Consider the following 56,247-nt stretch of genomic DNA (forward strand, 5'->3'; position numbering starts at 1 on the left):
TTATAGCATGTTTTACAGTTTCATGTTAGTGGCGGTTAATAACACCATAAGCAATAGTGAATGCAATAGCAGCAATACCTACAACAATTGCCATGATAGCCCAAAAAATAATCATTGCACGGCGTCCCTTGCGATTGTTGAAAGGAAGTCCCCAACCAACCATGATAACACCTATCAATCCAAGCCAGATTTTATAAGTGATAACAATCGCCGAATCAAAATAGGCAAAAGCAACCAAACCTAAACCTAGCAAAGAAATCAAATAAGACCACTTACCCTTCAAAAATGAAGGCAAGGCCCAACCAAATAACACTAAACCTAGTAGAGCAAGAGCTCCACCACCAAAAAATACAGGTACAATATAATTATCAAACATATTCATATTATAGCATATCTTAAAAAGTTAGGAAATAGAATCTATCAACCAAAGCCATATCCACTCTTTAAAATTTATTCACTCTCAATCACAGATTAATTGGCAGATACCAACTATTTATTTTAGTACAAAAAAACAAGATCCAGAAAAGACCTTGTTTTAATAAGCTAATTATGCTTTGTTTGCTGAACCGAATACGTCGATACGTTCTTCAACAGCTTCTGTAATAGCTTCGAAACCTGGTTTCAAGAATTTACGTGGGTCGAAGAGTTTCTTCTTGTCGTATTCTGCTTCATTTGCTTCGTATTCAGCAACAAATTTACGTGTTGCTTTAGCAAATGCGATTTGACATTCAGTGTTAACGTTAACTTTAGCAACACCAAGTTTGATAGCTGCTTGGATTTGATCGTCAGGAATACCTGATCCACCGTGCAATACGATTGGGAAGTTAGGAACAGCTTCTGTCAATTTTTGCAAGTGGTCAAGGTGAAGACCATTCCAGTTTTCTGGGTAAGGACCGTGGATGTTACCGATACCTGCTGCAAGGAAGTCGATACCAGTTGCAACCATAGCTTTAGCATCTTCGATTGGTGCCAATTCACCGTCACCGATGATACCATCTTCTTCACCACCGATTGTACCAACTTCAGCTTCAACTGATACACCGTTAGCATGTGCAAATTCAACAACTTTAGCTGCTTTTTCAAGGTTTTCTTCAACTGGAAGGTGAGATCCATCGAACATAACTGAAGTGTATCCTTCACGAATACATTCCAAAGCATCGTTGTAATGACCGTGGTCAAGGTGAATAGCAACTGGTACAGTGATACCCATTGATTCTACCAAATCTTCGATAAGAGCTTTACACAATTTGTAACCACCCATGTACTTAGCAGCACCCATTGAAGTTTGGATAAGCACTGGAGCTTGTTTAGCTTCTGCTGCACGCAAGATAGCTTGAGTCCACTCAAGGTTGTTTGTGTTAAATCCACCGACTGCGTAACCATTGTCACGAGCTGCTTGGACAAATTTTTCTGCTGAAACGATTGCCATTATAAAGGCCTCCTATATTTTTTTGGGCTTGAACCCGTTTACTTGTTTATTCTATCACAATTAGATTCAAAAAACTAGTTTTTCTACAATTTGTAAGCGTTTTGATTTTTTAATACAAAAAAACCAGTCTCTTGACTGGTTGCTCTGCGGAAAGAGGGACTTGAACCCTCACGACCTAAAGCGGTCACAGGATCCTTAGTCCTGCGCGTCTGCCAATTCCGCCATTTCCGCTAACTACATTAGTCATTATATCAAGTTTGACAATCAGTGTCAATACTTTTTTGAAAGTTTTTTCTTAAAACTATCTCTTGTCTCTTTCGAAACAACTATTATATAGTACCATTTATTGTATGCTATTGTCAATAAGCTTTTTGACTTTTTTTGTTTTTCTGAAACATTATATACTATCTGGAATTAGTCTAAACGATTTTTCAAAGCAGCTAATCGTTCTTGAAGAGGAGCTAAGTAAACCTCTTCTCCAAAGCCACGATTTTTGAGCCCATCCTCTGCACAAGTTAGTAGAGCCTCTGTCAAAGGCAAAATCAATTTGAAATCATCCTTTGAGATTTCCTTTTTCGAAAACAAGCAACGAATTCTAGGATAATCATAGTCAAAAACTTCAAATAAAGATGTGTCTTTTAAAATACTTTCTAGTGTCTCTAAGTTAACTAAAAGACCAAGGTGAAAGGCTGCTGGCGCAAAAGTTGCTGAGAAAGGCTGAGTACAAACACTTCGAAACTCAACAGTTCCCCTAGTCGTTAAATCTTGAAATTGATAAGAACGGTGAGTCTTAAAATCTTCCTCACTTGGCTCAATAGTGACTACTTCGCCATGAATAGAGCGTGCTTTGACAGATGGCGTACTTAGATAGTCTTTAGCACGTATTGGTTCAAAATAGTAGGTTTCGTCACCACGCTTAGCAGTAAAAATGGCTGTCTCAGACAAGTAAGAAAAATAGTCGTCTTCGCTCTTAAACACCTTAGGAAATACCCCTGCATTTTCCTTAAACACACCATGCATGGAATTCTCCCAGAAAACATCACGAGAAAGCGTTAAATCCCAATCAGAACCCCAAAAATCAGAGTTTGCCAATAATACTGCCTTGGGTCCCTCTATTTGATTAAAAGCATTTAAAACTCTTAAATAGGACGTTTTTGAAACATCTAACTGTACCTGACTCCCACAGATGAAAGAACCATATTCTGGATAATCATGAAAGAAAGGATTGTTCTTAGCTTTAGATAGCCCGAGAAAATCCATAAGCATCTCATAACGAGGAGATTTAACAGGTCTGTTGTCATTTTTTGCCCAGTTTGGATTCACTCCCCAACCTTGCAACTCATGATTATCATTCTGAAGATAAGGTTGAATTATACCGAGGTAAGTATCCAAACGTTCCTCAACCTCAGAGATTCTTTCAGCCTTTGCAAAAGCAAACTCAATCGTATTGTAGGAGACTTCAAAAAGAATCATATCTCCAGAAGCTTTATCAATAAGCTGAATAGGATTGTTATCCGAATCATACTTATCAGCTTGAAAATCAAAATTATCCAAGAGATAGGCTAGTAACCGTTTTGTAAGAGAGACATCTGTAGCATTACCACCCAAATTAACAACTGGGTATTCCAACTCAATCCCCACAAATAATTCGGGTTGCTCCTTAATTGGCTCATAATACCTTTGCTTAAGCAGTTCCTTGGCTGTTGTCAAAATAATGTCCCCCTTTTTAAAATAAGCTTATTCCATTATATCAAAATATTCAGACGATTTATAGCCCAAAAAAACGCCTGCTTACGAAAAATAACAGTATTACCTTTCGTAAACAAGCGTTACATGCTTATTTATTCCCATTTTTATGATGAGTGTTCCCGCTAGGCGTATGCCTAGCGGTAGACCAGAGCTAGACTAAGAAAAGCTAAGCTATTCCATCATCATAACACTCAACAAAATTGATAAAAATTAAACAAGTTCGATGATTGCCATTGGGGCAGCATCGCCACGACGTGGTTCTGTTTTAAGGATACGAGTGTATCCACCGTTACGTTCAGCATAACGAGGTGCGATTTCTGAGAAAAGTTTTTGAAGAGCAGTTGTTGATGTATATTTATCAGTTGCTTCATCATAGTTTTCAGATGCAATTTCGTTACGTACAAATGCAGCTGCTTGACGACGTGCGTGCAAATCACCACGTTTACCAAGAGTGATCATTTTTTCAACTGTTTTACGGATTTCTTTAGCACGTGCTTCAGTTGTAACGATTGCTTCGTTAATGATAAGATCTGTTGTCAAATCACGAAGAACCGCTTTACGTTGTGAGCTTGTGCGTCCAAGTTTACGGTAAGCCATGTTATCCTCCTATATTATTATTTATCGTTTTTGAGTCCAAGTCCAAGATCAGCCAACTTAACTTTGACTTCTTCAAGAGATTTACGACCTAGGTTACGGACTTTCATCATTTCAGGCTCAGTTTTTTCTGTCAAATCATGAACGGTATTAATACCAGCACGTTTCAAACAGTTATATGAGCGTACAGACAAATCAAGTTCTTCGATGGTACGGTCAAGCACCTTTTCATCGTTCACTTTTTCAGTTTCTTTCATTACATCAGTAGCTTTAGCAACATCAGTAAGGTCAGTAAACAAGTTCAAGTGTTCAATCAAAACGCGAGCCGAGAGACCGAGGGCATCTTCAGGGATGATTGTTCCGTTTGTCATGATTTCGATTGTCAATTTATCAAAACCATCGTTGCTACCTACACGAGCAGGTTCAACTTGATAATTGACTTTTTTCACTGGTGTGTAGATTGAATCTACAGCCAATGTTCCCACTGGTGCATCATCTTTCTTGTTTTCATCTGCTGGAACATAACCACGGTTTGTAGCTACTGTCATAGTCGCTTTTAAAGAAGCTCCTTCAGAGATAGTGAAAAGATAATGATCAGGGTTAACAATTTCAATGTCGCTATCAGTCAAGATATCTCCAGCAGTAACTTCAGCTGGACCTTGGACATCAAGTTCGATTGTTTTTTCGTCTTCGACGTAAGATTTTACAGCAAGTCCTTTAATATTAAGAATAATTTGCATCACGTCTTCACGTACGCCTGGTACGGTATCAAATTCGTGGAGTACTCCATCAATCTTAATTGATGTTACGGCAGCACCTGGAAGTGATGACAAAAGTACACGACGAAGAGAGTTACCCAAAGTTGTACCATAACCACGTTCTAATGGTTCGATGACAAATTTGCCGTAATCTTTATTTTCATCAATTTTTGTTATTATTGGTTTTTCAAACTCAATCATTTATTATACTCCCTCGAAACGAATCTTGTGTACTATTGTTATTAAAAATTACACACGACGACGTTTTGGAGGACGAGCACCATTATGTGGTACAGGAGTTACATCACGGATTGCTGTTACTTCTAGACCAGCAGCAGCAAGAGCACGGATAGCAGACTCACGACCTGAACCAGGACCCTTAACAGTTACTTCAACTGTCTTAAGACCGTGTTCTTGTGCAGATTTAGCAGCAGCTTCAGAAGCCATTTGAGCAGCAAATGGTGTAGATTTACGAGAACCTTTGAAACCAAGAGCACCAGCTGATGACCAAGCTACAGCATTACCATGCACATCTGTAATCATAACAATAGTGTTATTGAAAGTAGCGTGAATGTGAGCAATACCAGATTCGATATTCTTTTTCACACGACGTTTACGTGTTGGTTTAGCCAATGTTTTTACCTCCTATTTTATTTTAATTATTTTTTCTTACCTGCAATCGCAACAGCTTTACCTTTACGAGTGCGGGCATTGTTTTTAGTGTTTTGACCACGGACAGGAAGTCCACGACGGTGACGGATACCACGGTATGAACCGATTTCCATCAAACGTTTGATGTTAAGGTTAACTTCACGACGAAGGTCACCTTCAACTTTGATTGCATCCACTTCGCGACGGATAGCGTCTTCTTGATCATTTGTCAAATCTTTAACGCGGATGTCTTCAGAAACGCCTGCAGCAGCCAAGATTTTCTTAGATGTTGCAAGTCCGATACCGTATACGTAAGTAAGTGAAATTACTACACGTTTATCGTTTGGAATGTCAACTCCAGCAATACGAGCCATGATTTCTCCTTTCTATATTATCCTTGACGTTGTTTGTGTTTTGGATTTGTTGGACAAATTACCATAACACGACCGTTACGACGAATAACTTTACAGTATTCGCAAATTGGTTTAACCGATGGTCTTACCTTCATGTTTTAATCCCTCCAATTATTTCGATTATTTAAAGCGGTATGTGATACGTCCACGTGTCAAATCATAAGGACTCATTTCAACAGTCACACGGTCACCGACCAAAATACGAATGTAGTTTTTACGGATTTTACCAGAAACTGTCGCCAAAATTTGGTGTCCATTTTCCAATTCAACAGTAAACATAGCATTAGGCATAGTTTCGACAACTTTACCTTCAATTTCAATCACGTCTTCTTTTGCCACGCAAAAGTACCCCCTAAAATTTCGATTTGATTTCCTCTAAGCACAGAGGTAACAATTATAAGCCAGACTAAAGTATTATAACATGCTTAAGTCTGATACGCAAGTAAGATTATATAATTATTTAATTGCTGCAATCGCTTTTTTAACATCAGCAAATACATCATCGATATCTTGGTTACCTTGAATATCTGATACAAGACCAAGCTCACGATAATGTGCAATAATTGGCTCACCTTGAGCAATGTTTACGTCAAGACGACGTTTAACAGTTTCAGGTTTATCATCTTCACGTTGGTAATAGTCTTCTTCCTTGTAGTCAGCTGGTGGGTTGAATACTTTATGGTAAGTTTCACCTGTTTCGCGGTGAATAATACGACCACTCAAGCGTTCAAGAAGGCAAGATGGATCCACTTCGATATTGATTACTCCATCAAGCTCCAAACCAAGATCAACCAAGATTTGATCCAAGGAATGAGCTTGTTCGATTGTGCGAGGAAAACCATCCAATAGGAATCCTTTTTCCTTAATGTCGTCTTGAGCCAAACGCTCTTTAACGATTCCGTTTGTTACTTCATCTGGTACCAATTCACCTTTATCGATGAATGACTTGGCCAAAGTTCCCATTTCTGTTTGGTTAGCCATAGCAGCACGGAACATATCACCAGTTGAGATGTGAGCTACACCAAATTCTTCAACAATTTTTGCAGCTTGAGTCCCTTTACCAGCACCTGGTAGACCCATAATTAAAAGATTCATCTTACGAACTCCTTATTTTTGTTTTCAAATAACTCTATCAAGGTTTTAACACATTGGTAGAGTTATCAAAAAACAAAAGAGAAGGGACAGAAAGTAACCTTTCTTTCCCTCTCAATTGTTCATGAGAAGACTTAGTCTTCAAGATTCATAAATCCAACGTACTGACGTTTCAATAGGTAACCTTCAAGTTGCTTCATACCTTCGATACCAGTTGAAATCAAGATCAAGAGAGATGTACCACCAAGCGCGATTGAGCTTGTAAGGTGCATAAACTGTTGAGCCGCAATAGGAGCCAATGAAATAAACGCGAGAAATACAGCTCCGATTGTTGCCAATCTCTTAAGCAATGAAGACATGTACTTTTCAGTCTCACGACCTGGACGAACGCTAGGAATGTAAGACCCATTCTTTTGAAGATTTTCAGCAGTTTTTTCAGGATTTACTTGGACAAATGTGTAGAAGAATGAAAACAAGATAATCAATATCGCGTAAGTAAGCATTCCACTAGGTGTATTATACGAGAGTAGTCCTTGTAAGTTTGATAACCATGTAACCTTAGAGAAGAATGGAAGAATAGTACTAGGAATTGTTGTAATCGAGCTAGCAAAGATAACGGGAATAACACCAGCCGGATTAACTTTCAATGGAAGGTAAGAACTCGTTGGAGCCCCTTGAACCAATTTAGTATATTGAATTGGAATTTGATATTCTGCCTGTTGAACAAATGTCGTAAAGAAGACAATCGCCAAACCTACCACAATTAGCAAAACTACTATGATATATGAACGAGTCAATTCTCCTGAACGAACGTTGACAAAGAAATCCTCGTAAATTGTTGAGAACATTTTTGGAATAGAAGCAATGATCCCTGAAAAAATAATCATTGACACACCATTACCAAAACCTTTATCTGTGATTTGTTCACCCAGCCATGTCACAATTATGCTACCAGCAGTTAGGATTGTCCCAATCAATAGGTAGGTTGAAACATTTGGTGTTTTAACCAATGAAATTGATGAGAGAGTATTAAAACTTGCTGTAATACCAATCGATTGAACAAAGGCTAAAACAAGAGTGATGTAGCGAGTCGCTTGGTTCAATTTACGACGACCAACTTCCCCTTGTTTGCCCCACTCCACAAATTTTGGATAGATATCCATCTGCAAAAGTTGGACAATGATTGATGCTGTAATGTAAGGACTAACCCCCATCGAGAAGATAGAGAAGTTATTCATGGCATTACCAGACACCAAGTTAAGCATGTTCAAGAAAGGTAAATCACTTAATTGTTTCAAACTTTCCGCATTGATACCAGGAACTGTTACATGAGTCCCTACACGAAAAACGAAAATAATGAAGATTGTAAATAAAATCTTATTACGAACGTTTTTGACCTTCAATGCGTCTTTTAATAGTTTAAAGAACATAATGAGTTACCCCTCATTAGATGACTTCGATTGAACCACCTTTAGCAGTGATAGCTGCTTCAGCAGATTTTGAGAATTTAGCTGCTTTAACAGTCAATTTCTTAGTCAATTCGCCGTTACCAAGAACTTTAACGCCTGATTTTTCAGCACGAACGATTCCAGCTTCTTTAAGAACTGCTGGAGTTACTTCTGTACCATCTTCAAAGACGTTCAATTGATCAAGGTTTACAAGTGCGTATTCTTTAGCGTTGATGTTAGTGAATCCACGTTTTGGAAGACGACGGAACAATGGAGTTTGTCCACCTTCAAATCCTGGACGTACACCACCACCGCTACGAGCTTTTTGACCTTTTTGACCACGGCCTGAAGTTTTACCGTTACCAGATGAAGTACCACGACCTACACGGTTACGGACTTTACGAGAACCTTCAGCAGGTTTCAATTCATGAAGTTTCATTATTATTTTCTCCTCTTTTTGTAAAATGCTAGCGCCTCTAACCAAGTAAGGTAGCTTAATTAGAAACTCGCCTATACATGAAATTCAGTTTAAGTCGCAAGGGAACCCTCACGACTTAAATCAATTTTTATTTAACGTCTTCTACAGTTACCAAGTGAGATACTGCGTTGACCATACCACGGATAGCAGCGTTGTCTTCTTTAACAACTGAGCTATTCAATTTACCAAGTCCAAGAGCAACAACTGTTTTACGTTGTTCTGGTTTGCGTCCGATTGGAGACTTAGTCAAAGTAATTTTAATTTGAGCCATTGTTATCTCCTTTCTTATGCCAAGTCAGATACTGAGATGCCACGAAGAGCCGCAACTTCTTCAGCACGTTTAAGTTGTTTCAATCCTTCAACAGTCGCACGAACGATGTTGATTGGAGTGTTTGAACCGAGTGATTTAGATGTTACATCAGCAACACCAGCCAATTCGATGACGGCACGAACTGCACCACCAGCGGCAACCCCAGCCCCTTCAACAGCTGGTTTCAACAATACTTTCGCTCCACCAAATTCTGAACGAACTTCGTGAGGAATAGTTGTACCAACCATAGGAACTTCGATAAGGTTTTTCTTAGCTGCTTCAACTGCTTTACGGATAGCTTCTGGAACCTCTTGAGATTTACCAGTACCAAATCCTACGCGACCATTACGGTCACCAACAACAACAAGAGCAGCAAAACGCATGTTGCGTCCACCTTTTACAACTTTAGTAACACGGTTGATAGCAACTACGCGTTCTTCAAGTTCTACTGCATTATCTTTAAATGCCATTATTAAGTGTCCTCCCTATTAGAATTTCAATCCGTTTTCACGAGCTGAGTCAGCCAAAGCTTTAACACGTCCGTGATAGAGATATCCACCGCGGTCAAACACCACTTCAGAAATACCTTTAGCTACTGCGCGTTCAGCAACAAGTTTACCGACAACAACGGCTTGTTCTGTTTTAGTTCCTTTAGAAACTTCTTTATCAAGAGTTGATGCACTTGCGAGCGTTACACCCGCTACGTCATCAATAACTTGAGCGTAGATGCCTGTATTAGAACGGAAAATGTTCAAACGTGGGCGATCAGCAGTTCCAGAGAGTTTTCCGCGAACGCGACGGTGGCGTTTTTGGCGGAGTTTATTTTTATCTGGTTTCGAAATCACAATTTTCACCTCTTAATTATAATGCTTGCTCATGAGAGCTTTTGGTAAGTAGGCAATCCAAAAAGAATAGCCACAAGGATGAAATCCTATTATTTACCAGTTTTACCTTCTTTACGACGTACGTATTCACCAACGTAACGGATACCTTTACCTTTGTAAGGTTCTGGTGAACGAAGGCTACGGATGTAAGCTGCTGTTTGACCAACAACTTCTTTGTTGATACCGCTAACAACAATTGAAGTTGCAGATGGTACTTCAAAAGTAATACCTTCTGGAGCTTCAACTTCGTCTTGGTGAGATTTACCAACTGAAAGAACAAGTTTTGTTCCTTGGAGTTGCGCACGATATCCGACACCGCGCATTTCAAGTTCTTTTTTGAAACCTTCTGAAACACCAACAACCATGTTGTTCAAGTTTGCACGTGAAGTACCGTGGATTGTTTTGTTTTCTTTTGAGTCGTTTGGACGGTGAAGTGTAACTTCATTGCCTTCAACTTTGATTTCAATGTTTTTGTTAAACTCACGAGTGAGTTCGCCTTTAGGTCCTTTAACAGTAACAACATTATCGTTGTTTGTTACTTCAACACCAGCAGGCAAAGTAATAACTTTATTACCAATACGTGACATAGTATTTAATTCTCCTGTTAGATTATCAAGCCACAAAGTGACTAGTTTTCACGGGGATGAGTTTCAGCGAATATAATCAATGAAACTCGCACAAATCATTTGAGATAAGTACTTAGTACCAGCTTCTTACCAAACGTAAGCGATAACTTCTCCACCAACGTTCTTTTGACGAGCTTCTTTATCAGTCAAAAGACCTTCTGAAGTAGAGATGATCGCGATTCCAAGGCCGTTAAGAACTTTAGGAACATCTTCACGTTTAGAGTAAACACGAAGACCTGGTTTAGAAATACGTTTCAAGTTAGTGATAACACGTTCACCGTTTTGTCCGTATTTCAAGAATACGCGGATGATACCTTGTTTGTCATCTTCGATAACGTCAACATTTTTTACGAAACCTTCACGTTTAAGAATTTCAGCGATACCTTTTTTAATGTTTGATGCAGGTACTTCAAGCACTTCGTGTTTAGCTTGGTTAGCGTTACGAATACGTGTCAAGAAATCTGCAATTGGGTCAGTCATAACCATTTTATATTTTCTCCTCTTACTAGTAGTTTGAATAATTCACTTGCTAGTTAATGATTGAGCTAGGCTCAGATTGTGTTAAATACATTCAAATTAGGTGGAACTAACTTAAATGTACCATGTTTTTACCAAGAAGCTTTGGTAACACCTGGAATTTGACCTTTGTAAGCCAATTCACGGAAGCAAACACGGCAAAGTTTAAATTTGCGATAAACTGAGTGTGGACGTCCACAACGTTCGCAACGAGTGTAAGCTTGCGTAGAGAACTTCGCAGGGCGTTTGTTCTTAGCAATCATTGATTTTTTAGCCAATTTATTTACCTCCTAGATTATTTTGCAAAAGGCATTCCAAGGCCTTTAAGCAATTCACGACCTTCTTCGTCAGTGTTAGCAGTAGTTACGATAACGATATCCATACCACGTACTTTATCAACATCGTCGAAGTTGATTTCTGGGAAGATAAGTTGTTCTTTAACACCAAGTGTGTAGTTACCACGTCCATCAAATGATTTAGTTGGAACACCATGGAAGTCACGAACACGTGGAAGTGATACTGATACCAATTTATCCAAGAATTCGTACATGCGTTCACCACGAAGGGTAACTTTAGCACCGATCGCTACACCTTCACGAAGACGGAAGCCAGCGATTGATTTCTTAGCTTTAGTAATCAATGGTTTTTGACCTGAAATAAGTGCCAACTCAGCAGCAGCTTTTTCAAGAGTTTTAGCGTTGTTTACAGCTTCACCAACACCCATATTGATAACGATTTTATCAACTTTTGGCACAGCCATAACTGAAGAATAATTGAATTTTTCAGTCAAAGCTGGAATTACTTCGTTAGTGTATTTTTCTTTAAGACGGTTAGCCATTTAATACTTTCTCCTTTCCTTCGTGATTAGTCAAGCACTTCGCCTGATTTTTTGTTGTAACGAACTTTTTTGCCGTCAACAACTTTGTAACCTACACGTCCAGCTACACCGTTCTTGTCAAGAACTTGAACGTTTGAAGCGTGGATTGGTGCTTCTTTTTCCACGATAGCACCTTGAGGGTTTTCAGCTGATGGTTTTTGGTGTTTTTTGATGATTGCAACACCTTCAACAACAACTTTGTTTACTTTTGGAAGAGCTTTAAGAACTACTGCTTCAGTTCCTTTGTCTTTACCAGCAATAACGCGAACTTTATCGCCTTTTTTTACAAACATTTGAGTATTTCTCCTATTATTTCTTACGCCTCAATGGGCACCCTGAATATATCAGGGGACTAAGTTTGTGTTAATTCAGATTAAAGTACTTCTGGCGCCAAAGATACGATACGCATGTATCCACCTTCACGCAATTCACGTGCAACAGGGCCAAAGATACGAGTTCCACGAGGAGTTTTGTCATCGCGGATGATTACTGCAGCATTGTCATCAAACTTGATGTATGAACCGTCTGGACGGCGAGCACCAGTTTTTGTACGAACGATAACAGCTTTAACAACATCACCTTTTTTAACAGCTCCACCTGGTGTAGCTTGTTTAACAGTTGCAACGATAACGTCGCCGATGTTAGCGAATTTACGTCCTGAACCACCAAGAACTTTGATAGTCAAGATTTCACGAGCACCGCTATTATCAGCAACTTTTAAGCGACTTTCTTGTTGAATCATTTCAATTGTCTCCTTTTAGTTTTATTAGATAATAACAGCTTCTTCCACAACTTCTACAAGACGGAAGCGTTTTGTAGCTGAAAGTGGGCGAGTTTCCATGATACGAACGATATCGCCTTCTTTAGCAACGTTGTTTTCATCATGTGCTTTGTATTTTTTAGAATAGTTGATACGTTTACCATAGACTGGGTGGTTACGTTTAGTTTCAACTACAACTGTGATTGTTTTATCCATCTTGTCAGATACTACGCGTCCAACAAGGGTTTTACGTTGATTACGTTCCATTATTAGAATTGCTCCTTTCCCAATCTATTATTTGATTTCAGATTGCACAGTTTTAACACGTGCAATTTGTTTTTTCACTTCGTTCAAACGGGCAGTTTGATCAAGTTGACCTGCTGCAGCTTGGAAACGAAGGTCGAAAAGTTCTTTCTTAAGTTCGTTTTCTTTTTTAGCAAGCTCTTCTTGAGACAAGCCACGAAGCTCAGCAACAAACTTTTTGATTTCTTCAAGTTTCATGTCTTCTCCTTATTCTGCTTCACGTTTCACGAATTTACATTTAACTGGCAATTTGTGGCTAGCAAGACGAAGCGCTTCACGTGCAACTTCTTCAGAAACACCTGCGATTTCGAACATTACTTTACCACGTTTAACTGGTGCTACCCAACCTTCAGGTGCCCCTTTACCAGAACCCATACGTACACCGATAGCTTTAGCAGTGTATGATTTGTGTGGGAAGATCTTAATCCAAACCTTACCACCACGTTTCATGTAACGAGTCATGGCAATACGAGCAGCCTCGATTTGACGGTTTGTAATCCAGTGGCTAGTTGTAGCTTGAAGACCGTATTCACCGAATGATACTTCTTTACCGCCTTTAGCCTCACCGCGCATTTTTCCACGGAATTCACGACGGTGTTTAACACGTTTAGGTACTAACATTTGTTATTTGCCTCCTTTAGTGTTTTTACGAGCTGGAAGAACTTCTCCACGGTAGATCCAAACTTTAACACCAAGTTTACCGTAAGTTGTGTCAGCTTCTTCCCAAGCGTAATCGATATCAGCGCGAAGTGTGTGAAGTGGAACTGTACCTTCTGAGTATCCTTCTGCACGGGCGATATCTGCACCGTTCAAGCGACCTGATACTTGAGTCTTGATCCCTTTAGCTCCAGCACGCATTGCACGTTGGATAGCTTGTTTTTGTGCACGACGGAAAGCAACACGTTGCTCAAGTTGACGAGCAATAGTTTCACCAACAAGGTGAGCGTCCAAATCAGGTTTTTTGATTTCAACGATGTTGATGTGAACTTGTTTTCCAGTCAATTTATTAAGTTGAGCGCGAAGAGCGTCAACGTTTGATCCACCTTTACCGATAACCATACCTGGTTTAGCAGTGTGAAGTGAAACAATAACTTTGTTTACAGCACGTTCAATTTCAATAGTTGAAACTGAAGCGTCTGCAAGTTCTTTTTGAATGAATTTGCGGATTGCCAAATCTTCGTGAAGGTAATCTGCGTATTCTTTTTCAGCATACCATTTCGCATCCCAGTCACGGATGATCCCGACACGCATACCAATTGGATGTACTTTTTGACCCACGAGTTTACCTCCTTATTTTTCTGACACAACTACTGTTACGTGAGTTGTGCGTTTGTTGATTGGTGAAGCTGAACCTTTCGCACGTGGACGGAAACGTTTCATTGTTGGTCCTTCGTTTGCGAATGTTTCAGATACTACCAAGTTAGCTTTTTCCAAACCAAAGTTGTTTTCTGCATTAGCGATAGCAGAGTTAAGTGTTTTCTCAACAATGCGAGCTGCTTTGTTTGGAGTGAATTTCAAGATTGCGATTGCATCAGCAACGTTCTTACCACGGATAAGATCAAGAACAAGACGTGTTTTACGAGGTGAAACACGCACTGTACGAGCCATTGCTTTAGCTGAAGTAATTTCTGCCATTGTGTCCTCCTCCTATTAACGACGTGTTTTCTTATCGTCAGCTGCGTGACCTTTGTAAGTACGAGTTGGTGCAAATTCACCAAGTTTGTGACCTACCATGTCTTCTTGGATGTAAACAGGAACATGTTTACGTCCATCATAAACTGCGATAGTGTATCCGATGAAACTTGGGAAAATCGTTGAACGACGTGACCAAGTTTTAATTACTTTTTTCTTTTCGTCATTTGCTTGAGCTTCAACTTTTTTCATCAAATGCTCATCGACGAAAGGTCCTTTTTTAAGACTACGTCCCATTTTGTAGTTTTCTCCTTTAAATTGAATGTACCACAGCGGCTTGCACTAAGAAGTGCTACCGAGTTGGCGGATGTTATGCGCTAAGCGACTAAATTATTTTTCGTTACGACGACGAACGATAAGTTTGTCAGATTTAGCTTTCTTGTTACGAGTTTTAAGACCAAGCGCAGGTTTACCCCATGGAGTAGATGGCGCTTTACGTCCAACTGGTGCTTTACCTTCACCACCACCGTGTGGGTGATCGTTAGGGTTCATTACAGAACCACGAACTGTTGGGCGAATACCTTTCCAGCGATTACGACCGGCTTTACCAAGGTTGATAAGTGATTGTTGTTCGTTACCTACAGTACCGATAGTTGCACGACAAGTACCAAGAATCATACGAACTTCGCCTGATTGAAGACGAACAAGTACGTATTTACCTTCTTGACCCAAAACTTGAGCAGAAGCACCAGCGGCACGGATAAGTTCAGCACCTTTACCTGGTTGAAGCTCAATGTTGTGGATAACTGTACCAACTGGGATGTTTGCAAGTGGAAGAGCGTTACCAATCTTGATATCCGCATCTGGACCCGAAACGATACGTTGACCTACTTCAAGACCTTTAGGTGCGACGATGTAAGCTTTAACCCCGTCAGTGTAGTGTACAAGAGCGATGTTTGCAGTACGGTTTGGATCATACTCAATTGTTTTAACAACTGCTTCAACGCCATCTTTGTTACGTTTGAAGTCAATCAAACGGTAGTGACGTTTGTGTCCGCCACCTTGGTGACGTACAGTGATACGACCGTTGTTGTTACGACCAGCTTTGTTCTTAAGAGAAACAAGCAATGATTTTTCAGGAGTGCTTGTAGTGATTTCTGCGAAATCCAAAGAAGTCATGTTACGACGGCCATTTGTCGTTGGTTTATAAACTTTAATACCCACGTTAATTTCTCCTTTGATTATTCAGCTTCAGCTGCAAACAACTCGATTGCTTTAGAATCAGCTGTAAGAGTGATGATAGCTTTTTTAGTTTTTGAAGTGAAACCAGTGTAACGTCCAACACGTTTTTGTTTTGGTTTAACAGTTACAGTGTTCACGCTAGCAACTTTAACACCTTCAAATGCAGCTTCAACTGCTTGTTTGATCAAGAGTTTGTGTGCACGTGTATCAACTTCGAAAGTGTATTTTCCTGCTTCAAGAGCAATCATAGATTTCTCAGTGATAACAGGTTTTTTGATTACGTCATACAAATTCATTATGCAAGAACCTCCTCGATTGATGAGATAGCTTCTTTAGTAACAAGAAGTTTATCTGCGTTTACGATGTCAAGTACACTTGCAGTTGCAGGAGTTGCAACAGTTACGTTTGCAAGGTTACGTGCTGAAAGTTCAGCAAATTTGTTTCCTTCTTCAACGATAACAAGTACTTTAGAATCGATGCTAAGAGCTGAAAGAACGTTTGCGAATTCAGCAGTTTTTGGAGCTGCAAATGAAAGAGCTTCAACTGCTACAAATTTATCTTCTGCAACTTTAGCTGAGTAAACAGATTTCAATGCAAGGCGACGAACTTTTTGTGGAAGTTTGTATCCGTAAGAACGTGGAGTTGGTCCGAAGACAACACCACCACCACGCCATTGTGGTGAGCGGATAGAACCTTGACGAGCACGTCCAGTCCCTTTTTGACGCCATGGTTTACGTCCACCACCTGATACTGCTGAACGGTTTTTAACCGCGTGAGTACCTTGGCGAAGGCTAGCACGTTGGCTGATTACGACATCAAATACTACTGATTCGTTTGGTTCGATACCGAAGATAGCGTCGTTAAGTTCAACTGTACTAACTTCTTTACCAGTTTGGTCAAATAGTTTTACGTTTGCCATTTTTAACTGATTTCTCCTTTCTTATTATTTAGCAGCTTTAACTGCTGATTTGATAGTGATAAGAGATTTCTTAGCACCTGGTACGTTACCTTTGATAAGGATAACGTTTTTCTCTGGGATAACTTGTACAACTTCAAGGTTTTGAATTGTCACACGGTTGCCACCCATACGTCCTGCCAAGTGTTTGTTTTTGAAAACACGGTTAGGCGCAACAGGTCCCATTGAACCTGGACGACGGTGGTAACGAGAACCGTGAGCCATAGGTCCGCGTGATTGACCATGGCGTTTAATAACACCTTGGAAACCTTTACCTTTTGAAGTACCAGTTACGTCAACAACATCTCCAGCTTCGAATGTGTCAACAGTGATTTCTGATCCAACTTCCAAGCCTTCAATGTTTTTGAATTCACGAATGAAGCGCTTAGGAGCTGTGTTAGCTTTCGCTACGTGGCCTTTGGCAGGTTTGTTGCTCAATACTTCACGTTTGTCGTCAAAACCAACTTGAACTGCTTCGTAACCGTCTGTTTCAACAGTTTTAACTTGAAGCACAACGTTTGGAGTAGCTTCGATGACAGTAACAGGGATAAATTCACCTGCTTCAGTGAAGATTTGAGTCATTCCCACTTTTTTCCCTAAGATTCCTTTTGTCATGAGAAAATATTTCCTTTACTTTAATGTATTTCAAAAAGTTTTTTATGAGCGTTTTTTATGCTCAAAAAAGTTTTTAACGAGCGTTTTTTATGCTCAATGAATCAATCTTTAAATTAAAGTTTGATTTCGACGTTCACACCACTTGGAAGATCAAGTTTCATCAAAGCGTCAACTGTTTTTTGAGTTGGGTTGATGATGTCGATGAGACGTTTGTGTGTACGCATTTCAAATTGTTCGCGAGAATCTTTATATTTGTGAGTCGCACGAATAATTGTGTAGAGACTACGTTCAGTTGGAAGTGGAACTGGTCCAGCAACTGTCGCACCAGTGCGAGTTGCAGTTTCTACGATTTTTTCAGCCGCTGTATCAAGTGTACGGTGTTCGTAAGCTTTCAAACGGATACGAATTTTTTTGTTTGCCATTTTTTCTCCTCTTTCGTCTATTTAAGATAATAGGCTAGCTCCTCAAGAAAACCAACACGGATTGCGTGGCAGTGCAACCAGGCGTGTCGCAACCTCTTGTATCATAGCTAAGCGCTGTATTTACAGCACCATAATATAATAACAAAAGACCCCACTCATTGCAAGGTTTTTTTAAAAATTTTTTCCTTTTTCTTTATTTTCTTTTTTGAGTAAACAAAAAATCCACCTTAGATGGATTTTTTATCAACTTTCTTGAGTGTAGTCGTACCCCATGTGTTCATAGGCTTTAACCGTTGCGACACGTCCTGTTCGTGTACGCATAATGAAACCTTTTTGGATTAGATAAGGTTCGTACATATCTTCTACTGTTTCTCGCTCTTCAGCAATATTAACTGATAAAGTACCTAAGCCAACGGGCCCTCCCCCATATATCTCAATCATAGTTCGGAGGATTTTTTGGTCAACGTAGTCTAACCCTTCATGATCTACATCAAGCATAGTCAATGCCTTATCTGCAATCTTATCGTCAATGATACCATCACCCATGATTTGAGCATAGTCTCGCACGCGCTTAAGTAGGCGGTTAGCAATACGTGGTGTTCCGCGACTACGACGCGCTAATTCCAACGCTGCCTCTGGTGTTATTGTCATTTCAAAGATTTCCGAAGTACGTTCTACAATCTCTGTCAAATCAGGTAACTCATAATATTCCATATGACCATTAATCCCAAAGCGAGCTCTCAAAGGATTTGACAACATACCTGCTCGTGTGGTCGCACCAACCAAAGTGAAGGGAGGCAGGTCTAGGTGAACACTACGACTTGTTTCACCTGCTCCAATCATGATATCGATATAGTAATCTTCCATAGCACTATAAAGAACTTCTTCCACTGCCATAGGCATACGATGGATCTCATCAATAAATAAGATGTCCCCCGGCTCCAAGTCATTAAGTATGGCAACTAAATCACCAGCCTTTTCAATTGCCGGCCCAGACGTTTGCTTCAAATTCACTCCCATCTCATTGGCTATTACAAACGCCATAGTCGTTTTACCCAAACCAGGTGGGCCAAACAAAAGGGTATGGTCTAGAGCCTCATCACGGAGTTTAGCTGCTTCTATAAAAATTTTTAATTGGTCCTTAACCTTATCTTGACCAATATATTCCTTAAAGTACTGAGGGCGAAGGGTACGTTCAACGTACTCTTCATCTCCTAGTAAGTCATTATCCAATATTCTTGCCATAGGCTTATTTTAGCACAAAACAAAAAACTGAGTCAAAATTTGTTCACAAAAAGAGAAGACAACCCTTGCCTTCTCTTTTTATTATTTGGATTATTTTTTACCACCTTTAACAGGTTTCTTATTTGCTTTCGCGATAGCCTCTTTGATTGTATTAGTATATAATTTAGCACCACGGTTAATAGAGTCACTATCAGAGCCAAAGTGAACCCCATCTGTACCATTCCAAATAGAAATATTTTCTTTAGCAATTTGATACCAATCAGCAACCGTCACAAAGTCATATTTCTTAGCCATCTCTAACTCATACTTACGTAACTGAACTAAAGATGCAGCTTCATTTCCAGACTTACTACCATTGTATGGTGTCACAAAGATAATACGGTGACCCTTAGGTAAATTCTTGATGATTTTATTAATAACACCTTTGTAATCATCAATCTCATTAACACCACCAGCAATAACAACATCCTTGGCAAGAGCGTTACTATCCGCATAATCTTTAAGTAAGTCATTGATTGTTGATAGATTACGGCTTACTACTGCATCTATAGCGACATTATCAATACTTGATTCAATCTGATCTTTCGACCTAAGAGCAACAGAGTCCCCTAGAATTGTCACTCCTTTATTCACACCAAATGAAGTAGCCTGACTGTTCTCCGCATTGGTACGCGTCAATTTCATCTTAGTTTGAGCTTGTGACAATCCGTTAGCTTCCAAGTCTTTCTCAAAGTTCCCAACAGCTGGTGCAAAGAGAGAAATGAGCACTGTAATTAAGGTGAGTCCACTGAAGACATAGAGCACAATATGTCGGTAAGGTGTCAAGTCCAAATCTATTCCAAAGATACTTGCCTTTCTTCCTGCAATAAATGGCTCTATTATATAGTAGGAAAGTGTTGCAAAAACAATTGACAGAATCGTTGTAAGAATGACTGCAATAATATTATTGGTCAATTGACTAAAGATAATATATAGCGGCCAATGGAACAAATAGACGCTGTAGCTGATTTCCGCTAAATAACTAATAACCGCAGGCTCTGATTTACCAGGTAACTTCTCATGGAGAATACGTGCAGAGTAAATCATGACAGCCGTAAACAAACTAGCCAAAACAAACCCAAATAGATAGGTAATACGTTCTTCAAAATGAAGGACTAAGCCCAACAATAAGAGCAGAGCAAAGCTACCAACCATATAAAGGACCGTCTTTTTAAGTTCCCATAGGCGAACATTTTTCTTAAACCTAGCAGTCGTCTCATGTACACCTGAAAGCGTCGCAAAAAGCGAACCTAAAAAGAAAGGATAAGCATGCGTAATTGAAGAAAAATACAAGCGAGAAAAACCATCAACAAAGAAAGCACTAACAAACATTGAGAGGAAACTTACCGTAAAGCAGGTAAGAGATACCATGAAAACTAGACCTCTAAATTGATTTTGATGCTTAACACGCTTTGCTAGGAACCAAAGTAAGGCACCCCAAAGAATATAATAATGAACCTCAATAGCTAGACTCCATGTGTGGAGGTAGATATGCTGGTTAAACTGATTCTCATAATTCCCACCAGTTAAAATTTCATAATAGTTAGTTACAAAACCAATAACAGAGGTAATCTGACGCCCGACGCCTGCAATAAAATCATTTCGAACCAAGAGTGCTAAAGGGGTACAGATAAGCACCATCAGTACAAGTGGTGGTACTATACGGTAAAAGCGTCGTCGCATAAAACCAAGATAATCAATGCGCTGCGTCCTAGCCACCTCATCAATCAAAAGTGACGTAATCAGATAGCCTGAAAAGGTAAAGAAAACATCAACACCAATGAATCCCCCAGGGAGAATGCTTGGGAAGAAATGATAGACAAGAACCAAAAAAAGCCCTGTCACACGAATATAAGAAAACCAGTTAATTCTCATCCTTTAAAAATCCCCTGTTTAAATTTTCCTTTGTAGATAGCCTTATTTTCAGTAGTCAATTTTCCTTGCCCATCTGCTTGACCAGATTTGAACTCACCTTCATAAGTCCAACCTTCGTGAGATTTAAAAGTTCCTTTACCATTAAAGGAACCATTTTTAAATCCACCCGTATAGGTATCACCATTATCATAAGTCAGAGTTCCTTGGCCGTTTAAACGATGGTTCTGCATCTGGCCTTTATAGGTAATTTTAGTCCCATCAATTTTAATAGAATGTTGCGTTTTTATAGTCACCAACAACAAGGACAGAGCACATAAAATAATAATCCCTACCGTGATACGCTCAAATCGATTACGATCAATATTTTTAAAATCAAAATTCTTTAGCTGTTTAAAATTCATTGTCTATCCTTAATCCACTGTAACCAGTCTTGGCAACCTGCAGTTACCAAATTGTATGTTTCTTCAAAATCACCTGTGTACCATGGGTCCGGAACCCCGCCGGGTCTAAAGAGCTTAATTTTATCGTCATAACGACCCGCAGATACTTGTAGAAGATCCTCAACATTTGACTCATCCATCCCCAAAATCAGATCAAAGAATTCAAAATCTGACCGACTTATCTGTTGTGAACTTTTGGAAGAATCAAAAGAAACTGCATATTGCCTTAAAATCTTTTGGGTTCCTTGGTGAACTGGATTTCCATGTTCCCAAGAAGAAGTTGCACGACTTTCGATATGCAAAGACCCATCCTGGTCAAGCGCTTTCATTACAAACTCCGCCATAGGGCTTCGACAAATATTTCCCAGACAAACAAACACAACCTTATTCATTACTCACCTCTTATCCAAAGCTCTTAGAAAATCTGCTCACTTATTCTCTTTGTTACAATTGTGAACATACTCCTAAATTATGAAAGTAGGTTCTCATTAATTTTCATTTAATCAAACCATATTATACCGAAAAACTAATTAAATAGAAAGACTTCTTTCCTAATACTATCGAAAAATTGACACGCGTTTTTTTCTAACAGTTATCAAGTCATATATGGCCTTATTCTGTTTACTGACTAAAGAAAAAAGAACCTAGTTTTCTAGATTCTTTGTCTTCATTATTAGATATTTGACCAAACACTCTCAAGAATGTTTGTTTGTTCACGTCCAGGTCCTACAGAGAAGGTAGAGATACGTACACCGACCAACTCACCAACACGACGAACATAATTACGGGCATTTTCAGGAAGCTCATCTAAACTACGGCAACCTGTAATATCCTCTTCCCAACCTGGCAATTCTTCATAAATTGGTTTACAACGTTTCAATTGCTCAAGGCTAGCTGGATAGTAATCAATGCGCTCACCATCAAGATCGTAGGCTACACAAATTTTCACAGTATCAAAACCTGAAAGAACGTCGATACAGTTCAAGCTAAGGTTTGTAATCCCTGATACACGACGGCTATGACGCATTACTACTGAGTCAAACCATCCTACACGACGTGGACGTCCAGTTGTTGTTCCATATTCATGACCAACTTCACGGATACGTTCACCCACTTCATCAAATAACTCAGTTGGGAAAGGACCATCACCAACACGACTCGTATAGGCCTTACATACACCCACAACCTTATTAATTTTAGAAGGTCCAACACCAGAACCAATTGTAACACCACCCGCAACTGGGTTTGATGACGTTACAAATGGGTAAGTACCTTGGTCAATATCAAGCATAACTCCTTGAGCCCCTTCAAAGAGGACACGTTTACCGGCATCAAGAGCATCATTCAAGATAACAGATGTATCTGTGACGTATTGTTTTATTTGTTGTCCGTAAGCGTAGTATTCTTCGAAAATCTCATCGAATGATAACTCTTCAGACTCATACATCTTACTGAAAAGACGATTTTTCTCAGCCAAGTTTGTCTTCAAGCGACTAGCAAAGATTTCTTTGTCCAAAAGATCGGCAATACGGATACCTACACGCGCAGCCTTATCCATATAGGCAGGACCAATACCTTTGTTAGTTGTACCAATCTTATTATCACCTTTAGCAGCTTCTTGCAGTTGATCAAGTTTAATGTGGTACGGCAAGATAACGTGCGCACGGTCAGAAATACGAAGGCTCTCTGTTGACACACCTTCGGCATGAAGATATTCCAACTCTTTGACAAGTGATTTAGGATTGACCACTACACCGTTCCCGATAACAGAGATTTTCTCTGGGAAGAAAATACCTGATGGAATCAAGTGCAATTTAAATTTCTTACCATCGATAACAATCGTGTGACCTGCATTGTCTCCACCTTGATAACGTGCGATCACTTCGGCATCTTGACTTAGGAAATCTGTAATTTTCCCTTTACCTTCATCACCCCACTGGGTACCCACAACAACTACTGATGTCATATTATTTTGATAACGGACAGCTCCATCTTTTCGAGACTGCCTCCACCTTTCTTGAAAAACTTCACGGTGGGAATTTCACCCACAAGTTTTGCGTTACATTTTATTATATCAGAAAAGAGACTAATTGTTCAACGATGAAAGCGTTTATATCAAAATATTCTGACAGTTACAACCAAGATTGCAACTAATTTTTTACTATATATTTTTAATCTCACATCTTATGTAGAGCTACCAACTATTTTATGACTAAATTATTATAGCAGTTATTTAACCTTCTTCATAATATAATCGTTTAACTGCTTTTGATTCTTTAAAACTATTGTTTTGTCAGGATACTTTTTTACAGCAACTTTAAATTTCGTTACATTCTTTTGTGAATGTCCATCTAATAGAATCCATTTCACAAATTCGAAATCGAATTTTTCATTGCAATTTTCCGCCATGCTAGGACGCGTCCGCCCCTTGTATTTTAAATATCTCCTAAAAGCCCGATAGAGACAATTAACTCTATTAAAGTTGAAATATATAATACAGTCAGCTTCTCTCATACGCTCTTCATAAAGACAGGCCGAGTAATTCCCTTCAATAATCCAATCCTTTTGTAACATAAATTTTGAAATATCATCAGTCATTTCATTAACTGTCCGCTCTTTCCAGTTTGATGTGAAATGAATTTTATCTAAATGAAGCACCTCACAATTGTAGTGTTGACCTAGAAAACTTGCCAAAGTCGACTTTCCAGAACTACTATAGCCAATGATTGCAATTTTCAACTCATGTCTCCTTTTTCAATTCTGTTTCTTGACTATTATCATAACACAAAGCATATATTTAGAAGAAATTATCATTGGGAACAACTCTCGTTTAGACAAACAAGCACGTAAAGTTCTGTTTAAAGTGAGTTCTTTCTTAGAAAAATAAAAAAGAGACCTACAATCAAGTCTCTTTTCGATATTAAGCTGCCCCCTACATGGATTTGTAAGAACTTTTCATATTGAAAATAAACAAAAATGTTGAAATATAGCTGATTTTAGGGAAATACTTTTAGGTGTTTTCAATGTCAGGATTTAAAAATGGGGCAAAAGTGGGGCAAAAACGAATGACTCGTATTTGGTTTGAAAACCTATAATACCTAATGATTATGCTATTCTAGATATATAGTTTTGTTATAAATAAATGTCAGTGCGAGATCAAATTGGAGGATAAAATGGAAAAACAAATTAATGAAAAAAAAGCCTTGGTTCCCAAAGCTTTTTAATCTTATAAACTCATTAAAACAACTCCCAGTAAGGTGTGGAATGTTTTTTAGTCTGTGTCATATAAAAATAAATAGAATGAATAGCTATAGCTAGAGCTAAAATGGTTGTAATACTTACTACTATTATAGGATTAGAAGCAAAGATTAAAGAGAGAATCAAGGCAGCCAGATAGAGTGTCGCTTGGACACAGTAGTAACTTTTCGAATAGCGAAGATAGTGTTTGTTATAGGGCCCATTTACTAGGACAGCAGCTTGAAAGAGGCCAAATCCGATATAAGAGAAGCTGGTTGCAAAGAGACGATTAGCTTCAGGATTCAGAAGAAAACTCATCGATACAGTCATCATCATAAGCCCAATGAAAATAGGATAGTGACTGTAAATTAGAAATAGCCCCTTTTGATTAGATTTTTCATCAATAGCATGGTCGAATTGACCAAAATAAAACAAGAACAGAGAAATCATAATAATGAAATAAAGAACCGAATAAATCGAGAAATTCTCGATTGTAAAGAAGTTAGCTAGCTCCATAATCATCTCTCCAAACGTAATAATGACAAGAAGGGAGATGCGCTCGATTAAATGGGGGAGATTTACCTGGTAATGCTTATCTTTACTAAGCAAGATAATTGGCGTAATAAATGTTAGCAGAATACTAGCATAAAGGATATAGACTCCAATGTAAATAGGAAGAAGAGCTGCTAGATAGATTTCTAAACTTCGTAGACCTGTTATCCATAGAAAACCTTTGATACTTTCCCTATGAACATTATCGGTTGATTTTTTAAAAAACTCAACCAAATATTGAAAAAATAAGGTAAGGGTTAATGTACCAATAGCCCAACAGACATAATGAAAATATTGTTGCCAATCAGGTCCAATCATATTGGCTATAAAGAGTAAAAGTCCCATTTTGATAAACATGATTACCATGTTAAATAAAGAGTTCTTTCCATAGCGATTGGTATAATCGGTTTGAATCATCCAGGAATCGATGAGAACCAAAATAGCAATGAAAAAATCAAGGAAAGAATTCCAAGTCAAAATACCGTTATGAAGATGGTCGATTAAAGTAGTTACTTTTGAAATTGCAAAAACAAAAACTAAGTCATAAAAAAGTTCTGAAAATTCTACACGTTTATGCTTAATAAGAGTTGCCATCTTAAGACCTTTCTATTCTAGAAGTACAATTTATTATAACAGAAAATGGTAATGAGAGAAAAGGAGATGCTTAAATAACTTCATGTGACGCGAATTGTCAAAACCTTGGAGCACATTTACCTCATGTACCAACTCACAGGCAGAGTGTTTGATGATTGATAATGAAGAATAAGATTTTACAATAGAAAAGCGAGGATATCCTCGCTTTTTTTATTTAATCTAATAGCTCCTTATTTTCAATTAAGAGCTCTAGTGGAGATTTATCTCTTGCTTCAATAAAACCAGGTTCATATTGGGTATGAAGTGTTCTTTTCTGAGAAGTTGGATCAATATACAACTCTTTTCCATCTTCTGTGTATAGTTGGTTGCCTCTTGTTAGGTAAAGTAAATCCTCTAAGTACTGTCCATCAGTATGTAGGAAATGCTCGATGTATTTGACAGCTTTTAAGATTTCACTTACTTTATCAGAGTATTCATTAGATTCAAGAACACTCTTTTCTAACTCAATCTCTTTACTCGTTCCAAAGAGTTGGGTTGGAGTTGCATTAAAATATTCTGCTATCTTATCCAAATTTGCAAAGGTAGGATAGCTTTTTTGTTTTTCGTAATCAGAGATGGACTGTTTACCGATTCCTAATTACCTCAGTCTCTTCAGTCTGTTAATTTTTTTTCGAAAATTTCTCTTTAATATTAGCTTTCAATTTATCAAATTTTTCACGACGAGCTTCTTTTTTATCCGCAATTAAGCGAGCTTTAGCTTGATGCTCTAAATCTTCTTGAATTTTGAGAGCTGACTCTATTTCTGCCGCAACAGTAGCGACATCCCACCTAGCAATGTGAACCTGATACTTTTCAAAAATAGAATTTAAAACAGATTCATCATTTTCTTGTACAAGTGCAATAATAGCTACTTCGCCATTTGTCAACTTATTACTAACGGTTGTAATTAATACCGAATTGGCCAATTCTTTGTCTGAACCAACGGAGGCGCCAATTGCTCCACCAGCAGCAAAACCAAAGAGAACACCTAGTGGTCCACCTAAAATTCCGATTAAACTACCAATTAATCCGCCTTCGAAATAATCATCTCCTAGGGAATCCATCAAATCAAAGCTATCTTTGACGTTAACAACACCATTTTCAGCTTTTACAATTGAAGCCTGAGCTAATTTTGTATTTTCAGTTTGACCAAACTGTTTTAATTCTGAAAAGGCCTGAAAGGCTTCACTTTCAATATCAAAAATTGAGACAACAACATTTTCCATGGGCTTACACTCCTTTATTACTTTATAGAGATAGAATAAAATCTCCTATATTTAGTAGTACAAAATACTGCTACACAAGGTGAATTATAGCATACAATAATCTTTTATGTAATATACAATATTTTACAAAGAGATTGAGGTTTTATTACAAAACTTATATTCTATAAATTAGACAACTTTAAAATTTTGATTAAAAAAAGATTTGGATAGAGCTGTTGGTAGACTTAGGAAATTTTAAGAACATGCATTAGTTAAACTCAAAATACAAGAAAAGCCTAAAAAGACTATACTGTAAGTGACAAAACAAAACAGGAGGATAGTCCAAATGAGCCACTTACATTAGTCCTGTGAAATACAGAACTAAATCCTTCACTTAAATTACTTGTCTAACTTTTTGGGGTCAGTACAAACAGTGCTTTTTTTGTTGAAATCGCAAAGAATCTAAGCTTTCTTTTTGCAGATAACATTCGCTCTTTTATTTTCGGTATGATTGAGTCGATGCCCCGTTCTCGACCGGTTATTATTGCAACTTATCGAATGCTAGAGCACTATGCCATCACTTTTTGGAAGAATACTTGGAGCAATTCTACGCAGAATGGAATGCGAAAAAGTGATAATTAAAGAGACGAAAAAGCTGAGAATATGATTTCCCAGCTTTTTTGAATGCGATAGAAATAGCAACTAGACTATTTACGAAAGGCCTCAATAATGTAGGTGAAGCCAGTAACTAAAAATGCAAAGGCAATGACATAAACGACAAAGACACCTGTAGCCACTGGATTGAACAGAATCACTAGACCTAGTAAAAATGCAAGCAAGGCTACCCACGTGATATTGCTACCAATAATAGGGAAAATCAATCCTAGACGATTGCCTTTAAAGAAAGCAATAATGGCTTCTACAATTAACCAAATTCCTACAATGGTCGGAATGACGACCGGCAGAGTCACAAAGCCATAAGCAACGAGGTAAAGAGCTAAGAGAAGACTAACAAACCCTTGGAAAAGATAAACAGGTGAGCGAAGCTCTTTTGGTGCAGAGAAATAGCCTAAAATAGCTGCTATAGAAGAAACCAGTAAACCAAATGCAATCCACCAGCTGTAAGCAACAAGATTAGCTACTGGGTTTGTAAATAGGAAAAGTCCTAAAAGGACAAAAACAACTCCTGCAAGGAATAGCAGTAAACGATTAGAAAATTTCATTTCAATACCCCCTATATAGTATAGTTTGATTACAAAAGTATTGTATCTCTTTTGATAGGAAACATCAATAAAATAAATAAACAATTTGGAAGTTTCAGTCTGACTTAAAAAAAGAAAAGGAGTTTTCACTCCTTTTCACAGATTGAAGACAAAGTCCTTATAAAAGTGTCTTCTAAAGATTTTAACTTCAATCTGAAGCGAGGTTATCCTCGCTTTTTTCTATTTATCAAACAATTCCTTATTTTCAATCAAGAGTTCTAGTGGAGATTTTTCTCTTGCTACAATAAAACCAGGTTCATATTGAGTATGAAATGTTCTTTTCTGAGAAGTTGGATCAATATACAACTCATCTCCATCTTCTGTGTATAGTTGGTTGCCTTTTGTTAGATAAAGTAAATCCTCTAAGTGCTGTCCATCAGTATGTAGGAAATGTTCGATGTATTTGACAGCTTTTAAAATTTCACTTACTTTATCAGAGTATTCATTCGATTCAAGAACACTCTTTTCTAATTCAATCTCTTTACTAGTTCCAAATAGTTGGGTTGGAGTTGCATCAAAATATTCTGCTATCTTATCTAAATTTGCAAAGGTAGGATAGCTTTTTTGTTTTTCGTAGTCAGAGACGGACTGTTTACCGATTCCTAAATCTTCTGCAAGTTGAGTTTGACTTACTCCTTTTTCTATGCGTAGTCGTGCCAAATTGGGTCCAAAATTTTGAATAATAAAGGTCATGATAAACTCCTGTGTTTTATTTTTAACTTATTCTATCACCTATAAACTTACAAATCAAGTTTTTAGTTGACTACCCAAAATAATTTTTATAAAATATATTTATAACTTGTAAATAAGTTATAAATGATACAAAATAGTTCATAAGTTTAGGAATAGTGAGTGAGGAGGAAGTTGAGGACGAGACTATGACTTATGACTATTCGAAGCCTTGGTGCTAGAAATTGTGTGGACAAGGGCAAAGGACGAGCCTGACGGGAAGTCAGGCGAAGTCCCGAAGACTGCCGTCCAGACAATTTCTAGCCAAGCAAAAGCTGGCTATTCTAACAGCCAGCAAAAAGGGACACTTAGGACAACGTCCAAAGAACGACGGAACGAGCAAACGTTGATTTGACAGTGTTTCTGAGACCTAAAAAATCTAAAAGAAGGGAGGACAATTTTGTTGGTTTCTATACAAGATTTAAGAAGCATTCAAGAACGATGTGAAATAGGAGAATTAGTACAGAGGTTAGATGTCAGTATTGATAGATTAACGGTTATCTGGGATACAGACACTGGTTCCCTAAGACGAATTTTCAAAAATCTGAAACAGGCAATAAGTACAAAAGTTGACTCATTTGAAATATATGATAATGTTCGAGATGATGTCTTTACTTTAGCTAAAGTTTTTAATGAGTATGATTCGATCAATATTATATTTTTTCAATTATCCACTTATGGAGGTGAACAATTAATTCGAATTGATTTCAATCCTAATACTTTAAAAGAATTTGATGGAATGAAAGTATGGAGGCAATTAATGTATTTTGCCAGATTGAATTCATTGATGGTACGTTTGTCTCGTTTTGATTTAGCATTTGACATTTTCAACAGGCCTGATATCGTTAATTTGCAACATATTAAAGGTGGTGTTACCCATAAGGTCTTCTATGGTCGAGGGGGCGAATTAGAGACGAAATATTGGGGTTCTAACGGTAGTAATGTACAAGTTAGGTTATATGATAAGAATAAAGAAATCATTGCTCACAAGCGCGAAGAGAAGCTAGATTTGGCTGTAAATCCGTTTTGGTGGAGACTGGAGTTCCAACTCAGAACCAAAGCGATTGGTGAGGAGATGGTCCAAGATATTATGAATCGACTTGATAATTTCGGATTTTATAAGCTAGAACATATTCGAGTAGAGCAAAGAGCATTTACAATTATCTTTCTCAACAATCCTGAACTGTTATCATTGGCTTTTCCAAATTTAAAATCAGACAGCATCAAAAAGAAAAAAACAAGAGTCCGCAAACTATTGAGAGAAGAAACGAACCAATTTGCGGAAGAATTAAAAGAAGTATTAATACAGAATCTCCCTAAATTAAATACAGAATTACAACTACTTGTAGGTGAGTTTCTGAATTTAGAAAATAAATAAGGAGGATAACTATGGACAATAATTTAATTAGTAACAAAGAATTAATTGAAATGGGCTATCGCCCTCATACAGCGAATGATATCATTCATCAGGCAAGAGAATTACTTGTATCACGAGGCTATACATTTTATAATCGCAAACGTTTGATGGTTGTTCCAAAAAGTGTTGTAAATGAGATTCTAGGAACAGAGGTGGCGTAATATGGCAAGTGTTCGTTATCGAAAGCGAGGAGATAGCAACTTATGGACCTATGAAATTCGTAACGAAGGAAAGACTGTTGCTCATAATAGCGGTTTTAAAACAAAAAAGCTTGCAGAGTCAGAAGCTGAACCGATTCTGCAAGAACTTCGTTTAGGGAAAAGAATTTCTAGAGATATTTCTCTTGTAGATCTATATCAAGAATGGCTTGAACTAAAAATTCTACCGAGTAGCAGGTCGGAAGAGACAAAGAAAAAATATCTTCTCCGTAAAAACACAATTGAAAGATTATTTGGAAATAAAAAAGTCACTCAAATTCGTGCGAGTGAATACCAAAGAATAATGAATAAGTATGGGCAAACAGTTGGTAGAAATTTTCTTGGTAGATTGAATACTGGAATCCATCAGAGCATCCAAATGGCAATTGCCGACAAAGTTCTAATAGATGATTTTACACAACATGTCGAGTTATTTTCATCCAAAGAACAACAGATGACCGAAGAGAAATATTTGCATACAGAAAAGGACTATCTGGATTTACTTTTAGCAGTAAAGAGAAAATTTGATTACCAACGATCAATTGTTCCTTATATCGTCTATTTTCTATTAAAAACAGGGATGAGGTTTGGAGAGTTAATAGCGTTAACTTGGAATGAAGTTGACTTTGACAGAGGACTGTTAAAAACATATAGAAGGTTTAATACCCTTTCTCATAAATTTGTCCCTCCAAAAAACAAAACGTCTATTCGTATGGTACCGATAGACGAAGAATGTATTAAGATATTACAAGTCCTAAAAATTGAACAAGAGAAGGCTAATAAAGAGCTAGGTATCAAGAACAGGTATAAAATGATTTTTCAGCATTATGGATATATTCATATGGTACCAGATATTGCTAGTGTCAATAAAGCTTTGAGTGTTCTTTTAAATGAATTAGATATTTATCCAATTATCACGACAAAAGGAGCACGTCATACCTATGGAAGTTACCTCTGGCACAAAGGATTTGACCTTGGGGTTATTGCAAAAATTCTAGGGCATAGAGATATTTCAATGTTAGTAGAAGTATATGGACACACTTTAGAGGAGAAAATTTTTGAGGAATTTAATCAAATCAAAGATGTCTGGAAAGATTGCTCATAAAAAAATATGAGGCAAATGATGGGGCAAATCAGTTATAGACAAGCAAAAAAGCCTTTTAAATCAAGGCTTTTTCTTCTGTATTTCTATGCCCCCTACAGGGCTCGAACCTGTGACCCATGGATTAAGAGTCCACTGCTCTACCAACTGAGCTAAGGAGGCTGGATGCTGTATTGGTACCGATGATCCACGGTTTGTATTGAACCCGCGACGTAAAAAGCAGGTGGGCGACTCGCTACTAACTTCAGTTGCTTCTGGGTGAGCCAGCCTGCACACTGTTAATAGACCTCTGTCTCCCGATAATACAAAAATTAGTCGGTCAACACTTATATGTGGATTCGTATACCACAGCAATTTCTATGTTCTTATAATACCACTTTTGAAAATTATTGCAAGAGGAAAAATCAATTTTTTTGCAATCGTTTTCGTTGATTCCTCTCGTATTACCTAGATAACTTATCGATCCGTTCTTTATTAGCTCCAAGAGCTCTTTCATATTTCCCGGTTTCATTGGGTTGGAAATAATTCACACCTCTTAATTTATCCGGAAGATATTGTTGTTTAACCCACTTTTCAGGATAAGCATGAGGATACTTGTAATCTTGTGCATTGCCCAGTTCCTTGCTTCCAGCATAGTGTCCATCTCTCAAATGACGAGGAATCGGTAAATTTCCTGATTTTCTAAGGTCTGCCAAGGCAGCATCCATAGCCATATAAGCCGAGTTTGACTTAGGAGATAAAGCTAAGTCAACAACTACATTGGCTATCAAAATACGAGCCTCTGGAAAACCTACTTTCTGTGCAGCTTCCAAAGCTGTAACCGTGTGAACTTGCGCATCAGGATTAGCTAAACCAATATCCTCGTATGCAATCACAGTCAAGCGTCGTGCTAGACTAGGGAGATCTCCTGCTTCAACTAAACGTGCTGCATAATGAAGACTGGCATTAACATCAGAGCCTCGAATAGATTTTTGCAAAGCAGAAAGCACATCATAGTGTCCATCACCGTCTTTATCCATGGTGATATAGCTACGTTGTAAACTATTTTCCACTGTATCTAAAGTAATATGACGAAATCCATCTTCTGAAGCTGGCGTCGACATGACAGCTAAGTCTAAGGAATTATAAGCCGAACGTAAATCACCATTAGTAGCCGTAGCAATAAAATCTAGAGCATCTTCATCTAACTGGACATCAAAGTCAAAGCCACGCTCCTTATCCTCTAGAACTCCTAGAATAGCTTCCTTAATATCCTCGTTAGAGAGTGGTTCCAATTCAAATATTTGTACACGACTACGGATGGCTGGTGTGACAGAAAAAAACGGATTTTCCGTTGTAGCCCCAATCATGATAATATTACCATTCTCTAAGAGTGGTAATAAAAAGTCTTGTTTAGCTTTATCCAAACGATGAATCTCATCTAGAAGCAGAACTAAGCTACCTGAAAATTTAGCCTCTTCCGCAATTTCCTGTAGGCGTTTCTTGCTATCAACAGTAGCATTAAAGGTTCTAAAAGCAAATTTTGTTGTTCCTGCAATAGCACTAGCTATTGAGGTCTTCCCGATTCCTGGTGGCCCGTAGAGAATCATTGACGACAGCATATTTGCTTCTACCATACGGCAAATAATTTTACCTTCACCAACTAAATGCTTCTGACCAATCACCTCTGAAATTGTACGTGGACGCATGCGTAGAGCAAGATTATCTGGCATCTTCTCTCCTTTTTTAACTGATTTTTTCTTATTATAATAAGCATATACTATTTTGTTACAAAAAGAAATTATAAATAGTTCTTGTCAAACCTAAATTCTTATGATAGAATGTTTTGGTATGTGGTGCTAGCACATCCGTAATAAATTCTACCTAGGAGGAAAACACGAAATGGCTAAAGTATGTTACTTTACAGGACGTAAAACTGTTTCTGGAAACAACCGTTCACACGCTATGAACAAAACTAAACGTGCCGTTAAACCTAACCTTCAAAAAGTTACTATCCTTGTTGATGGTAAACCTAAAAAAGTTTGGGCTTCAGCTCGTGCGCTTAAATCTGGTAAAGTTGAACGCGTTTAATCTTATTGGATATAGAGAGATGACTTTAGTCATCTCTTTTTTTGTTCATCGTCTTTCCCTTTTGGCTATACTTATGTTATAATAAAGAACTAACAGATAATTCTTATAGAAAGAAGGTGTCAGTATGGGATTTACAGATGAAACTGTTCGTTTCAACCTAGACGACGGTAGCAAAGATGAAATCAGTAATACTTTGACAAATGTCTACCGTTCGTTGGCTGAGAAAGGTTATAATCCTATCAACCAAATCGTCGGTTATGTTCTGAGCGGTGACCCTGCTTATGTTCCGCGTTATAATGACGCCCGTAACCAGATTCGTAAATACGAACGTGATGAAATCGTTGAAGAACTCGTTCGCTATTATCTTAAAGGAAATGGAATTGACCTCTAATGCGAGTAATGGGACTTGATGTTGGCTCAAAAACAGTAGGAGTTGCGATTAGTGATCCCCTCGGTTTTACAGCCCAAGGCGTTGAAATTATCAAAATTGACGAGGAGGCTGAAGAGTTTGGTTTTGACCGACTAGGCGAGCTCGTTAAAGAATATAAGATAGAAAAATTTGTTGTTGGTCTTCCTAAAAATATGAATAACACTGAAGGACCGCGTGTTGAAGCAAGCAAAGCTTATGGAGACAAAATCAAGGAAATCTTTGGAATTCCTGTAGATTACCAAGATGAGCGCTTGACAACTGTTCAAGCCGAGCGTATGTTAGTTGAACAAGCAGATGTCAGCCGTGGTAAACGTAAAAAAGTTATTGATAAATTAGCTGCCCAACTTATTCTACAAAACTACCTCGATCGAATGTTTTAAGAAAGTGTAATAGAGACCTAATAGCCATACGAAAATCTAGTAAACTACCAAGCAAATATACTAGATTTTCATCACTATTCAGCGCTCTCTTCAAAAAGGAGAACAATATGTCACACAATCACGACCACAACCATGATCATGAAGTCATCACTTTAGTAGACGAACAAGGAAATGAAACACTTTTTGAAATCTTGTTGACTATTGATGGACGCGAAGAATTTGGTAAAAACTATGTTCTTTTGGTACCAGCTGGTGCTGAAGAAGATGCTAACGGAGAAATTGAAATCCAAGCATACTCATTCACTGAAAATGAAGACGGTACTGAAGGCGACCTTCAACCAATCCCTGAAGATTCAGATGCTGAATGGGATATGATTGAAGAAGTTTTCAATAGCTTTATCGACGAAAACTAATAAATAAGCAATGCCATAGGCAAAGAAATGACTTGTTAAAAGGAGATTGGGATATTGTATCTCAGTCTCTTTTTTAGATATTTTTTTCTTAAATGTAAGAAATTAGAGGAAAATTGACTAAATGGTATTATCTGATATACTTTAAATAAGACAATTAGGGGATAAGACCCTTTTATTTATAACTTTCCAAATGTCAACAAAGGAGTTTAATTGTGAGTCCATACAACAAAGACAATACTTTAGATTCAAGTGTCTACCAAGGTTATCATCGAAGCCACCATCGATCTCATACACAAGATAATCAATCCGAAAAGATTGAAGTGACAATTCAGGGACATACAGACGATTCTAATTCTTCTCAAACAGAGAAAAAAACTAAGATTTCAATTCCACGGAAGCATAAAGGTCATATCCTGATTCTCAGTTTGATTTTGAGTATTTTTAGTATATCAGTTCCCTACTTTACAGACTTTTCCAATAATATACAGTCTCAAAACCTTTACATTGCAAAAATGTTTGCCAATGGTAGCTTACCTTACTCTGACTTTTTTGCGACAGGTGGGTTCTTTTATTACTTCCTAGTTTCTCTGGCTTTCCGTTTAGGATCAACTCTTTGGCTAATTCCTATACAAACCCTTACCTACTATCTTTCTGGTACTTACCTTTACAAGACTGTCATGCACATGACAAGTAATAAGGAGATTGCCACTCTAATTAGTATCATTTTCTTTGTAATTAACGGCACATTTGGTTTTGGTGGTCTCTACCCTATCCAATTTGCCATGCCTTTTGTCCTAGGTGCCATCTTCTTCTTAACTCGTTACTTTGCGGGTTACAGTCGTGATGAAGCCTTTATTCTTTACGGCTTCGCTGGCACTGCGGGAGCTCTTTTTGAAGCTCGAACTCTTATTTTCTGGATATTGTCACTTGTGACAATCTTCATTTACAACCTTGTCAACAAACACTTTGCTCGTGGTTTTTATCAAGTTCTTTGTATTATTTTTGGTAACATTCTAGTATTGTATCTATGTCTTTACTTTATCCTAAATTTACAAATTACATCAGACTATGTTAACCAAGTTTTGGTTTACAACTTTACACAACTCACTGTAGAAAAAAATAACTTTCTACTTACGTTAGCTTACCAAAGTTTTGCTGTTATCGGCTCTGGATTACTTATTGGTGCACTTACTACAAGCAACCACCTTATGGGCTATGCTAAAGATAAGAGTATCAAGTGGGTACTACTCCTTAGTTTTATCTTTACAGTGGTTTACAGCTTGTTCTCCCAAAGTTTTGGACTTTACAGTATTCTCAACATCGTACCTTATGGTCTAGTCTTGACAGCACTTTCTTTAGATGATGCTATTAAAAAAAGAGCGAAGCGAACCTCTCACCGACGTCGTAATGCTAACCAAATCCACACGCTAAAAGTTTTTGGTATCTTCCTTAGCCGTAATTATTTCTTACCTATAATAGTTTTTGCATTTGCCTTTGCTATGCCAATCATCATGTTCCTATTTAATTTAGGAAATAATGCTGAACGTAGCACTGTCGCAAATTACCTCGCTAAAAATACCAAGAAAGATGAAACTATTTACGTTTATGATTCATCAGCAAAAATTTATTTGAAAAGTAATCGTAAATCAGCTTCACCATTTGTTCTTCCAGAACTTAACACAGCTAAACCAAGTCATCAAAAGGCTCTTTTAGACACTCTTATTCAGGACTCTGCACAATATATCGTTGTCCAGCAAGATACGCAATTGCCGTCTGAGGTTAAATCGACACTTTCAAAAAACTATAAAAAAGCACCTGTAAAAGGCGTTGAACAATATACTGTCTATGTCCTAAAATAGGTTGAAAAATCAATATATAGTGGTTGATATAAAAATATACCACAATATATTGATTTTTTTTTGCCTAGTGCTATAATTAGTAACGAGGTGATTTTTAGATGATTACATTAGAAAAAGAAAAGGTTACAATCAACCCTGATATCAAAGTCATCAAACGCGATGGTCGTATGGTTGTCTTTGATTCAAGTAAAATATATGAAGCTATTCTCAAAGCAAACGAAGCTATTACACCTATCACACCATTAATTGAGACTAAATTGGAGGGAATTGCCAACCGTATTGTGGCCGAAATCAATGATCGCTTCTCTCACAATATCAAAATATACGAAATTCAGAGTATCGTAGAGCATGAGTTACTCGAAGCTAATGAATACGCTATTGCTCAAGAATACATTAACTACCGTACCAAACGTGATTTTGAGCGTTCTCAGGCTACTGATATCAATTTCACCATTAACAAGCTGGTTAATAAAGATCAGGCTGTTGTTCATGAAAATGCCAATAAAGATAGTGATTTATACAATACACAACGTGATTTAACCGCAGGTATTGTTGGAAAATCCGTTGGACTTAAGATGCTTCCTCCACATGTAGCAAATGCTCATCAAAAGGGAGATATCCATTTCCACGATTTAGACTACAGCCCTTACACGCCTATGACAAACTGTTGTTTGATTGACTTCAAAAGTATGTTGGCAAATGGTTTTAAAATCGGTAACGCTGAAGTAGAAAGTCCCAAATCCATTCAAACTGCAACAGCACAAATTTCACAAATCATCGCAAATGTTGCCTCTAGTCAGTATGGTGGCTGTACTGCTGACCGTATCGATGAGTTTTTAGCGCCTTATGCAGAACTCAACTACAAGAAACATTTAGCAGATGCTAAAGAATGGGTGACTGAGGAAAAACAGGAAGACTATGCTCGTGCTAAAACGCGTAAAGATATTTATGATGCTATGCAATCTCTTGAGTACGAGATAAATACACTTTTCACCTCAAATGGTCAAACACCATTCACCTCTCTCGGTTTTGGTTTGGGAACAAACTGGTTTGAGCGTGAAATCCAAAAAGCCATCCTACAAGTTCGTATTTTAGGACTTGGCTCCGAACACCGTACAGCCATTTTCCCTAAACTCATCTTCACCCTAAAGCGCGGACTTAACTTGGAACCTAATTCACCTAACTACAACATTAAACAGCTAGCACTTGAATGTGCTACTAAGCGTATGTATCCAGATATCCTATCATATGACAAAATCATTGAATTGACAGGTTCCTTCAAAGCCCCTATGGGATGTCGTTCCTTCCTTCAGGGTTGGAAAGATGAAAATGGCGTTGAAGTTAATTCTGGACGAATGAATCTTGGCGTAGTCACCCTTAATCTCCCTAGAATTGCCCTAGAATCTAAAGGAGACCAAGATAAATTTTGGGAAATTTTTGAAGAAAGAATAGGAATTGCTAAAGATGCTCTTGTTTACCGAGTTGAACGGGTAAAAGAAGCTACACCTGCCAATGCACCTATTCTTTATCAGTATGGTGCATTCGGTCAACGACTTGGCAAGTTCGACAATGTAGATCAACTCTTTAAACATCGTCGTGCAACCGTATCACTTGGTTATATTGGGCTTTATGAAGTAGCATCTGTTTTTTATGGTAGTGACTGGGAGACAGATCTAGAAGCCAAGGCATTTACTTTAAATATCGTAAAAGCTATGAAAAATGCTTGTGAAAGTTGGTCTGACGAATATGATTATCATTTCTCTGTTTATTCAACACCATCAGAAAGTTTGACTGATCGCTTCTGTCGTTTGGATACTGAAAAATTCGGTGTCGTGACTGATATCACAGATAAAGAATATTACACCAACTCTTTCCACTACGATGTTCGTAAAAATCCAACACCATTTGAAAAATTAGAATTCGAAAAAGCTTACCCAGAAGCTGGCGCAACTGGTGGATTCATCCATTATTGTGAATATCCAGTCCTCCAGCAAAACCCTAAAGCACTCGAAGCTGTCTGGGACTTTGCTTATGACCGTGTCGGTTATCTTGGAACGAATACTCCAATAGATAAATGCTACAAGTGTGACTTTGAAGGGGACTTCACCCCAACAGAACGTGGATTCATGTGCCCTAACTGTGGCAACACAGATCCAAAAACAGTTGATGTCGTCAAACGCACATGTGGTTATTTAGGAAATCCACAGGCTCGCCCTATGGTTAAAGGACGCCACAAAGAAATCTCTGCCCGTGTGAAACATATGAATGGTTCAACCATAAAATATGAAGGTAAACACCTTTAATAAGACCTAGAATACATTATAATAAACTAGAAGCAGCTGGATGATACCTTCCAACTGCTTTGCTTATTTCATTTTTAGAAAGGAATATAATGGGAAAATATCAATTAGATTATAAAGGTATGCAACAAGTGGAACGTTACCACGAAAAAAATGCAACCGTCAAAAACGATAAAAAAGCACGTGTCCAAGCCCTTTTGAAAAAAGCTGGAAAGAAGAAATAATATGATCTTACGCCGACCAAGTCACACAGATAAAGAAGCTATCTTAGATATGATGACTGAATTTGAAAGGGAGAAATCTTCCCATGATGGTGGATTTTGGAACCCCGACAATTTTGTTTATGAAGAGTGGCTAGAAGAAAATCTTCAAGCGGAAGCGGGACTAAATATTCCTGAAAACTGGGTTCCTGCTATCCAGCTGGTTAGTTTTGACGAAGCAGGCCATGCTCTTGGCTTTCTCAACCTTCGTCTCCGATTAAATGACTACTTACTAGAAAAAGGGGGCCATATCGGCTACTCTATCCGTCCATCCGAACGAGGAAAGGGTTATGCGAAAGAATCTCTCCGTCAAGGCTTACAAATAGCTAAAGAAAAGAATATTCATCGTGTTCTGGTCACTTGTAGTATCAAGAATCCTGCTAGCCGAGTTGTTATATTAGCCAACGGTGGTCAGTTGGAGGACATTCGCCATGAAACTGAGCGCTATTGGATAGATTTGGAGTAGAATCATGACATGGAATACACCAAAGCCACAGGAATGGAAGTCTGAAGAACTTAGCCTAGGACGCATTATTGACTACAAAGCTTTTAATTTCGTTGATGGTGAAGGCGTACGTAACTCCCTTTACGTATCTGGTTGCATGTTTCACTGTAAGGGATGCTATAACGCTGCCACCTGGTCCTTTAAGGCAGGAATTCCCTATACTAAAGAACTTGAAGAACAAATCATGAGGGATCTAGCTCAACCTTACGTGCAAGGTCTCACGCTACTTGGTGGTGAACCCTTCCTAAACACAGGAATTCTCATTCCCCTAGTCAAACGCATTCATAAGGAACTACCCGAAAAAGACATTTGGTCTTGGACTGGTTATACTTGGGAAGAGCTAATGCTTGAAACTCCTGATAAGCTAGAACTTCTTCATCTCGTTGACATTCTTGTAGATGGACGTTTTGACATTACTAAGAAGAACCTTATGCTCCAGTTTCGAGGATCATCTAATCAACGTATTATTGATGTCAAAAAATCTCTTGATCAAGGAAAGGTTGTTATCTGGGACAAGTTGAATGACGGTCAAAACAACTATGAGCAAGTCGATCGTAAAGACATGATATAAAAAAGTCTGAGTTTGTAACTCAGGCTTTTTTAACTTTCTTTACAAAAACCAATTCACTATCAGAAGATAAATCCTTACGATAGTAGAACTCATCAAAGGATAATTCTCGTAAGGCATCTATGGTTCGACAATTTTCCTTCATTACAGCTGTCAAAAAGGCTCCTCTAGCCTTTTTAGAAATCGTTGAATGTGTCTTAAGAAGGCCATTACGGTCTTCCATAAAACTAACTGTGAATAACTGCTTACGAAGACTTGGACTAAAGACATCTTCAAATTCATTTGAAAGTAAGGAAACAACTGAAACTTGACTTTCTTCTAAGAATTTATCATATTCAGAACGCCAGTAGTTTTTTAAGGACTGACCATTAACCTTAACCTTGGTATGAAAATCATGACGATGTTCCTGAATTGAATAAAAAGCTGGAATAATCCCATAAAAAGAAGATGTTATAAACACCTGTTGGCTTAAGAAATCTTTTTCACATGTGGATAAGTCACTACGTTTAATATGGCGATACATCAAGCCATTAAAAAGCTCTATTGCAGGATAGCTCCTTGCTTCTCCAGACAAAATTCTATCCCAGCGCTGCTTTTCTTTGCGAGCCTGCTCAGGTTTAATGTTATAAACTGTGGATAAGTCATCTGTGGATAATTTTGCCATTTCTTTGAGAATAGCCACACTCTTTTCAGAAATCTTCTGATACGGAACTTCATCAAGGGGCTTCATTTCTTTTGCGGTTGGAATTAAAAATCTAATCATACTGATATTGTAAAGTCAAGCAAGCATTTCGTCAAGAATTCTATCCAACAAAAAAGAAGCTAACGTTCGTCAACTTCCTTCTTCATTAGTCATCTAAATCAACAAAGCGACCTAGAATATGTACATTTTCTGTGATTGAAACAAAAGCTTTAGGGTCTGCTTTTCTCATATAATACTTGAAGTCCGTATACTCTTCACGGGTAATAATAGTCAGCAATACTGCTTTTTTTTCATGATTATAAGTACCTTCCGCATCATTAATCATCGTTACTCCACGATGGAGTTTCTTCTGAATCATCCGTACAACTGGATCTGGATTACTTGTAACAATCATTGCCTGCATTTTCTTCTGTTTAGTGAAAATCGCATCCGTTACTCGGCTTGAGACAAAAATTGTCACCATTGAATAAAGGGCATATTTCCAACCAAAAAGTATACCTGCAAAAATCATGATAATCCCATTGACAATCAAGGAGATATTCCCAACATCACGACCCGTTTTCTTACGAATAGTAAGACTGACGATATCTGTTCCTCCACTAGAGATACGTGATTTTAGACCGAAACCAATCCCTGTTCCCATGACCAGACCACCAAAAATAGCATTAATCAATGGATCCTCCGTTAAGGTCACATGAGGCATCGCCTGAATAAAAAGGGAGCTCATTGTTACCGTAATGAAGGTGAAGATGGTAAATTTGTGACCAATCTTATACCAAGCTAAAATCAAAAGTGGAATATTAATCGCATAGAAAGTCAATGATACTGGTATCTCAAACCCCAAAGTTCTAACACTCAATGCCGATAAAACCTGTGCCAAACCTGTTGCTCCACTGGAGTAAACATGTCCAGGTTGAAAAAAGAAATTAACGGCGATTGACGATAAGAGCCCGTAAAGTAAAGAAGCTGAGACTTTTTCAGTATATTTTTCACGGGAAATACTACGTGCAGCCTGCAAAATACCCATTTTCTTCGCAGACTTTTTCGCTACAAATTTAACATGTTTATGAAGAGGTGCTTTATTCATTTTCTAAATCTACATGAAGGGCAAGTTCTTCCAACTGTTTATCAGCCACAAGACTTGGAGCCTGAGTCATAGGATCTGATGCCTTATTATTTTTAGGGAAGGCAATCACTTCACGGATATTATCTTTACCTGCAAGAAGCATGACGAAGCGGTCGAGACCGATAGCCAAACCACCATGTGGTGGGAAACCATAGTCCATGGCTTCAAGAAGGAATCCAAATTGCTCATAGGCTGATTCTTCAGAGAAACCAAGGGCTTTCAACATACGTTCCTGTAGGTCTTTATGATTGATACGTAGACTACCCCCACCAAGCTCATAACCATTCAAGACAATATCATAAGCTACAGCACGTACCTTGGAAAGATCCCCTTCAAGCTCTGCTGCAGAATCTTCTGTTGGCAAAGTAAATGGGTGGTGAGCAGACATATAGCGTCCTTCTTCTTCAGACCACTCAAACATTGGCCAATCAACAACCCAAAGGAAGTTGAATTTAGTGTTGTCAATCATGTCAAGTTCTTTAGCAATTTGATTACGCAAAGCACCTAGTGTGTTGTTAGCGATTTCATGTGTATCTGCTACAAAAAGAACTAGATCATTCTCTTCAAGGTGTAAAGTATCTGTCAACTTATCTTCAATACTTGTCAAGAATTTAGCAACTGGACCTGCTAGAGCACCGTCAGTCATCTTAACCCAAGCAAGACCCTTAGCGCCAAATTGTTTGGCAAACTCTGTCAACTTGTCAATACTTTTACGTGAGTATTTGTCTGCATTTCCTTTGGCAACAATCGCCTTAACAGCTGGCGCCTCAGCAAACACTTTGAAGTCTACACCCTTGACAACCTCTGTCAAGTCTTGTAAAAGCATGTCAAAGCGTGTATCTGGCTTGTCAGAACCATAGTTATTCATGGCATCATCATAAGACATTCGTGGGAATGGTAGTGTAACTTCAATTCCTTTAGTTTCTTTCATAACCTTAGCAATCAAGCCTTCTGTAATATCTTGGATTTCTTGCTCATTAAGGAATGACGTTTCCAAGTCAACTTGTGTAAACTCAGGTTGACGGTCTCCACGCAAATCTTCATCACGGAAACACTTAACAATTTGATAGTAACGGTCAAAACCAGCATTCATCAATAATTGCTTAGTGATTTGAGGACTTTGAGGAAGAGCATAAAAGTGACCTTGGTTAACTCTGCTTGGAACCAAGTAATCACGAGCACCTTCTGGTGTAGATTTTGTCAACATTGGTGTTTCAACATCGATAAATTCCAAGTCATCAAGATAATTACGGATGGCGTGGGTTACCTTTGCACGGAGCTTAAAGTTTTCCAACATCTCTGGACGACGCAGATCCAAGTAGCGGTAACGCATACGTGTATCATCACTAGCCTCAACACCATCTTTGATTTCAAATGGTGTTGTTTTGGCAGTATTAAGGACTTTAAGGTCTTCAACTTTAAGTTCGACAGCACCTGTAGGCAAATTAGCATTAGCTTGTTCACGCGCTTCAACAGTTCCTGTTACTTCAATAACAAATTCACTACGCAAGCTCTCAGCTGTTTCAACAACATTAGCATCCGCATTTTCAGGGTTAACAACCAACTGCATCAAACCTTCACGGTCACGAAGATCGATAAAAATCAAACCTCCGAGATTACGACGGCGAGATACCCAACCTTTCAAAGTAATAGTAGTTCCAATGTGTTCACTACGAACACGTCCGGCATACATAGAACGTTCCATAAATACACTTCTTTCGTTAATTTTTTAGTCTTAACTATTATAGCAAAAAGCCCATCAAAACCCCACCCATTTCAGGTTAGAATTTTAATAGACTTTCTTTTTTATAAAACTATTTGCCAAATTGTTTCAACAAATCACTAGTATCTACGTAATCTTCAGCAAACTCTTCAAAATCTTCAAAACGATAATCGGCTGTTTCTAAGTCAAGTAAACTATTCCAACGGAATCCGTAAACATCTTCAATGATAACACTAAGTTCATCAGTTTCCTCGTCTACCTGCCACCCCAAATAACGTTCCTGAGTTTCAAAACTCAAGACCACATCTTGACAATCTTGATGCCAAACTTGACCAAGTAATTGCTGGCACATCGCATGATCACTTGCAGTCTCATCATTGAACCAAGTAATGTCATGTTTATCAAGAAAGGCGATCAACTGCCAAAACTGTTGTTGGAAACGAATGGGCATACTACGATCAAAAGCCAAACTGAACTTTTCACTCCGTTTGAGCATATCAACTATACTAACCATATGCCTCCTACTTTTCTAACTGCTTGAGGACTGCTGCAAAGTTTTTAGTTAGCTCTTCGAAACTTACAGTAACTTCCTCACGAGTAGCATTATTTTTGACATTGACCTGACCTGACTCCACTTCACTCTCACCCAATGTGATAACCGTCTTGGCCTTGAAGGTATCTGCTGACTTAAATTGCGCCTTAATCTTACGTCCAAGGTAATCACGTTCAGCCTTAAATCCTTGATAGCGGATAGCTTGAATTAACTCAAGAGCTTTGCCATTGGCACCTGAACCAAGTACTGCAATGTACACATCCAGACTTTCTTCCTCCGGAAGCTCAATACCTTGTTTATCAAGAACCAAAAGCAAGCGTTCTAAACCAAGTCCAAAACCAAAACCAGCTGTTTCTGGACCACCGAAGTATTCAACCAAACTATCGTAACGACCGCCTGCACATATTGTCAATTCAGACTTATCAATAGTGGTAACAAATTCAAAAATCGTGTGGTTGTAGTAATCAAGACCACGTACCATATTAGTATCAATCACGTAAGGAATGTTAAGACTATCGAGCATAGTACGTACTTCGTCAAAGTGCGCTTGACTTTCTTCATCTAAATAATCAAGGATAGATGGAGCATTTTCAACTGCAACCTTATCTTCTTTTTCTTTTGAATCGAGCACTCGCAAAGGATTTTCATCCAAACGACGTTGACTATCTTTTGACAAACTTTCACGCATTGGTGTCAAGTAGTCAATTAAGGCCTGACGATAAGCCAGACGACTCTCAGTATTTCCAAGGCTATTCAAATGAAGAGTAACATCCTTGATGCCAAGCGTATTAAAGAGTTGGTAAGTCATAGCAATGGTTTCAACATCTGTTGCTGGATTTTTTGATCCAAAGCACTCTACACCTAGTTGGTGGAACTCGCGCAAGCGTCCTGCTTGAGGACGTTCATAACGGAACATTGACCCAATATAATAAACTTTAACAGGTTTTTGAACCTCTGGCGCAAAGAGTTTGTTTTCTACATAAGAGCGTACAACTGGTGCTGTCCCTTCTGGACGAAGTGTAATATGACGGTCTCCCTTATCATGAAAATCATACATTTCCTTAGTAACGATGTCAGTTGTATCACCTACTGAACGTGAAATGACCTCGTAATGTTCAAACATAGGTGTACGAATTTCACCATAATTGTATTTCTTAAATGTTTCACGTGCAACATTTTCCACGTACTGCCATTTAGCACTATCCGCAGGTAAAATATCCTGCGTTCCCTTAGGTTTTTGAAGTTTCATAATGATGATACAGGCCTCAAATAGACCTGCCCTCCTTTTCCGTTATTACAGATATAATCACTCTATTCTATCATAATTTATACAGCTTTTGGGAAATGGTGGAGGATTTTTCAACGTAAGAAAAAAACAGACCTCTTTGCCTGCCACAATGATTAATCTTCTGTCCTGCCTCTTTATAGTTCATGACACTTCTTTTCTATATTCATAAAAAGAGAGAACAAGCTGAGCCTGTTCCCTGAACTTTCTCTATTATGACCAAACCTTATCAGTAATAGCTTTAATCAATTGCAATTTATTCCACTCGTCTTGCTCAGTCAAGATGTTACCTTCTTCAGTTGAGGCAAAACCACATTGAGTTGAAATCCCAAGGTTCTTAAGTGGTACAAGTTCAGCCGCTGCATAGATACGATCAATGACAGCATCTACATTTTCCAAGTTAGGATCCTTAGAAGTAATCACACCAAGTACCAATTCAACATGATCACGGTTATTCCAAATCGTTGGAAGTGGTGCGAAGCTACCTGAACGCGCATCATCATATTCCAAGAAGAAAATATCATAGTTCAATTGACCAAGATACTTAGCTACTGAATCATAGCCACCTTCAAAAAGGTACGTAGACTTAAAGTTCCCACGACAAATGTGAGTAGCCAAAGTCAAATCTTCTGGAAGACCTTTCAAAGCTTTATTGATAGTGTACACATCATCCTCAGCAATTTTTGCCAACTCAGCTGTTTTCTCAGGATTATTTTTTTCATTCTCAAACTGTTGAATCAAATAACCCCAAGTTGTATCATCCAATTGCACATAACGTGCACCTAAATCGTAGAAATGTTGGATGGTATCATGGTAAGCTTTAGCCAAATCATCAAGGAAATCAGTCCATGAATCATAGTAATCTGCATAGAGATCACTACGGTGGTCACGGTTAATGATGAGTGATGGGCTTGGAATAGTAACTTTTGGAGTGATTCCTTCAGGAGTCACTGATTTAAGATATTCAAAGTCGCGATAGAAGGGATGATTAGAATTTTCGGCAATTTTACCGTTGATACGAACGTTGGTTGTACGTGTCTTAGCACCATGGAATTTATATGAATCTTCTTGTTGGTAAGCTTCAAAACCAGTTAAATTCCATAGGAAATCAAGGTGCCACCAAGAACGACCAAATTCACCATCAGAAACTACTTGAAGACCATTTTCTACCTCATGGTGAACCAATTCCTTAACCAATTCATCTTGCACTTTCAGTAATTCTTCTTGCGAAATCTCACCATTAGCAAATTTTTCACGTGCTTCTTTTAGAGCCTGTGGACGAAGGTAAGAACCAACATGATCAAAATGATAATGTACTTTACTCATAGTTATTTACTCCTTTTTATTCTTTCACTTAACGTTATAATAAGCCTATTCTAGCACTTACCCTTATAGCTGTGAAATATGTAATTGCTATCAAAATCTATAACTTTTAACTATATCTATTGATGAAAAGTTTTTGTCAAGTAACTTTACTTTACAAAAAAGATATGTTATTCTGTTATAGTTGATTTAAAATCAAGAACATAAATATTAATTCGGAGGAAATAAAGAAATGGCAGTACCTGCACGTCACACTTCAAAAGCGAAGAAAAACAAACGTCGTACACACTACAAATTGACTGCTCCATCAGTACAATTTGACGAAACAACTGGAGATTACTCACGTTCTCACCGTGTATCACTTAAAGGATACTACAAAGGACGTAAAATCGCTAAAGCTAACGCAGCTAAATAATAGAAGGGAGATACCATGCGCGTAAATATTACACTTGAACACAAAGAATCTGGTGAACGCTTGTACCTTACTTCAAAAAACAAACGTAACACTCCAGACCGTCTTCAATTGAAGAAATACTCACCAAAATTGCGTAAACACGTAATCTTTACTGAGGTGAAATAGGGATTCACTACACGTCACTAGACGGTAGAAACCTTGATTTAAAGCGATTCTTGATTTTCTAAATTTCACTACATCGCAATATAAATCAACCGAATCACTACCTTTTTCACTACCTTTATTTGAAATAAGAATACTGATTCGGACAATAAAAAGCAAGAGAAACTTCATTGTGAGGTTTCTCTTTTTCTATGCTTGCTCCCACATCTATTTTTTCTTATCGTTGTGTTATAATAGAATAGATTATAAAGTCATGCATAGGGTTTTAAAAGTCTCATCAAAAAATCTAAAATTAGATTCTATATATTCTAGATTCTACATTTTTTTACTGATTTTTGATGAAAAATATTCGCGTGATTTTCGCGTGATTTTCGCGTGATTTTCGTATAACTATTTAAGATAAATCCTCAGAAACACGATAAAATCAATGATTTTAATTACCTGTCAAATTGGGGTTTTCGCGTGACAATCGTTTTAAAAACAAATTTAAGCAACATTATATTTTTAGGAAGGAAAAATATGGACTTAAAAGTTGAAGGGGTTGATTTAGAATACAAAAAAGCTAAAAATAGTCTTCCAGAATCTTTCTGGGAAACCTACTCAGCATTTGCAAATACTAATGGCGGAAAAATAATTCTCGGGATGGACGAAAAAAATATTGACCCTTACCAAGGAGTCAATAATCCTCAAAAAATACGAGACAATTTATTCGCTTTAGTCGCAAATAAGCAAAAAGTTAGTTGTAATCTACTTACCGACAACGATATCGAATATGTTGATATCCCAAACAAGAATAAACAACTTATTGTAGTCACTGTAAGAGAAGCTAACCCTGACCAAAAACCCGTTCATCTTAAAAATGATTACCGTAAGTCATATAAAAGGTTAGGCGAGGGCGACGTTCAACTTGATAAAGAAGAACTCAAATATCTTATGACTAGTTCACATGATGATATTGATAGTGAATTGCTTAATAATTTTGACGAAAATGACCTAAATTTAGATACCATAGAACATTACAAGCAATTATTAATTAAACTTACTGGTAATACAAAATATAATAGCATTTCTTTGAGAGATTTTCTAATCGAAATTGGTGTATTTAAAAAAGACAGGACAGATAATACATATAAATTAACTGCAGGAGGACTGATATTCTTTGGAAAGTATAATTCTATCATTTCTCGTTATCCCAAATTTCAATTAGACTATTTTGAAAAAGATACATCTCTTTCAACTAGATGGAACGATAGAATTTCAACTGGTGATATGATGTACCCTGATTTGAATATGTTCGACTTTTTCAATTTATCATATAATAAATTAACTACTACAACAAATGATAGATTTGAGCTCAGTAATGAATCTGCTCATCGTTTACCATTCAAGAAAGACCTATCTGAATCTATACGTGAGGCTTTAGTAAACTGCTTAATGCATGCTTACTATGATTTTGATTCTCCTATAGTTATTACAGCATATCAGGATTTCTATGAATTTAAAAATCCAGGTAAGATGAAAATTTCCATTCCCGAATTTATACATGGTGGTACTTCCAAAACAAGAAATAGTACAATCTCTTCACTATTCCGAAGAATTGGGATGTCAGAAAAAGCTGGGTCAGGTGGACCTAAAATTTTTGATATTTCCGAAAAATATAAACTAAAAATTCCTGAAGTAAGTACAACTTTTGATAGTACTATTATTACAATCTGGAAGGTGGATTTACTGTCTTCTTATACAGACACATCAGAGAGCGAAAAGATAATACTTGAATATATCATTAAAAATGGTAGCATTACTAAAAATGATATTCTTGAAAATTCTCTAATGACAGAGTACAAATTTAGAGAAAACCTGAAATCCCTACAAAATAAAAAGTATATTGAAATAGAAGGTAAGGGACGGTCTACAAGATATGTTCTCCCTAAAAGTTCAACTGAACAATACCACATTATTAAACAACAAATCAAAAGTCTTGGAGATATCATGACCAAATATTAAACCTTTTCTAAAATTTGTGGAATCCAAAACGCAGGCTCAAACCAGCCTGCGTTTTTTATTTTGCCACAACTTCTTTTGTCGCTTCGATTTGTTTATCAGCGTACAAGACGACATCTTTAATAGCTAATTTTTTAATAGCTTGTACCAAGGTTGCCATGTAATCAAAATGGATTTCTCCCTTTTCATTGACTGGTAATTTTATCAGTTTATCCTTGACTACATTCCAACCACCTAATTTGTTTTTATATGAGTAAATCGGTAGGTCTGTAACCTTATTGATACTCGGAACAATAAAGAGGTAGTCATTTGGTCTTAGTTGCTTATCCGAACCAATCCAATCAATAGCATAAGCATCAGACAAGACAGTAAACTCTTGTGATTGGAAGTAAGCCCTATAAACATCACTGTTAGACGGGATAGAGATAACATTTTGTAGAACCGTTGCTCCTTCCTTAGGAACATAGTAGTTTAATCCTTGATTCATAAAACTAGAGGTCAAGGCAGGTAAGCTGAATTCTTCTTGTGGTTCTTTTGGTAATTCTTTTGCTTTATAAGGTAATTTCTTGGTTTTAACTCTATCAAACAAATCACCAATGCGGAACTCTTGCCATTGTTGTTTATCAAATACCTCTAAAGCCTCTTCTTCTTCTTGAATAAGTTTATAATCTTTAAAACCACTTACTAATAGATACGCCTCGAGCGTCTCGATGCGTTCCGCCTCGAGTGCTTTTATAAATTTTTCCATAAAATTAAATGCTATTTTTGATTTTATGGCAGGCAATATCAATTCAATTTCATTTAATTTTTGTGCCGAAACAGTATTCGTGTATCCAAAATGATTCAAATGATTCTGAAGTACGGCGGTAAAAAACAGTCCCGAAAGTTTATTCAAATCAAATTCAGAAGGCTCTAACACCAGTACACCATCTGTAGTAACAAATTTTTCTGGTTGAAAATATACAATGCCTGTTTGTCTTCCTACAATAATTGAATTCCCATTAAACTCCCTGTATTGCTTATCATTAAGTACTCTTGTTACAAAACCATTGCCAGAATCATTTTGTGCAATAAATGCGATTCCCTTAGAGTCTTCAACAAGCAATCCTTGATTCTGGATATCCCCTCTTTTTATATCACGAAAAAGCTTATTTAATCTAAAAGCCTGCCACTCGCCTCCTTGTTCATAGAACTGTTGTTCTACTTGTTGAAGACGAGGGCTTAAACTTTTTTTGATGAGTCTTCCTCTTTATTCTTCAATAATTGGCTAACTTCCCATGATAGATAATTAGCTACTGTCTTTTTAAAATCTCTAATACTTGGAATTGAACTGATTTTGATATGCTGGTCAAAGTTCCAATCTTCACCGTATTTTTCACCTGACAGAGCAATAACATCTTCAATGTACTCTTTTTCTGTGAAAATATTCAACTCAGCTTTACCAAATCTGACGAGATTAACCACTTCTTCATAGCGTCCTACCGCATTATCAACATCTTGTAGGTTAGTGCTAGCTTTTGATTTCTTACGGTTTGAACGTTTATAACCATCATTTCGTAAGTCAATAAACTTCACTCGATGTTTGGCTTCGTGTTTTTCTCCAACCTTAAAGACATAGATAGAAGTTTGAACGTTAGACTTACCAATAAAGATATCCATTGGCATTTTGATAGACGCTAAAAGCGTGTTATGTTCTAAAATCTTCTGATTGATTTCTTTAGCTTTTCCAGCACCTGCTGAATCTTGAATAATGATAGAAGCATAGCCACCCTTCATCATAGATAAGGCACGCTTGACAAAGTTCATACCGTTCCCTGTTTCAGAATAAGGAGGATTCAAAAGGAAAACATCTGCTGGAAAGTTTTCATTATCTTTGCCATAACCGTATTTCCCATCAAACTTTTTCAAACTATCATCTTGCAAGATATTACTTGAACCATCTCCCATGAGAATCATGTTCAAAACAGCTAACATGTAGATTTCTGGAAGAATTTCAATTCCAAGAATTTGTTCAGCTTTTATTTTCTCTTCCTTTTCTCTGAGTTCGTCAGGGCTTGTAATTTCTTTTTTAGCATCGTCTAACATCAGATTCATGGCAGCCACTAATAGACCACCCGAACCAGTCGCAAAGTCCCAAACGTAGGAATCTTTGTTTACTCGTGCTAATTTCGCCATCAGAAGTGCCACATACCGAGGAGTTAATACCACGTCATTTTGGTCGTCTCCTGCAAAACTCAACCATCTAAACATGATATTAAAGAGCTTGCCTGTAAAGTCCGTATCTACTCCGATTTTGTAGAAATAGCCTAGGTCATCAATCACCTCTGTAAAGATTTCTTTGAGGAGAGACACCCCATTTCTTGGGTCTGAAAAGCTAGATTCAAGAATCGTAGGCTCTAAATGACGCAAAATTTGTTTTTGTTTAGCTTGTGGTAGATTCTTCTCTTTCAGAAACGCCTTAATTTTACGAATTAAAATATCTCCATCTGTATCACCTTCTTCATCAGAAGATTTTAAATCTGCTGGCTCTAAGGGTTTCACCTTACCTGCAACCCCTAAGTTTGCCATGATACTAGCAGCCACTAGATGAATACGTGCCAAAGCACTGATGTTTTTCTGTTTGTTAAAGAGACTTTCATTTATCTTTGTTAGAGCGTCTTCAATTCTATCTTCACGTTTTTGGTGAATCAAACGTAGTTCAGCTTCTGATAATTGTAACTCTTTTACCTTTTCTGTAAATTCATCAAAGTTTTCAGGTTTTAGGAAGGATAAGTCAGAATACTCACCAACTTTTTGACCAATACCATAGTTAGATTTGGAAACATAGTAAACACCAAAGCGAGTTTCAAGGTTGCCTGCCTCGTCCTCATCTCCTGTAATCCCAATCGCAATCACATCTGTATAACTAGAATATTGAAGAATAGCATTAGCATAGTGAACTGCCCCATTTACCGCATAACCGTTGATATTGGTATAGTTGGGTTCGCCCTTTTCTTTACCACTTGTTTTCGTATTGGCGACATGTTCTTCTTTGTCCAGCTTTTCAAGTTTGTTACTACCCCACTTCAATTCAATCATAATCGGGTAGTAGTCTAGCTTGCTATCTTTCAATAATAGCTTAACATCAACCAAATTTGCACCCTCACCACCTGTTTTAGAAGGTGCTTTTGACAAAGCTTTGTCAATTTCTGGGTTAACACTTTCATTTTGTGTCACAAATTCCATGTCATAAGACGTTAGCCATTTTTCAACTTCACGTTGGATTTTTACTTCTTTACTCTGTTTCGTTGCCATTGGTTAAACTTTCTAATATATCCATTAAGTTAGCTCGCTTTATTGCCCAGTGAGTTCTACTAAGTTCCCACTTTTCTAATTTCAAAGCAGATTGATGAAATACTACTGATTCTAAATCAATTTCACACTCTTTATGAAAATCAAATTTTGTATCTCCAGCTCTTTTATCTATGTCTACTAACTTTCCGAAAAATCCAATTTTTATATCTTGATTCATATCACTGTACTCAGGGAGAAATAGAGCTGGTAACCTTGTTATTTCGTCAATATCTTCTAGTGTGAATTGAGAAAACTTTTGTTTTATTGCTGTATTTGTATATTCAAAAATTCTTCCATTTTCTATGGTAAATGAATCTCCTTCATACTGTTCACCGTAAATTATAAATAAGTTGTAGTATTCATTAGGAGAAAGTATTTTACGTGCAGGTGTATAGTTGACGATATTGTTTACATTGTTCGCTTGCTCAATGTTATAAATTCTATCTGCATTTTGTTGTAGTGTCTGTGTCGGAAATCCCGATGCTAAATTCCCTTGTTTATCAGGTAAGTTTGCCAATGTACTCTCCTTAGTTTAGGTTTTCTAAATGTTCTATATTATAGATATTGTTAGCATACTGATTTATGATTTTTGAATTATTCAATACTTGTTGTTTCATAGATTCTTTATCTTCAGTATTAAATTCATTCTCTTCTTCGTTCTCAATTTCTGATTCTTCAACATGCTCTTGTTCTACTATTCCAGCAGTTTGTTCATTCAACTCTTCCACACTTGGGTTATAACGAGTTATTTCTAAATTAGGCAAAGACTTTCCCAGTTCTGAGTTGCTGAATTTCCATTGCGTACTTACTCCATTTTGAGAATACCATTTCTCAAATGTTGCTTTACCGAGTGTATTATCAATTTTATTTACAAATATATATCTCATCACATCTAATAAGAATGGCTCAATTTCTACTGTTGTAATACTTAATAATTCTGACTTAGATACAGTATTATTAGTAGAAACCTTAAATCGTTCCGAAATATCAATTGTTTCATCATTACAGATTGTTTCTATAATAGCAGAAGCAAACCATTTCAATTTTGGCTCTGAAAACTTATTACTTATAAACGCAGACACACTCTCAAGTGTGTCTTTTTTATTTTGATTAACTGAAGTTTCAAAAGAATCAATAAAAGTTTGGTCGTCAAAGGTCAAATACGTTGTAGTATTTGTCACACATTTTTTATAGTCAGACACATTCTTTTTAAATGATGTCCCTTTAGGTTTTAAAAGGGATTCCCCTGTAAAGATCTCGATGAACGATAACATCATATCATCTTCATTTAAACCATCACTTTTATCTGTTTCAACGTAATTTAGTTTGGTACTACGTACTCTTTTTCTAGCTTTTCTAGCTTCGATAATGAGACCAAATAATATACCTCCTGTTAAATGTGAATTTTTATCAGACATCTTTACTCCTCGCAATATATTTAGTAACTCTATCCACTCTATCTACCTTTTTAAAGATTGACAATAACGTTATCTACTCCATACTTTAGAGTGAAGATGAGACATGACAGATTTACTTGTAATTATATCAAAATTGTGTGTCTTTTTCTTCAAATAAATAATAAAACAGTCCTAACTAGTGCGCACCAAGTGGACGGATTGAAACGAATATGAAAACTCTGGCGATAATGGTCAAGTTCCGCATATATCTGTTTATCCGTTTATTTGTTGTGCCTTTTTGCACTACATCGGTTATTCAGTGCAGCTCATACTAGTTTCTTTCTGTCCAAACTCAGGACTTAGAAAGAGGCTAATATGCCAGCAAAAACATTTAACGACCGTCTTACTCCAGAGGATAAAGAAGAGATAAAACGTTGGGATAAATTCTTACGTAATGACAATAAAGCATTTGCTAATGCCAATCGTCGTGACCGTTATCATAACCTCGGGAGTCTTGATGAAAACATTTCCATTGATGGACGAGCCACTGACCTCTATGAGTTGATAGCTGCCCCTTCTTCAAATGGTGAAGAAGTTCTTTTAACCAATGAACTAATAGAGGTTGTCATCAAATTCCTTGACGATTTAAAACCAGAGGATAAACTCATTATGATTGGTAAATTAACTGATAAACCCATGCCATCAACCAAACTAGCAAATCTTCTAGGAATGAGCGACAAGACAGTAACAACTCATTTCAAAAAATATCAAAAGATGTTACAGCAACAACTGAAAGATTATATTTAAGTAATCCTTGAAACTGGTAATCAATCTGATTATCAGTTTTTTTGAAGACGCTCCGAATTTAGACTACCGAATCTCCTTAAAGATAGGGAGAAAAATAAAAAATAATTAATTTTCAAAAAACTCCGAAATCCATTTCCTGAATCTCCTATAAGATAGAAAGGAAAAAATTAACAAGTCTAGCTCATGACCTCAAACCGAGCATATCAACAACACTACAAAATAAAAAATAGAATACAAGAGGTATTTCAAAATGAAAATGAAACCCAAATACCGCAAAGGCGGATATTCAAACCAAACAGCAGAACAATACGTTAACCTTCAAGCTCCTATTTACTTACTTAGTGAAGAAATTGAGCCCCAACAAAAATTTGAAGATGGCAAACCAACCGGTGAGATTATTGCTTATAAAACATGGTTCGGACAAAAAGGACTTCCACCATTTCAAGTAAAATTCCTTGAAGAACCTGCACTTCCTGAATATCTTTCTCTTGTTACCTTTGATAATTTGCAGGCATGCGAAGTAAATTATAATGTTTATTTCAAAGCAGACGGATTGAAAGAGGTGAAATAATGGTTCACTCTCTTGCAAAAAGAGAATTGGAACAATACCTGTTACAGAGCCTAAATATGGCTTTAGGCTCTGTATTGCAGGGCGAAACATCGTATACCAATTCTTTTAATATTTCTGTTCAAGAAGATGGTTTTATCTTCGTTCCACGTCTTCCATCTGGATTTATCATTGATGACGACTTATATCAAAAGATTTTCCTAATTGCTAATGCGTCACTCTATCCACAGTACACATTATTAAAGCAAAATTCTGCTTTCTTTGTCGCATTAAAAACAGATGATATTCATGTTCAACGAGGACTGTTCTTTCCATGGAAAAAAGGTATTTCTGAACGCCTTATCATTTCTGAACTTGAACAATTCACGTCATCACTAAA

General features: G+C 37.4%; 73 protein-coding genes, 2 tRNA genes and 1 other RNA gene (1 of these 76 running past the window's edge). 19 read left to right on the forward strand and 57 right to left on the reverse strand.

What is annotated here, in order from left to right; all coding sequences use genetic code 11:
- Positions 1-25: 25 nt before the first annotated feature.
- The 44 genes from EL076_RS09275 to EL076_RS09495 all read right to left on the reverse strand — a co-directional run bounded on the left by EL076_RS09275 (position 26) and on the right by EL076_RS09495 (position 28,935).
- Positions 26-382, reverse strand: a complete 357-nt coding sequence (locus tag EL076_RS09275) for a hypothetical protein (protein ID WP_126430096.1) — start codon at positions 380-382, stop codon at positions 26-28.
- 165 nt (positions 383-547) lie between these two features.
- Positions 548-1,429, reverse strand: coding sequence for a class II fructose-bisphosphate aldolase (locus tag EL076_RS09280; RefSeq protein WP_126430097.1), 882 nt, complete (start codon positions 1,427-1,429; stop codon positions 548-550).
- 145 nt (positions 1,430-1,574) lie between these two features.
- A tRNA-Leu gene (locus EL076_RS09285) sits at positions 1,575-1,660 on the reverse strand.
- Between the two features lie 183 nt (positions 1,661-1,843).
- Positions 1,844-3,139, reverse strand: a complete 1,296-nt coding sequence (locus EL076_RS09290; protein WP_126430098.1) for a gamma-glutamylcysteine synthetase — start codon at positions 3,137-3,139, stop codon at positions 1,844-1,846.
- A 249-nt stretch (positions 3,140-3,388) separates the two neighbouring features.
- A complete protein-coding gene (rplQ, locus tag EL076_RS09295; protein WP_003091981.1) occupies positions 3,389-3,775 on the reverse strand; it encodes a 50S ribosomal protein L17 in 387 nt (128 codons plus the stop codon).
- Between the two features lie 17 nt (positions 3,776-3,792).
- Positions 3,793-4,731, reverse strand: coding sequence for a DNA-directed RNA polymerase subunit alpha (locus tag EL076_RS09300; RefSeq protein WP_003091894.1), 939 nt, complete (start codon positions 4,729-4,731; stop codon positions 3,793-3,795).
- Between the two features lie 48 nt (positions 4,732-4,779).
- The gene (rpsK, locus tag EL076_RS09305) at positions 4,780-5,163 is read right to left on the reverse strand and encodes a 30S ribosomal protein S11 (RefSeq protein ID WP_002887520.1); all 384 of its coding nucleotides are present in this window, start codon (positions 5,161-5,163) and stop codon (positions 4,780-4,782) included.
- Positions 5,164-5,189: 26 nt separating this feature from the next.
- Positions 5,190-5,555 (reverse strand): 30S ribosomal protein S13, encoded by a 366-nt coding sequence (gene rpsM, locus EL076_RS09310; protein WP_002885820.1) that lies wholly within the window; start codon positions 5,553-5,555, stop codon positions 5,190-5,192.
- Between the two features lie 17 nt (positions 5,556-5,572).
- The gene (gene rpmJ, locus EL076_RS09315) at positions 5,573-5,689 is read right to left on the reverse strand and encodes a 50S ribosomal protein L36 (protein ID WP_000868345.1); all 117 of its coding nucleotides are present in this window, start codon (positions 5,687-5,689) and stop codon (positions 5,573-5,575) included.
- Between the two features lie 25 nt (positions 5,690-5,714).
- A complete protein-coding gene (gene infA / locus EL076_RS09320) occupies positions 5,715-5,933 on the reverse strand; it encodes a translation initiation factor IF-1 (RefSeq protein ID WP_001040189.1) in 219 nt (72 codons plus the stop codon).
- A gap of 117 nt (positions 5,934-6,050) precedes the next feature.
- Positions 6,051-6,689: an adenylate kinase gene (locus EL076_RS09325; RefSeq protein ID WP_003092019.1), complete on the reverse strand. Its 639-nt coding sequence runs from the start codon at positions 6,687-6,689 to the stop codon at positions 6,051-6,053.
- 131 nt (positions 6,690-6,820) lie between these two features.
- Positions 6,821-8,116 (reverse strand): preprotein translocase subunit SecY, encoded by a 1,296-nt coding sequence (gene secY / locus EL076_RS09330; protein WP_003095834.1) that lies wholly within the window; start codon positions 8,114-8,116, stop codon positions 6,821-6,823.
- Between the two features lie 16 nt (positions 8,117-8,132).
- Positions 8,133-8,573 (reverse strand): 50S ribosomal protein L15, encoded by a 441-nt coding sequence (gene rplO, locus EL076_RS09335; protein WP_002885849.1) that lies wholly within the window; start codon positions 8,571-8,573, stop codon positions 8,133-8,135.
- 127 nt (positions 8,574-8,700) lie between these two features.
- Positions 8,701-8,883, reverse strand: coding sequence for a 50S ribosomal protein L30 (rpmD, locus tag EL076_RS09340; protein ID WP_002885773.1), 183 nt, complete (start codon positions 8,881-8,883; stop codon positions 8,701-8,703).
- Between the two features lie 14 nt (positions 8,884-8,897).
- A complete protein-coding gene (gene rpsE, locus EL076_RS09345; protein ID WP_002885626.1) occupies positions 8,898-9,392 on the reverse strand; it encodes a 30S ribosomal protein S5 in 495 nt (164 codons plus the stop codon).
- Between the two features lie 18 nt (positions 9,393-9,410).
- Entirely contained in the window at positions 9,411-9,767 is a 357-nt protein-coding gene (gene rplR / locus EL076_RS09350) for a 50S ribosomal protein L18 (protein ID WP_002885810.1), read from the reverse strand.
- A gap of 89 nt (positions 9,768-9,856) precedes the next feature.
- Complete coding sequence (gene rplF, locus EL076_RS09355; protein ID WP_002887056.1) at positions 9,857-10,393, reverse strand: 50S ribosomal protein L6; 537 nt, start codon at positions 10,391-10,393, stop codon at positions 9,857-9,859.
- Between the two features lie 126 nt (positions 10,394-10,519).
- Entirely contained in the window at positions 10,520-10,918 is a 399-nt protein-coding gene (gene rpsH, locus EL076_RS09360) for a 30S ribosomal protein S8 (protein WP_126430099.1), read from the reverse strand.
- Positions 10,919-11,040: 122 nt separating this feature from the next.
- A complete protein-coding gene (locus EL076_RS09365; RefSeq protein ID WP_001085699.1) occupies positions 11,041-11,226 on the reverse strand; it encodes a type Z 30S ribosomal protein S14 in 186 nt (61 codons plus the stop codon).
- Positions 11,227-11,243: 17 nt separating this feature from the next.
- Entirely contained in the window at positions 11,244-11,786 is a 543-nt protein-coding gene (rplE, locus tag EL076_RS09370) for a 50S ribosomal protein L5 (protein ID WP_002887058.1), read from the reverse strand.
- Positions 11,787-11,812: 26 nt separating this feature from the next.
- Positions 11,813-12,118 (reverse strand): 50S ribosomal protein L24, encoded by a 306-nt coding sequence (gene rplX, locus EL076_RS09375; protein ID WP_002885874.1) that lies wholly within the window; start codon positions 12,116-12,118, stop codon positions 11,813-11,815.
- An 80-nt stretch (positions 12,119-12,198) separates the two neighbouring features.
- Positions 12,199-12,567, reverse strand: a complete 369-nt coding sequence (gene rplN / locus EL076_RS09380; RefSeq protein WP_002885711.1) for a 50S ribosomal protein L14 — start codon at positions 12,565-12,567, stop codon at positions 12,199-12,201.
- A 24-nt stretch (positions 12,568-12,591) separates the two neighbouring features.
- Positions 12,592-12,852, reverse strand: a complete 261-nt coding sequence (gene rpsQ, locus EL076_RS09385) for a 30S ribosomal protein S17 (RefSeq protein ID WP_002885836.1) — start codon at positions 12,850-12,852, stop codon at positions 12,592-12,594.
- 27 nt (positions 12,853-12,879) lie between these two features.
- The gene (gene rpmC, locus EL076_RS09390; protein WP_002885754.1) at positions 12,880-13,086 is read right to left on the reverse strand and encodes a 50S ribosomal protein L29; all 207 of its coding nucleotides are present in this window, start codon (positions 13,084-13,086) and stop codon (positions 12,880-12,882) included.
- Between the two features lie 9 nt (positions 13,087-13,095).
- Positions 13,096-13,509 carry a 50S ribosomal protein L16 gene (gene rplP / locus EL076_RS09395; RefSeq protein WP_000960950.1) on the reverse strand — a complete coding sequence of 138 codons (414 nt, stop codon included), beginning with the start codon at positions 13,507-13,509 and terminating at the stop codon, positions 13,096-13,098.
- Positions 13,510-13,512: 3 nt separating this feature from the next.
- Positions 13,513-14,166, reverse strand: coding sequence for a 30S ribosomal protein S3 (gene rpsC, locus EL076_RS09400; protein WP_002885727.1), 654 nt, complete (start codon positions 14,164-14,166; stop codon positions 13,513-13,515).
- Between the two features lie 12 nt (positions 14,167-14,178).
- On the reverse strand, positions 14,179-14,523 hold the full coding sequence (rplV, locus tag EL076_RS09405) for a 50S ribosomal protein L22 (protein WP_002887063.1): 345 nt from the start codon (positions 14,521-14,523) through the stop codon (positions 14,179-14,181).
- A 15-nt stretch (positions 14,524-14,538) separates the two neighbouring features.
- Positions 14,539-14,817 carry a 30S ribosomal protein S19 gene (rpsS, locus tag EL076_RS09410; protein ID WP_000533765.1) on the reverse strand — a complete coding sequence of 93 codons (279 nt, stop codon included), beginning with the start codon at positions 14,815-14,817 and terminating at the stop codon, positions 14,539-14,541.
- Between the two features lie 93 nt (positions 14,818-14,910).
- A complete protein-coding gene (rplB, locus tag EL076_RS09415) occupies positions 14,911-15,744 on the reverse strand; it encodes a 50S ribosomal protein L2 (RefSeq protein ID WP_003091907.1) in 834 nt (277 codons plus the stop codon).
- A 17-nt stretch (positions 15,745-15,761) separates the two neighbouring features.
- Positions 15,762-16,058, reverse strand: coding sequence for a 50S ribosomal protein L23 (locus tag EL076_RS09420; RefSeq protein WP_002887066.1), 297 nt, complete (start codon positions 16,056-16,058; stop codon positions 15,762-15,764).
- Positions 16,058-16,681 carry a 50S ribosomal protein L4 gene (gene rplD / locus EL076_RS09425; protein WP_002885795.1) on the reverse strand — a complete coding sequence of 208 codons (624 nt, stop codon included), beginning with the start codon at positions 16,679-16,681 and terminating at the stop codon, positions 16,058-16,060. Before rplD ends, EL076_RS09420 begins: the two co-directional genes overlap by 1 nt.
- 24 nt (positions 16,682-16,705) lie before the next feature.
- A complete protein-coding gene (gene rplC / locus EL076_RS09430) occupies positions 16,706-17,332 on the reverse strand; it encodes a 50S ribosomal protein L3 (RefSeq protein ID WP_002885755.1) in 627 nt (208 codons plus the stop codon).
- 113 nt (positions 17,333-17,445) lie between these two features.
- The gene (gene rpsJ / locus EL076_RS09435; protein WP_002885653.1) at positions 17,446-17,754 is read right to left on the reverse strand and encodes a 30S ribosomal protein S10; all 309 of its coding nucleotides are present in this window, start codon (positions 17,752-17,754) and stop codon (positions 17,446-17,448) included.
- A 243-nt stretch (positions 17,755-17,997) separates the two neighbouring features.
- Entirely contained in the window at positions 17,998-18,999 is a 1,002-nt protein-coding gene (gene ruvB / locus EL076_RS09440) for a Holliday junction branch migration DNA helicase RuvB (RefSeq protein WP_003095828.1), read from the reverse strand.
- 90 nt (positions 19,000-19,089) lie between these two features.
- Positions 19,090-20,913, reverse strand: a complete 1,824-nt coding sequence (locus tag EL076_RS09445) for an acyltransferase family protein (protein ID WP_003095826.1) — start codon at positions 20,911-20,913, stop codon at positions 19,090-19,092.
- Positions 20,910-21,314 (reverse strand): MORN repeat-containing protein, encoded by a 405-nt coding sequence (locus EL076_RS09450; RefSeq protein ID WP_003092069.1) that lies wholly within the window; start codon positions 21,312-21,314, stop codon positions 20,910-20,912. The genes EL076_RS09445 and EL076_RS09450 overlap by 4 nt, the downstream gene beginning before the upstream one ends.
- Entirely contained in the window at positions 21,311-21,745 is a 435-nt protein-coding gene (locus EL076_RS09455) for a low molecular weight protein-tyrosine-phosphatase (RefSeq protein ID WP_037621236.1), read from the reverse strand. The genes EL076_RS09450 and EL076_RS09455 overlap by 4 nt, the downstream gene beginning before the upstream one ends.
- Positions 21,746-22,026: 281 nt before the next feature.
- Complete coding sequence (locus EL076_RS09460; RefSeq protein ID WP_003092081.1) at positions 22,027-23,319, reverse strand: adenylosuccinate synthase; 1,293 nt, start codon at positions 23,317-23,319, stop codon at positions 22,027-22,029.
- Between the two features lie 263 nt (positions 23,320-23,582).
- The gene (locus EL076_RS09465) at positions 23,583-24,092 is read right to left on the reverse strand and encodes a DNA topology modulation protein (protein ID WP_003092030.1); all 510 of its coding nucleotides are present in this window, start codon (positions 24,090-24,092) and stop codon (positions 23,583-23,585) included.
- Positions 24,093-24,590: 498 nt separating this feature from the next.
- A complete protein-coding gene (locus EL076_RS09470) occupies positions 24,591-25,736 on the reverse strand; it encodes a low temperature requirement protein A (RefSeq protein WP_126430100.1) in 1,146 nt (381 codons plus the stop codon).
- A gap of 214 nt (positions 25,737-25,950) precedes the next feature.
- Positions 25,951-26,367, reverse strand: coding sequence for a helix-turn-helix domain-containing protein (locus EL076_RS09475; protein ID WP_071788307.1), 417 nt, complete (start codon positions 26,365-26,367; stop codon positions 25,951-25,953).
- 28 nt (positions 26,368-26,395) lie between these two features.
- Positions 26,396-27,001: a DUF1269 domain-containing protein gene (locus EL076_RS09480; protein ID WP_002916827.1), complete on the reverse strand. Its 606-nt coding sequence runs from the start codon at positions 26,999-27,001 to the stop codon at positions 26,396-26,398.
- A gap of 686 nt (positions 27,002-27,687) precedes the next feature.
- Positions 27,688-28,203 carry a DUF308 domain-containing protein gene (locus EL076_RS09490; RefSeq protein WP_126430101.1) on the reverse strand — a complete coding sequence of 172 codons (516 nt, stop codon included), beginning with the start codon at positions 28,201-28,203 and terminating at the stop codon, positions 27,688-27,690.
- A gap of 219 nt (positions 28,204-28,422) precedes the next feature.
- Positions 28,423-28,935 carry a helix-turn-helix domain-containing protein gene (locus tag EL076_RS09495; protein WP_070475379.1) on the reverse strand — a complete coding sequence of 171 codons (513 nt, stop codon included), beginning with the start codon at positions 28,933-28,935 and terminating at the stop codon, positions 28,423-28,425.
- 208 nt (positions 28,936-29,143) lie between these two features.
- Here EL076_RS09495 and EL076_RS10520 point away from each other — a divergent pair, with 208 nt between their 5' ends.
- From EL076_RS10520 to EL076_RS09510, 4 genes are read left to right on the forward strand one after another with little or no spacing between them, the layout of a single operon-like run.
- Positions 29,144-29,326, forward strand: coding sequence for a hypothetical protein (locus EL076_RS10520; RefSeq protein WP_311043116.1), 183 nt, complete (start codon positions 29,144-29,146; stop codon positions 29,324-29,326).
- Positions 29,327-29,371: 45 nt separating this feature from the next.
- Entirely contained in the window at positions 29,372-30,349 is a 978-nt protein-coding gene (locus tag EL076_RS09500; RefSeq protein ID WP_048788676.1) for a replication initiation protein, read from the forward strand.
- Positions 30,350-30,360: 11 nt separating this feature from the next.
- A complete protein-coding gene (locus EL076_RS09505; protein WP_000369785.1) occupies positions 30,361-30,549 on the forward strand; it encodes a DUF3173 domain-containing protein in 189 nt (62 codons plus the stop codon).
- Position 30,550: 1 nt separating this feature from the next.
- Positions 30,551-31,690 (forward strand): tyrosine-type recombinase/integrase, encoded by a 1,140-nt coding sequence (locus tag EL076_RS09510; protein ID WP_003091984.1) that lies wholly within the window; start codon positions 30,551-30,553, stop codon positions 31,688-31,690.
- Positions 31,691-31,776: 86 nt separating this feature from the next.
- On the opposite strand, the gene EL076_RS09515 is transcribed toward EL076_RS09510, so the two are convergent.
- From EL076_RS09515 to EL076_RS09525, 3 genes are all read right to left on the reverse strand, one after another.
- Positions 31,777-31,849: transfer RNA gene (locus tag EL076_RS09515), tRNA-Lys, on the reverse strand.
- A non-coding RNA gene (gene ssrS / locus EL076_RS09520) (6S RNA) lies at positions 31,850-32,044 on the reverse strand.
- Between the two features lie 86 nt (positions 32,045-32,130).
- Positions 32,131-33,399, reverse strand: a complete 1,269-nt coding sequence (locus EL076_RS09525) for a replication-associated recombination protein A (protein ID WP_003092076.1) — start codon at positions 33,397-33,399, stop codon at positions 32,131-32,133.
- 169 nt (positions 33,400-33,568) lie between these two features.
- On the opposite strand from EL076_RS09525, the gene rpmB reads away from it, so the two are divergent.
- The 9 genes from rpmB (at position 33,569) to nrdG (ending at position 40,475) form a co-directional block, all read left to right on the forward strand.
- On the forward strand, positions 33,569-33,757 hold the full coding sequence (gene rpmB / locus EL076_RS09530) for a 50S ribosomal protein L28 (protein ID WP_002885786.1): 189 nt from the start codon (positions 33,569-33,571) through the stop codon (positions 33,755-33,757).
- Between the two features lie 124 nt (positions 33,758-33,881).
- Positions 33,882-34,148 (forward strand): IreB family regulatory phosphoprotein, encoded by a 267-nt coding sequence (locus tag EL076_RS09535; protein ID WP_002885737.1) that lies wholly within the window; start codon positions 33,882-33,884, stop codon positions 34,146-34,148.
- Positions 34,148-34,567, forward strand: a complete 420-nt coding sequence (gene ruvX, locus EL076_RS09540; protein ID WP_048788677.1) for a Holliday junction resolvase RuvX — start codon at positions 34,148-34,150, stop codon at positions 34,565-34,567. The genes EL076_RS09535 and ruvX overlap by 1 nt, the downstream gene beginning before the upstream one ends.
- Positions 34,568-34,674: 107 nt before the next feature.
- On the forward strand, positions 34,675-34,980 hold the full coding sequence (locus EL076_RS09545; protein WP_002887079.1) for a DUF1292 domain-containing protein: 306 nt from the start codon (positions 34,675-34,677) through the stop codon (positions 34,978-34,980).
- 212 nt (positions 34,981-35,192) lie between these two features.
- The gene (locus tag EL076_RS09550) at positions 35,193-36,839 is read left to right on the forward strand and encodes a hypothetical protein (protein WP_126430102.1); all 1,647 of its coding nucleotides are present in this window, start codon (positions 35,193-35,195) and stop codon (positions 36,837-36,839) included.
- A gap of 98 nt (positions 36,840-36,937) precedes the next feature.
- Positions 36,938-39,142, forward strand: a complete 2,205-nt coding sequence (nrdD, locus tag EL076_RS09555) for an anaerobic ribonucleoside-triphosphate reductase (RefSeq protein ID WP_126430103.1) — start codon at positions 36,938-36,940, stop codon at positions 39,140-39,142.
- 89 nt (positions 39,143-39,231) lie between these two features.
- Positions 39,232-39,363, forward strand: a complete 132-nt coding sequence (locus EL076_RS10440) for a hypothetical protein (RefSeq protein ID WP_002885877.1) — start codon at positions 39,232-39,234, stop codon at positions 39,361-39,363.
- A 1-nt stretch (position 39,364) separates the two neighbouring features.
- Positions 39,365-39,865, forward strand: a complete 501-nt coding sequence (locus EL076_RS09565; protein WP_048788680.1) for a GNAT family N-acetyltransferase — start codon at positions 39,365-39,367, stop codon at positions 39,863-39,865.
- A 4-nt stretch (positions 39,866-39,869) separates the two neighbouring features.
- Entirely contained in the window at positions 39,870-40,475 is a 606-nt protein-coding gene (gene nrdG, locus EL076_RS09570) for an anaerobic ribonucleoside-triphosphate reductase activating protein (protein WP_003092012.1), read from the forward strand.
- Between the two features lie 19 nt (positions 40,476-40,494).
- On the opposite strand, the gene yaaA is transcribed toward nrdG, so the two are convergent.
- From yaaA to EL076_RS09605, 6 genes are all read right to left on the reverse strand, one after another.
- Entirely contained in the window at positions 40,495-41,235 is a 741-nt protein-coding gene (gene yaaA, locus EL076_RS09575; RefSeq protein ID WP_003091997.1) for a peroxide stress protein YaaA, read from the reverse strand.
- Between the two features lie 85 nt (positions 41,236-41,320).
- Positions 41,321-42,262, reverse strand: a complete 942-nt coding sequence (locus EL076_RS09580; RefSeq protein WP_126430104.1) for a YitT family protein — start codon at positions 42,260-42,262, stop codon at positions 41,321-41,323.
- A complete protein-coding gene (gene aspS / locus EL076_RS09585; RefSeq protein WP_003092089.1) occupies positions 42,255-44,006 on the reverse strand; it encodes an aspartate--tRNA ligase in 1,752 nt (583 codons plus the stop codon). Before aspS ends, EL076_RS09580 begins: the two co-directional genes overlap by 8 nt.
- Positions 44,007-44,115: 109 nt before the next feature.
- Complete coding sequence (locus tag EL076_RS09595) at positions 44,116-44,538, reverse strand: hypothetical protein (protein WP_003091963.1); 423 nt, start codon at positions 44,536-44,538, stop codon at positions 44,116-44,118.
- A gap of 7 nt (positions 44,539-44,545) precedes the next feature.
- Complete coding sequence (gene hisS / locus EL076_RS09600; protein ID WP_126430105.1) at positions 44,546-45,826, reverse strand: histidine--tRNA ligase; 1,281 nt, start codon at positions 45,824-45,826, stop codon at positions 44,546-44,548.
- A 249-nt stretch (positions 45,827-46,075) separates the two neighbouring features.
- Positions 46,076-47,188 carry a vitamin B12 independent methionine synthase gene (locus tag EL076_RS09605; protein WP_126430106.1) on the reverse strand — a complete coding sequence of 371 codons (1,113 nt, stop codon included), beginning with the start codon at positions 47,186-47,188 and terminating at the stop codon, positions 46,076-46,078.
- Positions 47,189-47,417: 229 nt separating this feature from the next.
- Between EL076_RS09605 and rpmF the strand changes: the two genes are divergently transcribed.
- From rpmF to EL076_RS09620, 3 genes are all read left to right on the forward strand, one after another.
- Positions 47,418-47,600, forward strand: coding sequence for a 50S ribosomal protein L32 (gene rpmF / locus EL076_RS09610; RefSeq protein WP_002885630.1), 183 nt, complete (start codon positions 47,418-47,420; stop codon positions 47,598-47,600).
- Positions 47,601-47,615: 15 nt separating this feature from the next.
- On the forward strand, positions 47,616-47,765 hold the full coding sequence (gene rpmG, locus EL076_RS09615; protein ID WP_002262412.1) for a 50S ribosomal protein L33: 150 nt from the start codon (positions 47,616-47,618) through the stop codon (positions 47,763-47,765).
- Positions 47,766-48,281: 516 nt separating this feature from the next.
- Positions 48,282-49,766 carry an RNA-binding domain-containing protein gene (locus EL076_RS09620; RefSeq protein WP_126430107.1) on the forward strand — a complete coding sequence of 495 codons (1,485 nt, stop codon included), beginning with the start codon at positions 48,282-48,284 and terminating at the stop codon, positions 49,764-49,766.
- Positions 49,767-49,821: 55 nt separating this feature from the next.
- Here the strand turns inward: EL076_RS09620 and EL076_RS09625 are convergent, their stop codons facing one another.
- The 4 genes from EL076_RS09625 to EL076_RS10040 are packed head-to-tail and all read right to left on the reverse strand — an operon-like array spanning position 49,822 to position 54,514.
- A complete protein-coding gene (locus EL076_RS09625; protein ID WP_269148174.1) occupies positions 49,822-51,000 on the reverse strand; it encodes a restriction endonuclease subunit S in 1,179 nt (392 codons plus the stop codon).
- Complete coding sequence (locus EL076_RS09630; protein WP_126430109.1) at positions 50,985-53,057, reverse strand: HsdM family class I SAM-dependent methyltransferase; 2,073 nt, start codon at positions 53,055-53,057, stop codon at positions 50,985-50,987. Before EL076_RS09630 ends, EL076_RS09625 begins: the two co-directional genes overlap by 16 nt.
- The gene (locus EL076_RS09635) at positions 53,038-53,613 is read right to left on the reverse strand and encodes a hypothetical protein (protein WP_126430110.1); all 576 of its coding nucleotides are present in this window, start codon (positions 53,611-53,613) and stop codon (positions 53,038-53,040) included. Before EL076_RS09635 ends, EL076_RS09630 begins: the two co-directional genes overlap by 20 nt.
- A 10-nt stretch (positions 53,614-53,623) precedes the next feature.
- Positions 53,624-54,514 (reverse strand): hypothetical protein, encoded by an 891-nt coding sequence (locus EL076_RS10040; protein WP_164555400.1) that lies wholly within the window; start codon positions 54,512-54,514, stop codon positions 53,624-53,626.
- Positions 54,515-54,868: 354 nt separating this feature from the next.
- Between EL076_RS10040 and EL076_RS09645 the strand changes: the two genes are divergently transcribed.
- From EL076_RS09645 to EL076_RS09655, 3 genes are all read left to right on the forward strand, one after another.
- Complete coding sequence (locus tag EL076_RS09645; RefSeq protein WP_126430111.1) at positions 54,869-55,300, forward strand: sigma-70 RNA polymerase sigma factor region 4 domain-containing protein; 432 nt, start codon at positions 54,869-54,871, stop codon at positions 55,298-55,300.
- A 256-nt stretch (positions 55,301-55,556) separates the two neighbouring features.
- A complete protein-coding gene (locus EL076_RS09650) occupies positions 55,557-55,871 on the forward strand; it encodes a hypothetical protein (protein ID WP_164555404.1) in 315 nt (104 codons plus the stop codon).
- Positions 55,871-56,247, forward strand: partial view of a cell division protein FtsK gene (locus EL076_RS09655; RefSeq protein ID WP_126430113.1) — the beginning only. It continues 712 nt past the right edge of the window; the window shows 377 of its 1,089 coding nt (coding positions 1-377); it begins with the start codon at positions 55,871-55,873; its stop codon lies beyond the right edge, outside the window. The genes EL076_RS09650 and EL076_RS09655 overlap by 1 nt, the downstream gene beginning before the upstream one ends.

Origin of the sequence: Streptococcus vestibularis (assembly GCF_900636445.1) — a bacterium.
Taxonomy (GTDB): domain Bacteria; phylum Bacillota; class Bacilli; order Lactobacillales; family Streptococcaceae; genus Streptococcus; species Streptococcus vestibularis.

Coding starts and splice junctions, on each gene's coding strand:
- EL076_RS09275 (WP_126430096.1), bottom strand. CDS start 382: ATGAATATGTTTGATAATTATATTGTACCTGTATTTTTTGGTGGTGGA.
- EL076_RS09280 (WP_126430097.1), bottom strand. CDS start 1,429: ATGGCAATCGTTTCAGCAGAAAAATTTGTCCAAGCAGCTCGTGACAAT.
- rplQ (WP_003091981.1), bottom strand. CDS start 3,775: ATGGCTTACCGTAAACTTGGACGCACAAGCTCACAACGTAAAGCGGTT.
- EL076_RS09300 (WP_003091894.1), bottom strand. CDS start 4,731: ATGATTGAGTTTGAAAAACCAATAATAACAAAAATTGATGAAAATAAA.
- rpsM (WP_002885820.1), bottom strand. CDS start 5,555: ATGGCTCGTATTGCTGGAGTTGACATTCCAAACGATAAACGTGTAGTA.
- rpmJ (WP_000868345.1), bottom strand. CDS start 5,689: ATGAAGGTAAGACCATCGGTTAAACCAATTTGCGAATACTGTAAAGTT.
- EL076_RS09325 (WP_003092019.1), bottom strand. CDS start 6,689: ATGAATCTTTTAATTATGGGTCTACCAGGTGCTGGTAAAGGGACTCAA.
- secY (WP_003095834.1), bottom strand. CDS start 8,116: ATGTTCTTTAAACTATTAAAAGACGCATTGAAGGTCAAAAACGTTCGT.
- rplO (WP_002885849.1), bottom strand. CDS start 8,573: ATGAAACTTCATGAATTGAAACCTGCTGAAGGTTCTCGTAAAGTCCGT.
- rpmD (WP_002885773.1), bottom strand. CDS start 8,883: ATGGCTCAAATTAAAATTACTTTGACTAAGTCTCCAATCGGACGCAAA.
- rpsE (WP_002885626.1), bottom strand. CDS start 9,392: ATGGCATTTAAAGATAATGCAGTAGAACTTGAAGAACGCGTAGTTGCT.
- rplF (WP_002887056.1), bottom strand. CDS start 10,393: ATGTCACGTATTGGTAATAAAGTTATTACTTTGCCTGCTGGTGTTGAA.
- rpsH (WP_126430099.1), bottom strand. CDS start 10,918: ATGGTTATGACTGACCCAATTGCAGATTTCTTGACACGTATTCGTAAC.
- rplE (WP_002887058.1), bottom strand. CDS start 11,786: ATGGCTAACCGTCTTAAAGAAAAATACACTAACGAAGTAATTCCAGCT.
- rplX (WP_002885874.1), bottom strand. CDS start 12,118: ATGTTTGTAAAAAAAGGCGATAAAGTTCGCGTTATTGCTGGTAAAGAC.
- rplN (WP_002885711.1), bottom strand. CDS start 12,567: ATGATTCAACAAGAAAGTCGCTTAAAAGTTGCTGATAATAGCGGTGCT.
- rpsQ (WP_002885836.1), bottom strand. CDS start 12,852: ATGGAACGTAATCAACGTAAAACCCTTGTTGGACGCGTAGTATCTGAC.
- rpmC (WP_002885754.1), bottom strand. CDS start 13,086: ATGAAACTTGAAGAAATCAAAAAGTTTGTTGCTGAGCTTCGTGGCTTG.
- rplP (WP_000960950.1), bottom strand. CDS start 13,509: ATGTTAGTACCTAAACGTGTTAAACACCGTCGTGAATTCCGTGGAAAA.
- rplV (WP_002887063.1), bottom strand. CDS start 14,523: ATGGCAGAAATTACTTCAGCTAAAGCAATGGCTCGTACAGTGCGTGTT.
- rpsS (WP_000533765.1), bottom strand. CDS start 14,817: ATGGGACGTAGTCTTAAAAAAGGACCTTTCGTCGATGAGCATTTGATG.
- EL076_RS09420 (WP_002887066.1), bottom strand. CDS start 16,058: ATGAATTTGTATGACGTAATCAAAAAACCTGTTATCACTGAGAAATCT.
- rplD (WP_002885795.1), bottom strand. CDS start 16,681: ATGGCAAACGTAAAACTATTTGACCAAACTGGTAAAGAAGTTAGTACA.
- rplC (WP_002885755.1), bottom strand. CDS start 17,332: ATGACAAAAGGAATCTTAGGGAAAAAAGTGGGAATGACTCAAATCTTC.
- rpsJ (WP_002885653.1), bottom strand. CDS start 17,754: ATGGCAAACAAAAAAATTCGTATCCGTTTGAAAGCTTACGAACACCGT.
- ruvB (WP_003095828.1), bottom strand. CDS start 18,999: ATGGCAAGAATATTGGATAATGACTTACTAGGAGATGAAGAGTACGTT.
- EL076_RS09445 (WP_003095826.1), bottom strand. CDS start 20,913: ATGAGAATTAACTGGTTTTCTTATATTCGTGTGACAGGGCTTTTTTTG.
- EL076_RS09450 (WP_003092069.1), bottom strand. CDS start 21,314: ATGAATTTTAAACAGCTAAAGAATTTTGATTTTAAAAATATTGATCGT.
- EL076_RS09455 (WP_037621236.1), bottom strand. CDS start 21,745: ATGAATAAGGTTGTGTTTGTTTGTCTGGGAAATATTTGTCGAAGCCCT.
- EL076_RS09460 (WP_003092081.1), bottom strand. CDS start 23,319: ATGACATCAGTAGTTGTTGTGGGTACCCAGTGGGGTGATGAAGGTAAA.
- EL076_RS09470 (WP_126430100.1), bottom strand. CDS start 25,736: ATGGCAACTCTTATTAAGCATAAACGTGTAGAATTTTCAGAACTTTTT.
- EL076_RS09480 (WP_002916827.1), bottom strand. CDS start 27,001: ATGGAAAATGTTGTTGTCTCAATTTTTGATATTGAAAGTGAAGCCTTT.
- EL076_RS09490 (WP_126430101.1), bottom strand. CDS start 28,203: ATGAAATTTTCTAATCGTTTACTGCTATTCCTTGCAGGAGTTGTTTTT.
- EL076_RS09495 (WP_070475379.1), bottom strand. CDS start 28,935: ATGACCTTTATTATTCAAAATTTTGGACCCAATTTGGCACGACTACGC.
- EL076_RS09505 (WP_000369785.1), top strand. CDS start 30,361: ATGGACAATAATTTAATTAGTAACAAAGAATTAATTGAAATGGGCTAT.
- EL076_RS09510 (WP_003091984.1), top strand. CDS start 30,551: ATGGCAAGTGTTCGTTATCGAAAGCGAGGAGATAGCAACTTATGGACC.
- EL076_RS09525 (WP_003092076.1), bottom strand. CDS start 33,399: ATGCCAGATAATCTTGCTCTACGCATGCGTCCACGTACAATTTCAGAG.
- rpmB (WP_002885786.1), top strand. CDS start 33,569: ATGGCTAAAGTATGTTACTTTACAGGACGTAAAACTGTTTCTGGAAAC.
- EL076_RS09535 (WP_002885737.1), top strand. CDS start 33,882: ATGGGATTTACAGATGAAACTGTTCGTTTCAACCTAGACGACGGTAGC.
- ruvX (WP_048788677.1), top strand. CDS start 34,148: ATGCGAGTAATGGGACTTGATGTTGGCTCAAAAACAGTAGGAGTTGCG.
- EL076_RS09545 (WP_002887079.1), top strand. CDS start 34,675: ATGTCACACAATCACGACCACAACCATGATCATGAAGTCATCACTTTA.
- nrdD (WP_126430103.1), top strand. CDS start 36,938: ATGATTACATTAGAAAAAGAAAAGGTTACAATCAACCCTGATATCAAA.
- EL076_RS10440 (WP_002885877.1), top strand. CDS start 39,232: ATGGGAAAATATCAATTAGATTATAAAGGTATGCAACAAGTGGAACGT.
- EL076_RS09565 (WP_048788680.1), top strand. CDS start 39,365: ATGATCTTACGCCGACCAAGTCACACAGATAAAGAAGCTATCTTAGAT.
- nrdG (WP_003092012.1), top strand. CDS start 39,870: ATGACATGGAATACACCAAAGCCACAGGAATGGAAGTCTGAAGAACTT.
- yaaA (WP_003091997.1), bottom strand. CDS start 41,235: ATGATTAGATTTTTAATTCCAACCGCAAAAGAAATGAAGCCCCTTGAT.
- EL076_RS09580 (WP_126430104.1), bottom strand. CDS start 42,262: ATGAATAAAGCACCTCTTCATAAACATGTTAAATTTGTAGCGAAAAAG.
- aspS (WP_003092089.1), bottom strand. CDS start 44,006: ATGGAACGTTCTATGTATGCCGGACGTGTTCGTAGTGAACACATTGGA.
- EL076_RS09595 (WP_003091963.1), bottom strand. CDS start 44,538: ATGGTTAGTATAGTTGATATGCTCAAACGGAGTGAAAAGTTCAGTTTG.
- hisS (WP_126430105.1), bottom strand. CDS start 45,826: ATGAAACTTCAAAAACCTAAGGGAACGCAGGATATTTTACCTGCGGAT.
- EL076_RS09605 (WP_126430106.1), bottom strand. CDS start 47,188: ATGAGTAAAGTACATTATCATTTTGATCATGTTGGTTCTTACCTTCGT.
- rpmF (WP_002885630.1), top strand. CDS start 47,418: ATGGCAGTACCTGCACGTCACACTTCAAAAGCGAAGAAAAACAAACGT.
- rpmG (WP_002262412.1), top strand. CDS start 47,616: ATGCGCGTAAATATTACACTTGAACACAAAGAATCTGGTGAACGCTTG.
- EL076_RS09620 (WP_126430107.1), top strand. CDS start 48,282: ATGGACTTAAAAGTTGAAGGGGTTGATTTAGAATACAAAAAAGCTAAA.
- EL076_RS09630 (WP_126430109.1), bottom strand. CDS start 53,057: ATGGCAACGAAACAGAGTAAAGAAGTAAAAATCCAACGTGAAGTTGAA.
- EL076_RS10040 (WP_164555400.1), bottom strand. CDS start 54,514: ATGTCTGATAAAAATTCACATTTAACAGGAGGTATATTATTTGGTCTC.
- EL076_RS09645 (WP_126430111.1), top strand. CDS start 54,869: ATGCCAGCAAAAACATTTAACGACCGTCTTACTCCAGAGGATAAAGAA.
- EL076_RS09650 (WP_164555404.1), top strand. CDS start 55,557: ATGAAACCCAAATACCGCAAAGGCGGATATTCAAACCAAACAGCAGAA.